Origin of the sequence: Vibrio sp. 10N.261.54.E10 (genome assembly GCF_002877735.2) — a bacterium.
Lineage (GTDB): Bacteria > Pseudomonadota > Gammaproteobacteria > Enterobacterales > Vibrionaceae > Vibrio > Vibrio crassostreae_C.
The window spans coordinates 2,305,401-2,363,071 of the sequence record NZ_MCXE02000001.1; the positions used below are offsets into that span (position 1 = coordinate 2,305,401).

The following is a 57,671-nucleotide window of genomic DNA, read 5'->3' on the forward strand; positions in this document are numbered from 1 at the left end:
AACGAACCGGTTTACCCTTTTTGTTCCCCTAAACTCGCAAACTCTTTGAACTTCACATCACCTGAACAACTCCTCAAATGTTGGCTGATTCAGTTTGATAGCGGTTGTTTCCCGTGGGATGAATGGTTTAGGCAAGCAAACATATCGACTCAAAGCAGCACCATTCAGTGGATGGAAGTCGGTACCTTTGATATGGGGCTAACCACGGTCATGGCGGGACATGGGGTTTGCTTGGCAACAGACAGCTTAGCTGGTGACTTCATCGAACGCGGCTTACTAGTGAAGCCCTTTGATATAGGCATGACACCTGGGGTTCAAGTCAACCTATGCTTTGATCCTAACTCCCCGAGAGAAGAGCGTATTACCGCGTTCACCAATTGGTTGCACGAAGAAGTAAACGAGCTATTGGAGAGTTAAATCTCATCTCCCACTTCTTTATATAAACTATAAACTTAACTCAACATAGAACGGTAACGTAAACCTGCCGACACCGACAAAACTATGTTGAGTTAAAGCAACGTCGAGTTAAAAGCTACGTTGCCTTGAATCACTCCCAAAATGACTTCTTCAGTTCTTTCTCGACTTGTTCCGACGTAATCCCGATATCTCTAAGTAAATAATCGGGTAGCTCAGACAGTTGCTTTCTGGTTCTACGATTTTGAAAGTACAGGCTTAATTTAGAATAGAATTTCTTAATTGATAATGATGACAAAAATGAATGGTTGGTATTTGCTGTTGCTGTGATCGTATTCATAGCCTTTCTCCTGTTGATCTTTTGCTTTGTTGTGGTCAATAATCAACCAGCAGAGCAACGTCGACAAACGATAGATACTGGCATTCAGTTAAGGAAAACTAATGTGAGAGAGCGTACCCCACCATTCCAAGGGATCTACTATTTTTATACGGCAGCTGAAACAGGCAGTTTCAAGCTCGCAGCAGAAAAGCTATTTGTCACGGCTGCAGCAGTCAGCCAACAAATTCGCCAACTTGAAGAATGGTTAGGCGCAGACCTGTTTATTCGCCAGCACCGAAAAATAGTATTAACTCATGAAGGTGAAGTGCTCTATCTACAAGCGAAGAAAGGCTTTGCTCATATTCAAGATGGAGTAAGACGAATAAACCAAGACCCCAACCCCACTCAGTTATCGATTTCGACCGTACCCTCTTTTGCACAACATTGGTTAGTGCCTAGAATAGGCGACTTCCGCGACCGTCACCCAGATTTATCTATGTTAATAGAACCGACCAACAAACTGGTTACCTTTGAAGACTCAGCTGTCGATGCTGTGTTCGATATGGTCATGGTAACTACCCAAATATTGAATCACGTTGGTTAATGGACGAAGTTGTTTACCCTGTCTGTCATCCTATCTATCAAGAAAAATATGGAATCTATGACATCAGCGATCTGCATAAAGCAGAGTTAATTGAAGACCGTTGGCCTGATATGGATTGGAATCTATGGTTAGACGTTGCTGGGGCGAAGGCAGGACGTTCATCATTGCAATTTGATGGCTCTCATTTTGTGCTAGAAGGTGCGCTATCCGTTCAAGGTGTCGCGCTTGTTAAACACAGCTTGGTATACCGCTATTTGCAGGAAAAGAAACTCGTCCGAATCGGTAATATCGCGCTGAAGCCTAAATACAATTACTTTTTATGCGCGCCTCCAGGTTACTTCCATCGAGAGAAGATAAAACGTTTCGAAGAATGGATGCAGGCTCAGGTTAAATTATTTGGTGATACAGGTAGAGAAGAGCTTTCGATTATCCACACCGATTACGAACTCAAATGGTCGGATAATTCATAAAGCGAAACTGGTATACTTAGCTCAAATAAATGGCGAGAACATCTCATGACACAAGACAATAATCCACTTCACGGTATCACTCTACAGAAGCTACTGACTGAATTAGTTGAACATTACGGTTGGGAAGAGTTGAGTTACATGGTGAACATCAACTGCTTTAAAAAAGACCCGAGCATTAAATCGAGCTTAAAATTTTTGCGTAAAACAGATTGGGCTCGTACCAAGGTAGAGCAGATTTACATCGACTTAAAGCGTTAATCTCTCCCTACTTTATCTGTCCCGTGTTGATTAAATACGGGACAACCCCTGTGTCTACTTTTTAGGGGCCATATCAATATCACATCTCGCATCTCGCATCTCGCATCTCTCGCATCTCTCGCATCTCTCGCAGTATGTTACAAGCAATAAAAAGCCCCGCAAGCTTTCACTTGCGGGGCTTTTTTAGCTAATTGAGAAAAGGGCTAATTACTTACCAGCTTCTTTTTCTGCTTTAACTTTTGCAATCACTTCGTCAGCAACGTTAGTTGGACATGGTGCGTATTGTGCGAATTCCATAGAGAATTGGCCACGACCAGAAGTGATAGTACGTAGGTGACCGATGTAGCCGAACATCTCAGAAAGAGGTACGTCAGCTTTAATACGAACACCAGTAACGCCAGCTTGTTGATCTTTGATCATGCCACGACGACGGTTAAGGTCACCGATAACATCACCAACGTGATCGTCTGGAGTGAACACGTCAACGTTCATGATTGGCTCAAGAAGTTGCGCGCCAGCTTTAGGCATAGATTGACGGAATGCGCCTTTCGCTGCGATTTCAAATGCGATAGCAGATGAATCGACTGCGTGGAAACCACCATCGAAAAGTTCAACTTCAACGTCTAGAGTTGGGAAGCCAGCTAGTACGCCGTTTTCCATCATAGATGCGAAGCCTTTCTCAACTGCAGGCCAGAATTCTTTAGGAACGTTACCGCCCACAACTACAGAGTTGAACTTGAAGCCAGAACCTGCTTCGCCTGGTTTGATACGGTAATCGATCTTACCGAATTGACCAGAACCACCAGATTGCTTCTTGTGCGTGTAGCTATCTTCAATTGCTTGAGTGATAGTTTCACGGTAAGCAACTTGAGGAGCACCTACAGTTAGGTCAACGCCGTATGTACGCTTAAGGATATCTACCTTGATGTCTAGGTGAAGTTCACCCATACCTTTCAGGATAGTTTCGCCAGTCTCTTCGTCAGTCTCAACTTGGAAAGATGGATCTTCTGCAACCATTTTACCGATAGCGATACCCATTTTCTCAGAACCGCCTTTATCTTTTGGAGATACAGCGATTGAGATTACTGGAGTTGGGAATACCATTGGCTCAAGCGTTACTTGGTGCTTAGGATCACATAGAGTGTGACCAGTTTGCACGTTCTTCATACCAACGATCGCAATGATGTCACCAGCTTGTGCGCTAGTTAGTTCGTTACGGTCATCAGCTTGCATCTCAACCATACGGCCAACACGTTCAGTCTTGCCAGTGAATGAGTTAAGAATCGTGTCACCTTTGTTCAGTTTACCAGAGTAAATACGAACGAAAGTTAGAGCACCGAAGCGGTCATCCATGATTTTGAATGCAAGCGCTTTGAAAGTCTCATCTGTAGAAACGATAGCGTGTTCGCCAGTTTCTTCACCGTTCTCATCCATTAGAGGCTGAGGGTCAACTTCAGTTGGTGCTGGTAGGTAATCTACTACAGCATCAAGGATAAGTTGCATACCTTTGTTCTTGAACGCAGAACCACAGAACGTTGGGAAGAATGCGATATCACGAGTACCTTTACGGATACAACGCTTAACGTCTTCAATAGAAGGCTCTTCACCTTCCATGTAAGCTTCCATTAGGTCATCGTCTTGCTCTACAGCAGTTTCGATTAGCTCTTCACGGTATTGCTCAACGTCATCAACCATGTCCGCTGGAACATCTTTGATTTCGTAGTTTTCAGGAAGACCAGTGTCATCCCAAACGTATGCTTTACGGCTTAGTAGGTCTACAACACCAACGAACTCGTCTTCACGGCCGATTGGTAGAACCATTACTAGAGGAGTTGCACCTAGAACGTTTTTAACTTGGTCAACAACGTTGTAGAAGTCTGCACCCATACGGTCTAGTTTGTTAACGAAGATCAGACGAGATACTTCTGATTCGTTAGCGTAGCGCCAGTTAGTTTCTGATTGAGGTTCAACACCACCAGAACCACAGAATACACCGATACCGCCATCAAGAACTTTAAGAGAACGGTATACTTCAACTGTGAAGTCAACGTGTCCAGGAGTATCGATAACGTTTAGACGGTGATCGTTCCAAAAACAGCTTACAGCTGCTGATTGGATAGTAATACCGCGCTCAGCTTCCTGTTCCATGAAGTCAGTCGTTGATTCGCCATCATGTACTTCACCAGTCTTGTGGATTTGACCAGTTAGCTTAAGGATACGCTCAGTGGTAGTTGTTTTACCCGCATCAACGTGCGCGAAAATACCAATGTTTCTGTATTTCGATAAATCTGCCATTGTCTTACTCTGTTAATAGGATATAAAATGCGCGCAGAGTATATCACAATCTGTGAAGACTGATAGCTTTGCATGCATTTGGGACTAAAAAACTTTGCCTTTTTCTAACATATAGAAAAAGGCACTCAGTAGTAACAATCTAAATGATTGTTAATTATAGTGCTAACCTAAAGCCTAATCGGCGTTAAGGTTAGGCTGAATTGCTGCTGTATAGAGTAGCTGAAGTGAGTTCAATTACAACTCATCAAAAGCATTAATTGCTTCCGATAATTTTTTCACACCGTGGATCTGCATTCCTGGAATGCCACCTTTAGGCATGTTAGCCGCCGGTACAATCGCTTTCTTAAAGCCGTGTTTAAATGCTTCATTTAAACGCTCTTGTCCGCTCGGTACAGGTCGAATCTCACCCGCTAGGCCTACTTCTCCAAATACCACCACATCTTTTGGCAATGCGCGATCTCTGAAACTAGAAAGTAGAGCCATCACCAACGCAAGATCAGCACTGGTTTCGGTTACTTTAACACCACCGACGACATTCACAAACACATCTTGGTCAGCCATTTGTAAGCCGCCGTGTTTATGCAGCACCGCTAATAACAAAGAAAGCCTGTTTTGCTCTAGGCCGACAGCGACGCGACGTGGGTTAGCCAGCTGTGAATAATCCACCAGCGCTTGGATTTCGACAAGAAGTGGACGCGTCCCTTCCCACACCACCATGACAGAACTGCCCGAGGTTTCTTCTTCACCACGAGACAAGAAGATAGCGGATGGGTTGCTGACTTCTTTTAGCCCTTGGCCTGTCATCGCAAACACACCCAGTTCATTCACTGCACCAAAACGGTTTTTGTGGCTGCGTAGCGTTCTAAAACGGCTATCGGTTCCGCCATCTAATAAAACAGAACAGTCAATAATGTGCTCAAGTACTTTTGGCCCTGCTAAGGTGCCGTCTTTAGTTACGTGTCCAACTAAGAACACAGCAACGTTATTCTGTTTTGCGTAGCGCGTTAATGCGGTTGCCGATTCACGAACCTGTGCAACACTGCCCGGAGAAGATTGAACATCCGCAACGTGCATAACTTGGATCGAGTCGATAACCATGATCTTAGGTTGTTCTTTTTCTGCAACCTGACAAATCTTATCCACGTTCGTTTCTGAGAGCATCTTTAGGTGCTCTTTTGGCAATCCAAGTCGAGACGCACGCATCGCGACTTGTTGCAGAGATTCTTCCCCGGTTACATAGAGAGTCGGTAATTGAGAAGAAAGCTGACACATGGTTTGTAATAGCAGCGTTGATTTACCGGCACCCGGGTTACCACCAATCAGGATCGCAGCACCCGGTACGACACCACCACCAAGTACGCGGTCTAGCTCTTTAAAGCCACTGCTAAAACGTGGGACTTCTTGCAGATCGATTTCTGACAGCGTTTGAACCGAAGATTCAGTTGCACCGCCCGCATAACCACTCAATCGTTCATTACGTGCGACCTGAGGTGAAGCGGCTAACCTAACTTCTGTAATCGTGTTCCAAGCACCACATGCATTGCACTGCCCCTGCCAACGTGGAAAATCGGCACCACAGTCATTACACACATAAGCTCGCTTTGCCTTCGCCATAAAACCTCAATAATTTACTCAATTACACAATGATGTTGTCAATTTGTGACTTATTTGACCGTACGGATGAAAATAAAAGTTGCAGTCATACCACTTATACTTAAAGATCGATTTAAACTAGTCGATAACATAAACGCACCGTCCATTCTAACAAGAAAAGTATGCAGCAATCTGAAATTCTATCTGTAGCAGAACGTTTAATCCCGGCTTACCACGCCGAAGATTTCGAATTCCTTCTTTCTCAAATGACAGAAGGGGAATCGCCGTCTCTGAAGCTGCTCGTTAAAATGGAACTGAATCGTATCATGGCTCCGTGTACAAAGAGCATTGATTTACGCGGGCGTATTGATAATGAGTGTCGTCAGTTCACTCTCGATGGCCGTAAGCACTGGCTCGATGATATCGCTTTAAACGCATATCAACGTGGTACGAAAAAGTTTAAAGGTTACACAGAAGGCGCATGGGAGTTAGTAATGACTCCGCGAACTCAGCCTCTGAGCGTTGTTAAAACATCTTCTCAAGGTAACCACGACATTACTAGCGCCAATAGCCCGTACGAAGCGGAAGCTATTAACCTAGGTTACGACTTAAAACGCCAAGAGAACAGACTCAAGATTAGCTCGCAGGTCGAGATCACCACATCGAAAGGGCAAAGCCTACATGGTGTAACGGTTGATATCTCCCCGTCGGGTGCAAAGTTCAAAGTACCGAGCGCCTTTCGATACAACCTCGGCGAGATCATCAGCGTTAAGTTCTCAGAGCTTATCGAAAAGTCCCAAGAAAACGATGTTAACCAAGCGGTTGAATTTCGTGTTTTGGGTATCGACGAATCTTATGAGAACAACGCGGTCAAATTTCTAAGAACCATCAAGGTAAGCGACAACAATATTGTGGCTCGCTTACTCGATGAGTCTTTAAATAGCACCAGTAAGAAAACCAGCCATGAGAATCAAGATAGGATTATTCGAACTCGTACTCGAGGAATCGAACATACCTATCTAAAGCATACTTGTAACCTACCCCTGTTTTTCAGCGGCAGCGAACTAAAGCTTGCCCTACTGACGGATAACAACCATCCATTATGGCAATATTGGCACGACGAACGAAATCAACAAGCGCTGGGTACCCTGTTCAACGAGCAACGTATGAACCTGTTGGCGAAACCAGGAGTGAAGGGAACCAGTAACGTTATCTACTCTTTTACCCATGAACACCAAAACAAGACCTTGTTCTATTCAATGATGCTGCCTGAAGCCTCTCGTGAACAAAGACAGCTGTTCTGGCACATCGGTGGCAAACGTAAAAGTTGGAAGGCGTTCAAGTTCTCGGTTTTCGAACTTTCAGACACTGAGCGACAAGCATTAGCTAAACACTCGGATACGCTGGCTCAAAGCTCAGCTCAACTGACGCATTGCGGAATCTTGCAAGAGATTGGCGATCACGAAAGTGCGGCGGACTATCTTCTGAGTGAAAAGCCACGCATTCCAAGCAGTGAATTGAACCGCTTCCGTCACCCGCGTACTGTCGTCGGCAATATTCAAAGCATCTACTTTGACTCTCAGACTCGTCGTAAAGAGCCGAGATACCAATTTAAGTCACCGTTGCAACTTACATCACAAGATGGCACAGCGGCGAACGGACACACCTTAGATATTTCGAAGCGTGGACTGAGCATTAGCCTTGAACACCCAATGGTACTCAAGATTAATGATCCGGTATTAGTGAACTTCAATGAACTGCAGCTCTATGACAAGAACCTGCCACTGAGCACAGTGCCTTACCACGTAATTCGAGTGAGTCCGAATGGTCGCAACGTGCAGTTGGTTATTGCCGAGAACGCCAAGACAATGCGTACCATCGCTTTCCTTAATGGGCTTATCGATCAAAACCAAAGTAAGCTGATTAAGAAGCAAGAGATACTGCCAACACATTCGCTACTCGAATCACTGCACAACATTTTGTTGAGCAAGATGGTCAGTAACCCAATATTCATTGATAAGCCAAGTTCAACGCTGCGCTGTAAGATCATTGGTGTGAATTTCCCACTGAATAAGCATCTAACGTTACTTGCTAAGCTTGGCCATAATCAAAAGTTCTCACTCGAGCCAATCTTCAAGGGTCACACCAACTCACTGTTGGCTGAGCCACTAAAAAGAATTGAAGGTGCGGAGCCTAAGCATCATGACGTGTACATTGCTGCAGTGAAGTTTGGCGACAAAATCCAGTCGGTACACACCAAGTTGGTCAAAGACTTCGCCTCAGCAAAGGAACGCATCTTATTCATCAAGAAAGCGCAGCACTTAGGTGATGTGTATGTATTGCGAGTCACCACGGCACCTATCTTTAATCCGCTAACGAGTTTATTCCAGTCGGATTTAGAAGAGCTTTCACGCATCAGTATGCATCAAGCTAAGAAGCTAGAGAATGAGGTGACGGCGTTTATCGGTTATGGCGAGATAGAGGACATTACCGATGAAGTGCTGATTCGATTGGAGCTAACACGCTAGCCTCGAGTGGCGTATTAACTTAAGCATGAAAATTGAAAAAGCAGGCTGATAGCCTGCTTTTTTTGTGTCTGAGCCACTATTGCTAAATAAGATACATAGCCAATAGCACTTAGGTAGAGCCCCTAAGGTTTCGCTTGCCAGCTGATCTTCTGTTGCTTAGCCAATACACCCGACAAGATACACAGCACACCGCCTAAACCTGCGTAACGAACAGCAGTTTGAGCTTGCTGCTCTACTTTTGGTTTTGCGTGGTAGGCAATGCCTAAACCTGCAGAGCCCATCATCACCAAGTCATTGGCACCATCACCAACGGCAACGGTATTATGTAGTTCCAATTCGTACTCTTCAGCCAACTCTACCAAGATATCCGCTTTGGTCTGCGCCGAAACAACATCGCCTAAGACTTCACCCGTCAACTTACCGTTGACGATCTCAAGCGTGTTTGATTGAGCATGGTCTAGATCAAGGGTATCTTTCAGGTAGTCAGAGAAGTAAGTAAAACCGCCTGATGCAATCGCCGTTTTCCAGCCAAGCTTATTTAGAGTATTCACCAGCCCGACCAAGTCTGGCATGAATGGCAATGACTGACGCACTTGCTCTAATATCGATTCATCCGCACCTTTCAGTGCTCCTACTCGCTGGCGTAGGCTCTGTTCAAAGTCGAGCTCGCCTTGCATTGCTCGTTCTGTGATTTCAGAGACTAACTCTCCCACTCCAGCTAGCTTGGCAATCTCATCGATGCATTCAATTTGAATCGCTGTGGAATCCATATCCATCACGATCAAACCTGGCTTAGATAAGTCTGGTACCTCGCTAAGGCAAGCATAATCAAGCTTTAGCGCTTGGAGGATTTCTTCGTGTGCTGGCGTTAGATTGCCTGACATCAAAGCCACTTCATAATGCCCAACCTTCCACGTATCGAGGATGGTGTTGTAAGTGCCAGTGAAAAAGTCGATGTCATCGAAAGATTGTGGAGATAGGTACTCACCAAACACAATCCAATTGGCCTTGGATTTAGCGAGTTGAGAAGCGAAACGAGTCTCGGGGAGTCGAGTTAATAATGTCGTATGCCTTTTTATCGGCAGATATTTCTGAGCGTCCATGTGTATGATTCCTAATTAACTATGCTAAACGTTAACCTATTGCAATTTGAAAACGCAAGTCTCAATATGTCTTAATCATAACATTTGTTTATTTCAGGCTTCGTGAAACATGAATGAATCATTGTTCTCAATACGTAACGCTTTACGAATGCTAGCCCTCATTTTGTTGGCTACCATGTTCGTTGTAACGATTAAAAATACGGTCGTGATCAGTAAAGGTAACGAGAAGATCCAAGCAAAACAGTTGGAAACTCTTACCAAGCTGCTTATCTCTCAGGCATCACTTTCAGCCAGCAAGATGATCACGCAACAAGACCAAGAGCGATTGCTTGATCTGACTAACCAGCTATCTCAAGACCGACTGGTGTTCGATACCACCATCTATGATGCAGAGGGTATTCGACTGGCTTCGAGCGAAAAAGCCCTCTCGGTACGTGAGGTTCTTGGCTTAGATACACCACTTTCAACAGCAAGTATCGGCAGACAACAGTTAGTTGAACCTATTTATTCTCCAGAGAAAACGATCATCGGCTTTATTCGAGTGACTTTTGAAACCGGTAAGATGACGGCGATTTCTGATCACCACTACCGCAAAAGTGATCGCTACATGATCGGTATGGTGTTGATGGGGTTTGTGAGTGGCGTGTTGTTCATCATGCTGATTCGCAGAAGACCAACTAAGTCTGGTGAGAACTTACTATTGAAAAATGTAAGCTCATAAACACACTAGGCTGACAATAAATACTAGACTCAGAATAAATACAGCAATCCAATAAAAAGCCCCGACGCTCAGGCAGCAACGGGGCTTTTTGTTATCTGTTAACTTATCAAGCTAAGACAAATCAAGATTATTCTTGGTCACCAAGCAACACTGAGTCTAGTGCGATAACCATCATGTCGTTGAAAGTCGTTTGACGTTCATCTGATGTCGTTTGCTCACCAGTCTTGATGTGGTCAGAAACAGTACAGATCGTTAGAGCTTTTGCGCCGTATTCAGCACATACACCATAGATGCCAGCCGCTTCCATCTCTACGCCAACAATGCCGTATTTGTCCATTACTTCGAACATCTCTGGATCTGGCGTGTAGAACAGCTCAGCCGAGAACAGGTTACCGACTTTTACGCCGACACCGAGAGCTTTGGCTGCATCTTCTGCCGCGCGCACCATTTTGTAATCCGCAATAGCCGCAAAGTCATGATCTTTAAAGCGAATACGGTTCACTTTAGAGTCAGTACATGCGCCCATGCCGATCACCACATCACGCACTTTGATATCTTCGCTCACTGCACCACAACTACCTACACGAATGATCTTCTTCACACCAAAGTCTTTGATCAGCTCAGTCGCGTAAATAGAACAAGATGGAATGCCCATACCGTGTCCCATTACCGAAACCTTACGACCTTTGTAAGTACCGGTGTAACCAAACATGTTGCGAACGTCGCACACTTGAACCACTTCTTCTAAGAAGGTTTCAGCGATGTATTTAGCACGTAGCGGGTCACCTGGCATTAAAACTACGTCAGCGAAATCACCCATTTCAGCATTAATATGTGGAGTAGCCATTGAAAATATCCTTAATCTCAAAACAAAAAAAGAAGAGAGAGGTTTCCCTCTCTCTTCGTTAACTATTATAGAAAGCTTGTACCGTGTCCCATTGGCGATGTACCAAAGTATGACGCTAAGCTTTGACCGATATCAGCGAACGTATCGCGACGGCCTAAAGAACCGGCTGGAACCTTCTGACCGTAAACAATCACAGGGATGTGCTCACGAGTATGGTCTGTACCTGGCCATGTCGGATCACAACCGTGGTCAGCAGTTAAGATAAGCACATCGTCTTCTTTCATCATATCGATGATTTCATTGATGCGACCATCGAAGTACTCAAGTGCCGCTGCGTAACCAGCAACATCACGGCGGTGGCCGTAAGCTGAGTCAAAATCAACGAAGTTAGTGAACACGATAGTGTTGTCGCCCGCTTCATTGATCGCATCTTTGGTTGCTTCAAATAGCGCAGGGATACCTGTTGCTTTGGTTTTCTGAGTGATGCCACAACCCGCGTAGATATCAGAGATCTTACCGATTGAGTGAACGTTACCGCCCTTCTCATCAACCAACTTCTGAAGAATGGTAGCTGCAGGTGGCTCAACAGAAAGGTCACGACGGTTACCAGTACGTTCGAATTGACCTTTACCTGGGCCAATGAACGGACGAGCGATAACACGACCAATGTTGTAATCTTCTAGCTCTTCACGAGCAATCTGACAAAGATCTAATAGGTTTTGCAGGCCGAATGTCTCTTCGTGACAAGCGATCTGGAAAACAGAGTCTGCAGAAGTATAGAAGATTGGCAGACCAGTCTTCATGTGCTCTTCACCTAGGTTATCTAGGATTTCCGTACCAGATGAGTGGCAGTTACCCAAGAAACCAGACAGGCCTGCACGCTCAAGGATGCGGTCAGTCAGCTCTTTTGGAAAGCTGTTCTCTTTGTCGGTGAAGTAGCCCCAGTCAAACAATACTGGTACACCAGCGATTTCCCAGTGACCTGATGGCGTATCTTTACCAGAAGACAGTTCAGCAGCGTGACCGTAAGCGCCGATGATTTCAGCGTCTGCATCCATACCAGGAGCAAAACGACCTGTAGACTCTTTATGAGCCATTGCTAAGCCTAGCTTAGACAGGTTTGGTAGCGTCAGAGGACCTTTACGATCTGCATTGTCGGCAAGACCTTGGTCACAATGATCTGCGATGTGACCCATAGTGTCAGAACCTACATCACCGAATTTATCTGCATCCGCTGTTTCACCGATACCGAATGAATCTAAAACTAAAATAAATGCTCTTTTCATTTTCTTCACCAACTTATTGCTCTTTGCACCAGAACTCTGTTTATCGGTATACACGAGGTATACCGATACCTGTTATTTACACGTCTTCAGAACGAATCTGACGGTAAACATCTGGCGTTGCTGTATATTCTCCGCCCACAGTGATTGCATTTTGTAATGCTGTTGCAGCTTCTTGCCACTGTTGTTCGTTGCGAGCATGAATCATTGCTAATGGCTTATCTTCACTTGCTACTTCACCTAGGCGAATGAAGTGTTCAAAACCGACGGCGTAATCAATGCTGTCAGTTGCTACGCGACGACCACCGCCCATACCAACCACAGCCATACCAATTGCACGAGTATCCATTGCTGATACCACACCGCTTTCTAGCGCGTACACTGGCTTAATAATGTCTGCTTTTTCTAGGTAGTTATCGTAGTTCGTTACGAAATCAGCTGGACCACCAAGACCCGCTACCATCTTACCAAAGCACTCTGCTGCTTTACCGTTATCCAGTACTGCCATCAGTTTTTCACGCGCTTCATCTGAATCTTTTGCTAGGTTACCCAGCACCAACATTTCCGCACACGATGCTAGCGTGATTTCCAACAAACGTGGGTTACGGTATTCACCAGTTAGGAATTGAACCGCTTCACGGACTTCAACTGCGTTACCCGCTGAAGAAGCCAGAACTTGGTTCATGTCCGTTAGGATTGCTGTTGTTTTAGTTCCTGCACCGTTTGCTACTGCAACGATAGATTTTGCTAACTCTTCAGATGCTTCATACGTTGGCATGAATGCGCCTGAACCGACTTTTACGTCCATTACTAGAGAATCAAGACCAGCGGCCAGTTTCTTAGATAGGATTGAAGCGGTGATCAGTGAGATGTTGTCTACTGTTGCTGTGATATCACGAGTTGCGTAAACACGCTTGTCAGCAGGAGCTAGATCGCCGGTTTGACCGATGATCGCCACGCCAGCTTCTTTGGTTACGGCACCAAACACATCGTTGGTTGGTGTAATGTTGTAACCAGGGATAGATTCTAGCTTGTCTAGCGTACCGCCAGTGTGGCCTAAACCACGACCAGAGATCATTGGAACGAAACCGCCACATGCTGCCACCATAGGGCCAAGCATCAGAGAAGTAACGTCACCAACACCACCAGTAGAGTGTTTATCAACGATTGGGCCATCAAAGTTCATGTGGCTCCAGTCAATCACCATGCCTGAATCACGCATTGCACACGTTAGTGCGATACGCTCTGGCATTGTCATTTCATTAAAGAAGATAGCCATTGCGAATGCTGCAATTTGGCCTTCAGAAACCGTGTTTTTAGCGACACCTTGAATGAAGAAGTTAATTTCTTCAGCAGTTAGGACTTCGCCATCACGTTTTCTGCGAATAATTTCTTGAGGTAGATACATTAGTTCCTCCCAAACTCTAGTGAGTATGGTTTGTAGGGAAAGAGGTAATGTGGAGTGGCTTGACGCCACTCCATCAAACAGACTTATTATGTTCAATACTCTAAATATTTGGCGTTGCAGTTAGGCGACCAGTGAGTTCATTCCTATGAGCATAGAGGCTCTATGTGATTAGGAGGAACTTATGCAGTCAACAACGCTGCGGTGTCAAATATGACGAGTAAATTAGTATGCTGCTGGATCAGCAGTCTGGTCTGTCACTTCTAATGTATTAAGAAGGTTAGTTAGTAGGCTTGAAGCACCAAAACGGTAGTGCATGTTGTCTGCCCACTCAGCGCCTAGTAGCTCATCAGCCATTGCTAGGTATAGTGCTGCATCTTCAGCAGTACGTACGCCACCAGCAGGTTTGAAACCAACTGTTTTAGCAACGCCCATGTCACGAATAACTTCAAGCATCATGCGCGCGAACTCTGGAGTCGCGTTTACTGGCACTTTACCTGTTGAAGTTTTGATGAAGTCTGCACCTGCTTCGATACAGATTTGAGAAGCTTTCTTGATTAGTGCTTCTTCTTTCAGTTCACCTGTTTCGATGATCACTTTAAGCGTGATGTCACCACAAACTGCTTTACACTGTTTAACTAGCTCAAAGCCAACTTCTTCGTTGCCAGCAATAAGAGCACGGTATGGGAATACTACGTCAACTTCGTCTGCGCCGTACGCTACCGCTGCTTTTGTTTCTGCAACAGCAATTTCGATGTCGTCATTACCATGAGGGAAGTTAGTTACAGTCGCAATGCGTACTTCTGGAGTACCTTGCTCACGCAACGCTTTCTTAGCTGCTGGGATAAAGCGAGGGTAAATACAGATTGCAGCGGTGTTGCCTACTGCAGTCTTCGCGTCATGACAAAGCGCCACTACTTTTTCAGTAGTATCGTCGTCATTTAGCGTAGTTAGGTCCATAAGTTTAAGTGCACGTAGAGCTGCTGCTTTTAAATCGCTCATTTCTATCTCCGATCAATATATTCAAATAGTTAACTACTTCGCCCTCCATCCAGTATAGATGGATATTTTAGTAATGCTCAGTAGCCACAAATGAACGGACTTGGTTCCCTGAAGACTTGATAACTTTCGCTACCAATTGCAATCCTTGTCACCGCACAGTACCAGTTTGGTCTATGGCACAACAAATCAGTCATGTTGTGTCTAACATCTATAGCGTATCGCTAATTTTGGCTTAATCCCAGAAGAATAACGTTCGAGTTGATTTCGAGGTTACTTTCTTGCCAACAGAGACATCCTATCCCTTTAGCTTATACATTATAGGTATCCATCAATAAATTGTAGTGCTCCTTAGAACGCAAACGGTTTGTATCTCAAAAAAACATTCTAGACCCATTATCGACTTCAAGCTGATGCTTATGCTCATCTCAAAGAATCACTAGGCCTAAAAACAAAAAAGCCCCGCAGCAATTTCTTGCTACGGGGCGATATTATTATGGCGTCTATATATCGATTTCTAACTAATTAGAAAGACAGGAAGAAGCCAGCAATTGTTGCTGCCATCAGGTTAGATAGAGTACCAGCAATTACCGCTTTAACACCCATACGTGCGATGTCGTGGCGACGGCTTGGTGCAATACCACCTAGACCACCTAGAAGAATCGCAATTGAAGAAAGGTTTGCGAAACCACATAGTGCGAATGCGATGATGGCTTGAGTCTTCTCAGACATCACTTGACCAGTTGCTGCAACAACTTGAGCGTTTTCACCAACGTATGGTACGAAGTTTAGGTATGCAACGAATTCGTTAACAACTGTCTTCTGACCAATGAAAGAACCAGCGATAGTTGCTTCTTCCCATGGAACACCAATGATGAATGCTAGCGGTGCGAAGATCCAACCTAGAAGAAGTTCTAGAGTTAGGTTTTCCATACCGAACCAACCACCGATGCCACCTAGGATACCGTTGATTAGAGCAATTAGACCGATGAATGCTAGTAGCATTGCACCAACGTTAAGTGCTAGTTGTAGACCAACTGATGCGCCACCTGCTGCTGCGTCGATAACGTTAGCTGGTTTGTCATCGCCACCGTCCATTTCGTCAGCGATGTTGTCGTCTGGCGTATCTGTCTCAGGCTTGATGATTTTAGCGAATAGTAGACCACCAGGTGCTGCCATGAATGACGCTGCAACTAGGTACTCTAGAGGTACACCCATAGATGCGTAACCTGCTAGTACACCACCAGCTACAGAAGCCAAACCACCACACATTACTGCGAATAGTTCAGAGTTAGTCATTTTAGGAACAAATGGACGAACAACTAGAGGTGCTTCAGTTTGACCAACGAAGATGTTTGCTGCTGCAGACATAGACTCGGCGCGAGAAGTACCTAGAGCTTTCTGAAGACCACCACCAAGAACTTTGATTACAATTTGCATAACACCAATGTAGTAAAGTACAGAGATAAGTGCAGAGAAGAAAATCAGAGTTGGTAGTACTTGGAAAGCAAAGATGAAACCGATACCGTCAACTGAGAAGTTAACTAGGCTGCCGAATAGGAAACCAGTACCGTCTTTACCGTAGTCGATCACGTTTGCTACACCAGCAGAGAAACCTGCAAGTAGATCACGACCCCAAGGGATGTAAAGTACGAATGCACCAAGTGCGAATTGGATAGCGAAAGCGCCACCCACTGTTCTTAGATTAATAGCTTTGCGGTTGTCAGATAGTAGTACTGCGATTGCGATCAGTGCAACCATTCCGACTAGGCTCATAAACAGGCTCATAGTTTATGACTTCCTTATTAGTTATTTATTGGCGTGTTACAAAATGGGGCTATAAAGCGGAGGCAATTATACTCATGCGACCACTAATAAAGTAATGCCGTCCTCACACTTTCGTAGAAGATTCATGTACCATTCACACGCAAATGTGACCCAAATCACAAGCTCAGTGCAATTTACGCAAACGATAAACAAAAACCTTCGATTTTATTCACATATACCGAATGCGCGATGGCTATTTTGCCAAATTTGCGCTGCAATCGATTGCTCTGGCTCTTTTCTAAGCAAAAAAAGTTCATTTAAGATCGTAACTAAATATTTGGAATGATTAACATTTCCTTGGTTTCCATACATGGGCATGTCCGGAGCATCCGTTTCCAATACCAGACATTCAAGGGGCAATTTTGCGATGGTTGTGCGTGTTTTTTGCGCTCTTGGGTAAGTTATCGTTCCACCGACGCCAATATAGAAACCGAGCTTGATCCACGCCAAAGCTTGCTGTTCACTCCCAGAAAAACCGTGAATCACACCACCTAAGGTGAACTTATGCTGCTTTATTAGCTCGATAAGTCGGTTGTAAGACTTCCTCTCATGGATGATTAAAGGCAGGTCAAACTCCTTCGCAAGCTCCATTTGTTGGATGAAAAAGCGCTCTTGTTTCTCTCGTTCAACGTCCACAAAAAAGTCGAGCCCGCACTCACCTATCGCGACACATTGGCTGTTTTTTGAAGAGAGTAATTGGCGAAGTTCCGAAAATTGTTCGTCATTGGCCTGCTCTAAAAAGTAAGGATGGAAGCCTAATGCATAGTAAACATTGGGGTGAGATTGAGCGATTTCATCGAGCTTCCTCCAGTTACTTTGGCCAATAGAAGGGATGATTAACTTCTCGACTTGAGCTTGCTTTGCTTCTTTAAGATAGCCATCAATACTTTGTTCAGGTGTAAAACCTTGCTCAAACGCCTCAAAATCCGCGTGGCAATGAGTATCAAACAGCGGAAAGTCACTTATTTGCTGTGTCATCTTCCCTACTCTCTGTTTGTTTCCCTTGAGGATCACGGCGATAAGCAACACAACTGCGCTTGTTCTCAGGCGTTAACCCAAGCTCTTCACACCACTTATCGTATCTTTTAACCCAAGTTTTTATCCAACCCAACATAACTGCCTCTAACCTCAGCCTTTAAACCTCAAATAAAACGCATTAAAAAACGCCTATTGCAGAACAATAGACGTTTTTGTTTAACTCTAATAGATCGCGGAGAAATTAGTGCTCGCGCGTCGCTCGGAATTGAACTTCAGGGAAACGTTCAGAAGCTAGGTTCAAGTTCACCATAGTTGGTGCGATGTAAGACAGGTTGTCACCGCCATCTAGCGCTAGGTTAGATTGGTTCTTACGTTTGAACTCTTCCAGTTTCTTAGCGTCGTCACACTCAACCCAGCGAGCTGTTGCAACGTTAACACCTTCGTAGATAGCTTCTACGTTGTATTCCGCTTTCAAGCGCGCTACAACCACGTCGAACTGAAGTACACCAACCGCACCAACGATCAGATCGTTGTTCTGCATAGGACGGAATACTTGTACTGCGCCCTCTTCTGAAAGCTGAACTAATCCTTTTAGAAGTTGCTTCTGCTTCAGTGGATCGCGTAGACGGATACGACGGAATAGCTCAGGTGCGAAGTTAGGAATACCAGCGAACTTAAGGCTCTCACCTTGAGTAAAGGTATCACCAATCTGGATAGTACCGTGGTTATGTAGACCGATAATATCACCCGCGTATGCTTTTTCAGCACGAGCACGGTCACCCGCCATAAAGGTTACCGCATCAGAGATACTTACACTCTTGCCTGTACGAACATGGTTCATCTTCATACCTTGGTTGTAAGTACCCGAAACGATACGCATGAATGCGATACGGTCACGGTGTTTAGGGTCCATGTTTGCTTGGATCTTGAAGACGAAACCAGAGAACTTCTCTTCGGTTGCTTCAACATCACGCTCGTTCGCTTGACGCGTTTGAGGTGCTGGAGCCCATTTCGTTAGACCATCAAGCATGTGGTCAACACCAAAGTTACCCAATGCAGTACCGAAGTAAACCGGCGTTAGTTCACCCGCTAGGAACAGTTCATGATCAAACTCAGGACAAGCACCGATAACAAGCTCTAGCTCTTCACGTACGCTTTCCGCAAGATCAGCACCTACTGCTTCATCTAGCTCAGGGTTATCTAGACCTTTGATGATACGAACTTCTTGGATCTCGTGGCCGTGGCCAGATTCATACAAGATCGTTTCATCACGGTGAATGTGGTAAACACCTTTAAACTCTTTACCGCAACCAATTGGCCATGAGATTGGAGCACAAGCCATACCTAGCTCGCTCTCTACTTCATCAAGCACTTCCATTGGGTCACGAACGTCACGGTCAAGTTTGTTCATAAACGTTACGATTGGCGTATCACGCAGACGTGTTACTTCCATTAGTTTACGAGTACGATCCTCGACACCTTTCGCAGCATCGATAACCATCAAACATGAATCAACCGCTGTTAGCGTACGGTACGTATCTTCCGAGAAATCTTCGTGTCCTGGAGTATCTAGTAGGTTTACTAGGCAATCATTGTATGGGAATTGCATTACCGACGTAGTTACCGAGATACCACGTTCTTTTTCCATCTCCATCCAGTCAGATTTAGCGTGCTGGTTAGAGCCACGGCCTTTTACGGTACCCGCTTTTTGAATCGCGTTTCCGAATAAAAGAACTTTTTCAGTAATCGTGGTTTTACCCGCATCCGGGTGAGAGATAATCGCAAACGTTCTACGTTTGCTCACTTCTTGTTGGAAAGACATAGTCGCCCTTTGCTGATCTAAAGCGTAAAAAGGGCAAGTAGATAATACTTGCCCTTGAATTCTGTGTGCGGATTATACAGAAAGCGTATCACTTTCTAAAGGGTCAGTTTACACCCTATTTTTTGGCTAATTTTGTGATTAGCTATCTAGTTAGCGAAAAGACGTAACATGACTAGCTAAAAGACATAAAAAGATAGCTCATAATGATGGCATCTTCGTTGCCTTGTTTAGTTGGATAGTAATTACGACGGCGATCAACTTCGCTGAAGCCTGCCTTTTCGTAAAGATTAAACGCGTTCACATTACTTTCGCGAACTTCCAGCCAAGCGCTTTCAGCGTCAGCTTGCTCACACATATCAAGGAAATGTTCCGTTAACGCTTTTCCATACCCTTGGCCTTGCTGGCTTGGGTCTACCGCGATATTAAGCAATGTGACTTCGCCAACGATGTTTTGCGCGAAGAAATAGCCCACCACTTGTCCATCAACTTCAAGGACATGATGACAAGCGCCTCGGCTATCAAGATCTCGGATCATATTTTCAGACCAAGGGTGAGAATGCGCGGCCTGCTCTATCTTCCAAATGGCGTCTAGGTGTTGTTGTGAAGTCGGTAAAAATTGATTAGTCATAAGCACAAATTTGTTGCCATAAGTCGCGGCGGTGTTGGTTGTTACCGTTAATGTCAGACAGTAATGGCGATTGAAGTGTTTTAGCCTTCAGCTCTTGAGCCGACTCACAACCAGCAAACCATATCCACTCAACCGAACCTAAATCCACAGTAGACAAGTGTTGCGGTTGAAGGTGTAAAGCCTGAGATAAGTCGAGCTTGATACTTTTGAGTACTCGCTCAAACATCACGGCGAGATCTTCCTGAGGTTTTTCAGGCGAAACCAACAGTAACTTGCAATCGCTCGAGAGCGGAGTCAATTCAGATTCATAACCTGCTAAACGCTCTGGGTGACTTAGTTCCCATTGGCTAATTCCCATCTCATGTAGGTATTGCGCGTGTGTTTGTGACATATCTAGCGGTAGTAACCTTAAGTTTATTGGAGCCAAAGTTTATTGAAACCAGAAGTTTGTTAGAACTAGTTTTGTGAAAGCTGCCTCTATTGAAAGAGCGCTTATTAGAGCAGGGCTGATACTAACAAAAAATAAAGGAGCATCAAGCTCCTTTATTTAGACTAAATCAGTTTGTATCTTGTTGCGTGATAAATCAGCTTATAAGTCGTTGAACTCAGGACTGTAAGCAATCTCACCAGAATGCCCTGCAAGCGCACCTTCAACTAACTCGATAGCTTGGAAAGCTCCTTCAGGTACATCCCAAGTGCAGCTCAAACCAAATTCACTCGCAGCCTTGAAACCAAAGCGACCGTAATAGGCAGGATCACCAAGCACGACACAGGCTGGGTAACCAAAATCAACCAAAGTAGAGAAAGCATCTTCAACCAGTGATTTAGCAATGCCTTGGTTGCGGAACTCTTCTTTCACAGCAAGTGGTGCAAGCCCCTGCCAGTTGTGATCGTCACCTTTAAGGGTAATTGGGCTAAACATCAGGTGACCAACCACCTCGCCTTCGTCAGAGCAAGCCACCAGCGATAGCGTTAAATGACTATTCTCACGCAAGCTCATAACCAAATTAGCTTCTGCATCCGTTTCAAAAACAGATTTCAATAGACGATCAATGACAAGTATATCTGCCGGTGCTTCAGTTCGAATAAGCATTCATTACCTCACTTTGTGTATCTGGGGATTGTACTCCCTTCTGCACAAAATCAGCTAATTGATTTAACAAAGTTTTCATAGGAGTCGGCAATAAGTCCAAATCTACGCTATCCATCAAGTTTTTAACTTCTAAACCGAGCTCGGTATCGCCTTCAATAGACAGTCTACGTTGGAAGAAAAGCGTATCTGGGTCTTCTTTACGCCCCGCAATCAACACAAGATCGTTAAGATTGCCGCTAAAGCTTACATCTTCAACCACCTCTTTATCAGCTACAACCAGCTGCTCATTTTTGTAGCTAATACACCAACTTAACCCCATGTCTTTTATTGAGACTTTCAGCCATTTGTCTTCTAAAAACTCAAAGTCACCGTCCTCTAAAGCTTCCTTGAATACATTCTTAAGCGCCTCCAATAAGGCTCTTTTTTGTACTGTTTTAGGCAATAACTGGACTGGAGATCGCAAAATTGATGCGGCATTTTGAACTAGTTGAGTGCGAATCTTGTTTATCACGTGACTTATCCGTAACTTTGTCAATAATATGGAATGCATCATAGATGATGTTGAGATCTCAGTTACTGTTATGTATCAAATTAACTTCTGTTTGATACTCGACCTTTAATATCCTGAAAATCACAGTTATAGTAACTCAGGTAATGAGAATTACAGCGGATCGCTGCACTCACAGGTAAATATCGATAGCCACACAAAAAGTAATAAATATTTATCGATAGTGAATATTCAAGCTCTTGGAGAATTGGTAGTACTTTGATGCCTCCCCAACAACTACAACATTGGTTTACCCAGCTAACTGCAAATAGTCCGTTCTTTTTTGCAGTACTTGATGCTCAACATAACTATTTTATGGTGAATGAGCGTTACTGCGATATTGCTGGTTTGAGTCAAACAGAGCTTGCAGGCATGAATGATCGCCAAACATTGGGCGAACAGTTCTACCAACATCTCAAGCCTTACTATGAGCGTGCATTCAGTGGCGAAACGATTGAGGCCGAAGTCACCCTCAACGAAACAGACCTCGATACCAGCCTTCATTTCAGCCTATCTCCGCTTACCAATGGCAACAAAACCGACTACATCGTCTTTCACGCCTTCGACACATCAGAAAACCAAGTACTTGTCCGTTCTTTAGAAGAATCCGAAGCCAAATTCCACAAACTATCTCAACTACTTCCAGATGGATTACTGCTCGTTGAAAGTGACTACATCTTGTCATCTAACCCAGCAGCAGCGCGCTTGCTTGGCTTTAACTCAACCACAGAGTTAATTGGTGAAGAGTTGGGACGCCTATTTATCGATGAACAAACCAAAACAGTCTTCAATAATAACCTCAGCTCTATTATTTCTGAGTCTGGTTTGGTTTGCTTAACGGGTGCACGATGCGGCTTTGAACGTAAGGTTCAGCTCAACATCGACTCCACCACTGTTCTTGGAAGCAACACTCAGTTGGTGCTTATCCAAGACGCACAAGAAACCGCAAAACAATACACACCGGCAAACAGTGAAGATGCCTACATCGATGCACTGACCCAACTCTACAACCGAGTTGGGTTTACTAAGCGTCTTGAGCAGTTCATTCACAACGATACGCCGGTGGTGATGCTCTACTTAGACATTGATAACTTCAAGAATATCAATGACTCACTTGGTCATCACATCGGTGACAAGGTGATAAAAGAGGTCGCTTCGCGCCTTAAACGCTTACTGCCTCGTAAGGCCGTGATTGGGCATTTAGGCGGGGATGAGTTTGGTATTATCTTGCCAGAACCTGAACATCAGCGAACACCTGAAATGCTCGCTGAAAAGATCATATCCCTTATCAACCAACCCTTCGATCTTCACCACTTTAGCAAACGCTTAGCCTGCTCAATTGGTAGCGTGAGCTTTCCTCAAGATGGGACTGATGCTCGTATCTTGCTGCAAAATGCAGACACAGCAATGTATGAAGCCAAAGATCGTGGTCGCAACCGCCTGATCAAGTTCAACGAACAGATGAACAAAGAAGCGCGCATGCGACTGTGGCTTGAGATAGAGCTACAAAAGGCGCTGCAACAAAATGGACTTGAGGTTTGGTATCAACCTAAGGTCAATGCCCGTGACTTCACCATCAACGGCGCTGAAGCTCTAGTACGTTGGAAGCACCCTGTCGAAGGTTATATCAGTCCTGCTGCGTTCATTCCTGTGGCAGAGCGAGCTGGACTTATTGAACAACTTGGCCGAGTGGTAATGCGTGAAGTGTTTGCTACGGTTAAGCGCTGGAAGATGCAAGGTATCCTTCCAGGTCGTGTCGCGATCAACCTATCTCCAGAACAGTTTGGTAACCCAAAGCTGATTGATTATATGGAAAAATTGCTGCGTTCGACCGAGCTTGATCCAAGTGCGATTACGTTTGAGCTAACGGAAAGCGCGGTAATGAGTGATAGTGAACACACACTTCAAATGCTTAACGCCATCAAGAAACTTGGCTTTGCTCTCTCCATTGATGATTTCGGTACAGGTTACTCTTCACTGTCTTACCTTGCTCGCTTCCCAATTGATGAGCTTAAAATAGACCGTGCTTTCATCTCTGATATCGATACCCTACCAAAGCAAATTACCGTAATTGAAAACATCATCAACCTAGGTAAATCTCTCGATTTGACCGTGGTTGCAGAAGGTGTCGAAACCAGTGAGCAAGCGACTCTGCTGTCTAACCTCAACTGTAGTTCGATTCAAGGCTTCCACTTCTATCGTCCGCAACCAAAACAAGATGTCGAAGAGTTGTTTGCTCAAAACCGCCGTCATAAGAACTGATTAGACGATTCCAATACGCACCTCATTCAAAACCAAAGCAACACACAAAACTACCACTCGTCAGTACCTCAAACGGAGTAAAAGCAGATTTATCCATCTAAACCTGCCTTACATCAATTCCGTCATTCACAATTCTTCATAAAATGCTCGCTTCAACTTAATTCTACTGGTAGTGAGCAAATGGAACTCTTATGCCCAGCGGGTAACTTACCTGCTTTGAAAACCGCTATTGATTGTGGTGCGGATGCTGTCTATATCGGATTCAAAGACGATACCAATGCCCGACACTTTGCAGGCCTAAACTTTGCGGGTAAAAAGCTCGATCGTGCTGTGCAGTATGTGCATGACCACAACAAGAAAATTCATGTTGCCCTAAATACGTTTGCTCACCCAAATGGCTTCGACCGTTGGACTAATGCCGTAGACAACGCCGCTGCTCTGGGTGTTGATGCGCTGATCATCGCAGACATCGCGGTGCTTGAGTACGCAGCAAATAAGTATCCAGATCTCGAACTGCACCTATCAGTGCAAGCATCTGCGACCAATGCGGCGGCTATCGACTTCTACCATAAAAACTTCAACGTTAAGCGTGTCGTACTACCGCGTGTGTTGTCGATTCATCAGGTCAAACAGCTTTCTCGTAACATCACTTCTGACGTTGACCTTGAAGTATTCGCTTTTGGTAGCTTGTGCATCATGGCAGAAGGCCGTTGCTACCTATCTTCATACATGACAGGCGAATCACCAAATACCGTTGGTGCTTGTTCTCCGGCGAAATACGTTCGCTGGCAAGAAACAGAAACTGGCCTCGAATCTCGCTTGAACGAAATCCTTATCGATAAATATGAAGCAGGTGAAAACGCAGGTTACCCAACGCTGTGTAAAGGCCGCTTTGAAGCAGATATCGATGGTGAACGTAAGCGCTATCACGCACTTGAAGAGCCAACCAGCCTCAACACGCTATCCATGTTGCCTGAGCTTTTCGCGGCGAACGTTGCCTCAGTGAAGATTGAAGGTCGCCAACGCAGCCCGGCTTATGTTGAACAAGTCACTCGTACGTGGCGTGCAGCTATCGATCGCTACTTAGCGAACCCAGAACAATACCAAGTGGAACAAGCTTGGAATGCGACACTGGCGAATGTATCTGAAGGTACACAAACCACGCTTGGCGCTTATCACCGTAAATGGCAATAGAGCCAAATGGAGAACTCAATGAAATACGCATTAGGCCCTCTACTTTATTTTTGGCCAAAACAAGACGTTGAAAGCTTCTATGAGCAAGCGAAATCAAGCTCTGCCGACATCATCTATCTAGGTGAAGCTGTGTGTTCAAAACGTCGTGAGATGAAAGCGAAACACTGGATGGACATTGCTAAAGAGCTGTCTGCTTCAGGTAAGCAAGTCGTACTTTCCACCATGGCATTGCTAGAAGCACCAAGCGAAGTCAACATCATGAAGAAGTACATCGATAACGGTGACTTTGCGATCGAAGCCAATGATGTGTCTGCAATTCAACTGGCCAGCGAAAGCAAAGTACCTTTCGTGGTTGGCCCGGCAGTAAACACCTACAACGCACGCACCCTGAACCTATTCTTGAAACAAGGCATGACGCGTTGGTGTATGCCGGTTGAGCTTTCTCGCGAATGGCTAAGCAACGTAATGACCCAGTGCGAAGAGCTAAATATTCGTAACAAGTTCGAAGTTGAAGTGTTTAGCCACGGCTACCTGCCGCTTGCTTACTCAGCACGCTGCTTTACCGCTCGCGCTGAAAACAAAGCTAAAGACGATTGCGAAACCTGCTGTATCAAGTACCCAACAGGGCTACAAGTAGAAAGCCAAGAAGGCCAATCAGTCTTCAACCTTAACGGTATTCAGACGCAATCAGGCTACTGCTACAACCTAGTCAATGATTTGCCAAACATGCACGACCTGGTTGATGTGGTTCGTTTAAGCCCACTCGGCATCGATACCTTCTCTGAAATCAATAACTTCAGAGCGAACGAGCAAGGTCAAAAACCGATGAAGATTGAAAGCCGCCAATGTAATGGTTACTGGCATCAGCTTGCAGGTTTAGACGTTAAGAACATCTAGTTCCTCGCATTGGACTAACCAGCAACAGATACAAAAAAGGTCTAGCGTTCGCTAGACCTTTTTAATGCGACTTAAGAAACACGGCCTATGCCGTCGCTGTTTCCATCGGTGAGGCATCGAGCTTCTTTAAGTCTTTGTAGAGCATTACCATCACCACCACACTTAGTGCGATGTTAGACAGTGGGTACGCAATCCAGATCCCCGGCACACCATACAACTTAGGCATAATGTACAAGAACGGTAGTTGGATAAGCATATTACCTATAGTCACAAACATCGCCTTGCTGCCCTTGTTCACCGCTTGATAGTAAGCAGCTGCGACTACCAAGAAGCCATCCAGCGCCAGTGCAAACATGTGAAGGCGAATACCCAACACGGTGTACTCAACCAACTGAGGTTCGTCTGAGTTAAATACTGATACAAACTCACGTGGGAACGCATTGAGAAGCAGCACGAACGCCACACCAATCAATACCGAACTCATCATCGCAATCTTAAGTAGCTTGCGGATGTTTGCTTGGTTACGCGCACCATGGTTGTAGCTCACCAATGGTTGCATGCCGTTGGCGATACCTTCAGCCGTGAGATAATAAACCGTCACGATGTAGCCCAAAATCGCGTAAGCACCGATCATCAACTGGTCGCCATATTGAGAGAACAACGCATTGTGCAACGCCACCATCATCGAACCATAAGCGTACATAAAGAAGCTTGATGTACCAATGGCGAAGATTTGTGGAATCACATCCAGCTTCAATCTCAACTCATTCCAACGTAAACGTAGGTTTGCTCGACGCGAGAAGAAGTAAGCCAAGCCGAGAGCCGTTACTACAAACTGGGCAATCGCTGTTGCTAATGCTGCACCCATCAACTCCCAGCCATAGAGAGCGATAAACAGGTAATCGAGCACGATATTAATCACCGCACCAACGATCATCAGTATCGTCGCTAAGTTCGGACTGTCATCGTTACGCAGTAGAAACGGCATCGCGATCGAACCTAGCGTGAAGACACTAGCACCAATCAGAATGTGTAAGTACTGCAGACCAAGTTCATACACTCGCCCTTCAGCGCCCTGCCAAAGCAAGAAGTTATCAGCAAACAAGAACAGCAATGCAGAGACAATAGGCGTTATCGCTAACAACAAGGTTAAGCCCGTTGCTAAGATCTGCTTAGCGCCTTGAGTATCTTTTTCACCTTGGCGAATCGAGACAAGCGCACCTGTGCCCACACCCACCAACATACCAATACCAAGAATCGAACCAATCACAGGCCACGCAACATTGATACCTGCAAGTCCATCAGCCCCCACATAGCGGCCAATGAAGATGCCATCCACCACTTGGTACAGGCCATTAACCAACATGGCCGCCACGGTAGGGATTGTGTATCGCCAAAATTGACGACTAATTGAGTTACTCATTTCTTACTCTACTTTCATTTGTGAGTCGCATATCAACAAGATATGACTCGAAAAATTAGTTAACAAGGCTAACTAAATATCTAAATTATTTACTTTAAAGCTTTATTTAATAATAGGTTTAACTGCTGAGATTCTTGCTCAGACAAACGGCTTTCCAGTATCTGCGCCATGACCTGATAGATCTTACTTTCTTCTTCCAAGCCGACTTCCGCTTTGCTGGTCAGTACGACCAACTTAGACCTCGCATCTTCGAGCGAAGCTTTACGCTCAACGAGACCTTTTCTCTCTAACCTTTGAACCATAGTAGTTGCTGAAGGCTTGGTTACTTGCATTTCAATCGCCAGATCTGTCAATCGGATCGGTTCAGGAGAGGCTTGAATGACCTTCAAATAGTCATATTCATTGAAGCTCAATTGGCAAATAGGATCTTCATTTACCTGAGTGCGCCATATCTTAGAGGCGAAGCGCTCAATCTTTTCTAAATTCTGGTTCAGCATACTCACCTAATCAAAGAATGGCATTTAGTTAGCAAGACTAACTATTTTAGTGTTGTTTAAATAAAAAGCAATCAAAACGAGATGAAGATCATAAAAAAGGAGCATAAAAAAACCGCTGACAGGCAGCGGCTTTTCGGAATCAAAATGTGTTGCTTACTTAGCATTAGCTTCTTCTTCGGCCTCAGCCAATTTAACTTGCGCTAAATGCTCGGCTTTAAGCGTGGTGAAGATACGGCTTAACTCTAAGAAAGAGTAACGATGTTCTACGTATTCATACACGTTAAAAGAAACCGCCAACTTATACAAAGAGATCGCATTCGCGTAATCACCATTCATGTGGTGACGCTTAGCAAGGTAGAAGTACGTTTCCGTCAGACGTTGAGCTAGGAGCGTGTTGTCGCGAGTCCCGGTTAGAATAGCTTTGAATGCCTGCTCTTCGGTAATATCGTCAAGCATGATGGCAACTAATACCCAGCCCCACTGCTCATCACGACTCTCGTAACGCTTTTGCAAATCAAGCTTTGCTTGTTCTGGTGTGAGTTCATGCTGAATGATGTAAAGCCACAGAGCGCGAAACGGATCGCTAGGATCGTCGGCATAGTGCTTCATCATCTCTTCATTGGCTAAGTCGTAACGCTCGCCATAGTAAAGCGCGATAGAGCGGTTCCTTTCTGCGTAAGAGTTTGCAGGATCAAGCTCTAACGTAGAATCAAAAGATTCATAAGCCGCATCAAACTCCCCTACCTGCGTAAAGTAAACACCCAAAAGATTGAAGATATCAGGTTGAGCAGGGTTCAATGAAAGAGATTGGTTGAAGTCGAGACGCGCGAGATCACGCAGGCCAACACTGTCGTAGTAGTTACCACGTTCAAACAGCATCTTAGCTCGAACTTCATCGTTCAAATCTGGGCGCTGTAATAACTGACTAAGACGTGCAATTTGAACTTCTTGCTGAACGCTTGGTTGCAGTGGCACAGCCATCGGTGGATAAACCCAACTTGAGGTGTTATCTGATGTTGTCGCACAACCTGTTAGTACAAGCAGTAAACACATACTCGCGGTTTGAAACCATTTCACAAATAATTACTCCTGTTATGACCGCAATAAAAAAGGGGAGCGATATGCTCCCCTTTATAACATGCTTTGTTGACGATAGGTTAGAAATCACTAAAAAGCGATATCACCATCGACACACTGAGAATTACTCAGCAGCAGGTGCTTCGCCTTCAGCTGGCGTTTCAACTGCTTCTTTCATGCTTAGACGTACACGGCCTTGACGGTCAATTTCAAGAACCTTAACAGGAACTTCTTGACCTTCAGTTAGGTAGTCAGACACTTTCTCAACGCGCTTGTCAGCGATTTGAGAGATGTGTACTAGACCATCTTTACCTGGAAGGATAGTAACGAATGCACCGAAGTCAGCTAGACGAGCAACTTTACCTTGGTAAATGCGGCCAACTTCAACTTCAGCTGTGATCTCTTCGATACGACGGATAGCTTCTTTAGCAGCTGCGCCTTCAGTAGCAGCAATCTTGATTGTGCCATCGTCTTCGATTTCGATTGTAGTACCAGTTTCTTCACAAAGAGCACGGATAACTGCGCCGCCTTTACCGATAACATCTTTGATCTTATCAGAGCTGATTTTCATTGTGTGGATACGTGGAGCGAATTCAGAGATATCTTCACGAGCACCAGAGATAGCTTCATCCATTACAGAAAGGATGTGCTTACGTGCACCTTGCGCTTGGTTAAGTGCAATTTGCATGATCTCTTTAGTGATACCTTCGATCTTGATGTCCATTTGAAGTGCAGTGATACCAGCGTTAGTACCTGCTACTTTAAAGTCCATGTCACCTAGGTGATCTTCGTCGCCAAGGATGTCAGAAAGAACAACGAAATCGTCGCCTTCTTTAACAAGACCCATTGCGATACCCGCAACAGAAGCTTTGATTGGAACACCAGCATCCATAAGAGCTAGAGATGTACCACATACAGAAGCCATTGAAGAAGAACCGTTAGATTCTGTGATTTCCGATACAACACGAACTGTGTATGGGAATTCTTCAACAGAAGGCATTACTGCTTGGATACCACGTTTAGCAAGCTTACCGTGACCAATTTCACGACGCTTAGGAGAACCAACGAAACCAGTTTCACCTACACAGTATGGAGGGAAGTTGTAGTGTAGAAGGAAGTTGTCTTTCTTCTCACCCATCAGGCTGTCGATGATTTGAGCATCACGTTGTGTGCCAAGCGTTGCAGTAACAAGTGCTTGAGTTTCACCACGAGTGAATAGAGAAGAACCGTGTGTACGTGGAAGAACACCAGTACGTACGTCTAGCGCACGAACCATGTCTTTTTCACGGCCATCGATACGTGGGTTGCCAGCGATGATGCGGCTACGTACTACGTTTTTCTCTAGAGAACCAAGCATGCCGCGGATTTCGCGCTCATCTAGGTTTTCGTCTTGTGCAATTAGAGCTTCAACAACGTCGTTCTTGATTACGCCAACTTGCTCGTAACGAGCCATTTTCTCAGTGATCTGGTACGCGTCAGATAGACGAGTTTCAGCAAGTTCAGCAACTTGAGCTTTAAGCTCAGTGTTAACTGCTGGTGCTTCCCAGTTCCAAGATGGAGTTGCAACTTCAGCAGCAAACTCGTTGATTGCTTTGATTACAACTTGTTGTTGGTCGTGACCGTAAACAACAGCTGAAAGCATTTCTTCTTCAGATAGGTTATCTGCTTCAGATTCAACCATAAGTACTGCGCCTTCTGTACCAGACACAACTAGGTCTAGTTTAGAGTTTTCAAGCTCAGTATTTGATGGGTTAAGAACAAGTTCGCCGTCGATGTGACCAACACGTGCAGCACCGATAGGACCATTGAATGGAGCACCAGAGATAGCAAGCGCAGCAGATGTTGCGATCATAGTGATCATGTCTGGGTTTACGTCAGGGTTGATAGAAACAACCGTAGCGATAACTTGAACTTCGTTTTTAAACGCACTTGGGAAAAGTGGACGAATTGGGCGGTCAATCAGACGAGCTGTTAGTGTTTCGCCTTCAGATGGACGACCTTCACGCTTGAAGAAACCACCAGGGATTTTACCCGCAGCGTATGTACGCTCTTGGTAGTTTACTGTTAGTGGGAAGAAGTCTTGACCTGCAACTGCTTCTTTCTTAGCAACAACAGAAACGAATACTGAAGTATCGTCCATAGTCGCCATTACAGCAGCAGTAGCTTGACGTGCAATTACGCCCGTTTCTAGAGTAACGGTGTGGTTACCGTACTGGAACGATTTTACAACTGGTTTTTCAAACATTGTATATCCTTAGCTCTAAAGTCAGACTTTAGATTAAGTGAATAATGACTCAAGACATTACCAATCGCGACTAGTGAAAAGGGACTTAGGATGGTGACTCTTTGTATGTGTTCATACGCCGAATTAAGACCAAATCCGCCTTTGAATAGTCGCGACCTATTGGCCGACATCTGTGACTGTAATCTCTTGAGAGGTTGATTGCCAAACGCTGAAAACGCTATAGGCGGGCGTAGTATAAACTATTTTTATTAGGAGATATATTTCCTATCAGAAAAAGCCAGATGATATTCTGAGCATCCAGCCTAGCATTTTCTTACAGGCACAAAAAAAGGAGCATAAATGCTCCTTTTCTTCAAACTGTCTTTGCAGACATCGCTATTAGCGACGTAGGCCTAGACGCTTGATTAGGTCTTGGTAACGAGCAAGGTTTTTGCCTTTCAAGTAATCAAGAAGCTTACGACGGCTAGAAACCATACGTAGTAGACCACGACGGCTGTGGTGATCGTGTTTGTGCGCTTTGAAGTGACCTTGTAGGTGGTTGATAGAAGCAGTAAGTAGTGCTACTTGTACTTCTGGTGAACCTGTGTCGCCTTCAGATTGTGCGTATTCTGCAACGATTGCTGCTTTAGTTTCTGCATTCAGAGACATAATTCTCTCCTGATAAGAGTAAGTTTATATTTGTAGCAGCCAATCTCTGATTCAGCCGCTACGCGAGCCGAGGATTATAGGGAAGTTTGTCAGTTGGTGCAATAACAATCGAACCCATTAAAAACGAAAAAAGCGAACCACCTAAATTAGGCGTTCGCTTTCTATCTTATTTGCTCACTTTTCACGACTCAGCGCTAAGATCCGATGTAAGCGCTACGCTTGTGGCTCTTCATCTCTGAAAACAACCAAACGCTTCGGTGCAACTCGGCCATCTTCAGCAATCTGAGCTACGCCGACAAACAGCTTCTCTTCGCCACTTGTCATACGAACCGTGCCTTCAGTTGGCGCACCAGCAACCTGAACTGGCATACCGTGCTGAACTAGGTCAGTCAGTTCCGCGTTCAGGTTTACTTCTGGTAAGTCTTCAACGGCAGTGTCCATTGGCATCAGCAGTGGATCAAGCAGCTCTTTCGGTGCAATTTCTTGCGCCTGTGCTTGCTCTAGGATCTCGTTTAACTGCTCCAAAGTCACCATACGCTCGTATGGGTACTTTGCGACACCTGTACGACGAAGCATGGTCACGTGAGCACCACAACCTAGCATTTCACCAAGGTCGTCGGTAATTGTGCGGATGTATGTGCCTTTCGAACAATGCACTTCCATTTCAACTTCATCACCTTCAAAGCGAAGCAGTTCAATAGAGTACACAGTGATCTTACGAGACTCACGAGGAACCTCAATACCTGCACGTGCGTATTCGTACAAAGGCTTACCTTGATACTTCAATGCCGAAAACATTGATGGTATCTGATCGGTTTCACCCTTGAAGCTCGCAATGCAACGCTCAAGCTGTTCTTGAGTCACGTTAACATCACGTGTCTCTACCACTTCACCATCAGAGTCAGAGGTATTGGTACGCTCACCAAGCTTAGCGATAACAACGTAGCGCTTATCAGAATCTAGAAGAAACTGAGAGAACTTCGTCGCTTCACCAAGACAAATTGGCAGCATGCCAGTCGCAAGAGGATCCAGAGCACCGGTGTGCCCTGCCTTCTCTGCAAAGTAAATACGCTTTACTTTTTGCAGTGCATCATTAGACGAAATGCCAGTCGGCTTATCTAATAGAATTACCCCGTTGATAGGGCGACCTTTACGACGGCGAGCCATTACTCTTCGCCCTTAGACTGAGCTTCGTCAGTGCGGCCAGCTTCTTCTTGCTTACGCTTATCATCGTTCAGAACTTCACTTACTAGGTTAGACATACGCATGCCTTCTACTAGTGTGTTGTCGTAAGTAAAACGAACTTCAGGCGTTAGACGGTGGCGAATACGCTTACCAAGAGCCATACGAACTGGCACTTCATGCTCTTTAAGAGCTTTAAGGCATGATTCAGGAGTTTGCTCACCAACACACAGGAAAGTCACGAACACTTTTGCGTAAGCAAGGTCACGAGACACTTCTACGTCTGAGATAGTTACCATACCAATACGTGAGTCACGAACTTCACGTTGTAGGATAAGAGCAAGCTCTTTTTGAAGCTGCTGAGACACACGTTGTGTGCGGCTAAATTCTTTTGACATTTTCTTTTCTCACTTAGAAAGATGGGGGGCTTGGTAATTACCAGCCCCCCATGGTGTATTCAACAACCGATTACTTATTACCTTTACTAGTAATGTTAGTAACCTTAGTCAATATGTCGAGTCGTACAGACTGATTAGTCTAGAGTACGTTTAACCTCAACGATTTCGAATACTTCGATCTGGTCACCAACGCGAACGTCGTTGTAGTTCTTAACGCCGACACCACACTCGTAACCGTTCTTAACTTCTTGTACGTCATCTTTAAAGCGACGAAGTGACTCTAGTTCACCTTCGTAGATAACAACGTTTTCACGAAGTACGCGGATTGGGTTGCTACGCTTAATCGTACCTTCAGTCACGATACAACCAGCGATTGCACCAAGTTTAGGTGACTTAAATACGTCACGAACTTGTGCAAGACCAATGATCTCTTGACGGAATTCAGGAGCAAGCATACCGCCCATCGCCTGTTTAACTTCGTCAATTAGTTGGTAAATGATTGAGTAGTAACGTAGATCTAGGTTTTCGTTCTGAACCGTGTTACGCGCAGTTGCGTCAGCACGAACGTTGAAACCAAGGATGATAGCGTTAGAAGCTGCAGCAAGCGTTGCATCAGTTTCAGTAATACCACCAACACCAGAACCTACGATGTTCACTTTCACTTCGTCAGTTGACAGTTTCAGTAGAGAGTCAGCAATCGCTTCTACAGAACCTTGAACGTCAGCTTTAAGTACCACGTTAAGCTCAGCAACTTCGCCAGCCGTCATGTTCGCGAACATGTTCTCTAGTTTCGCTTTTTGTTGGCGAGCTAGTTTAACATCACGGAATTTACCTTGACGGTAGTTCGCAACTTCACGTGCTTTACGCTCATCACGTACAACAGTCGCTTCATCGCCTGACGAAGGAACACCAGAAAGACCTAGAATTTCTACAGGAATAGATGGACCTGCAGTTTCGATGTCTTTACCGTTTTCATCACGCATTGCACGAACACGGCCGTACTCTTGACCACAAAGAACGATATCGCCTTTGTTTAGAGTACCAGACTGTACTAGTACTGTTGCAACTGGACCACGACCTTTATCAAGACGAGATTCAACAACAACACCAGACGCCATGCCTTCTTTAACCGCTGTAAGTTCAAGAACTTCAGACTGAAGAAGGATAGCTTCTAGAAGACCATCGATGTTTGTACCCTGTTTAGCAGAGATGTGAACGAAGATGTTCTCACCACCCCATTCTTCAGGGATAACGTCGTATTGAGCTAGCTCATTCTTAACGTTGTCTGGGTTTGCACCCTCTTTATCGATCTTGTTCACAGCAACAATCAGAGGAACGCCTGCCGCTTTCGCGTGCTGGATTGCTTCGATTGTTTGTGGCATTACGCCATCGTCTGCTGCAACTACAAGTACAACGATATCTGTCGCTTGAGCACCACGAGCACGCATAGCTGTAAACGCCGCGTGTCCAGGAGTATCAAGGAAAGTGATCATACCGTTGTCAGTATCTACGTGGTAAGCACCAATGTGCTGCGTGATACCGCCAGCTTCGCCAGAAGCAACGTGTGCTTTACGAATGTAATCAAGTGTTGAAGTTTTACCGTGGTCAACGTGACCCATGATAGTAACAACAGGAGCACGACCTTCAGCGATAGCATCGCTATCACGGTCAGCTAGTACTGCTTCTTCAAGTTCGTTTTCTTTACGTAGGATTACCTTGTGACCCATTTCTTCAGCAACAAGTTGTGCTGTTTCTTGGTCGATCACTTGGTTGATAGTCGCCATAGCGCCCATCTTCATCATTACTTTGATAACTTCAGTTGCTTTAACTGACATTTTGCTAGCCAGTTCAGAAACAACGATAGTTTCGCCGATAGCAACGTCAGATTTAGCAACAGTTGCTGACTTATCGAAGCCTTGCTGCATTGAAGTTGGTTTAGCAAGCTTACCTTTACCGCCACGACCACGTTGGTTACGACCACCACGGTTGTTTGCAGGTTGGTTAGCAGGAGCTGCTTTCTTCTTGCGACGACGAGGTGCTTTCTCATCTTTCTTATCTGCCGCATCTTCAGCTTCACGAGCGTAAGTAGAAGTAGTCACATGGTAATCCGCAGATTTCTCTTGCTCTTTCTTCTTCTTCTCTTCTTCAGACCAACGTTCTTGGTTCTCTTCTGCTAACTTACGAGCTTCTTCAACAAGCTTAGCTGCTTCAGCTTCTGCTTTACGAGTTGCTTCTAGCTCTTGACGAGCTTTAAGTTCATCCGCTTCTTTTTTCGCTTGTGCGTTAGCGTCTGCATTTTTTGAATTCATGTCTTTTTTAGCCTTTTCAGCTTGTGCGCGTTGAGCCTTCTCTTCAGCTTCACGTTTTGCATCCGCTTCACGTGTTACTTTTTCTTCGGCTTCGCGCTGTGCTTTCTCTGCAGCATCACGTTTCGCTTGCTCTTCAGCATCGCGTTGTGCTTTCTCTTCCGCTTCACGATTAGCTACTTCCTCAGCTTCACGTTTCGCTTCATCTTCAATAGTGCTGCGCTTCACGTAAGTACGCTTTTTACGTACCTCTACTTGAACATCCTTACTCTTACCGCCTCCAGCGGCAACACTTAGCGTGCTGCGGGTCTTGCGTTGAAGAGTTAAACGAGTCGGTTCTGTTTCGCCTGAAGTATCGCCGTGCTCCTTTTTAAGGTGCGTTAGCAATGTTTGCTTCTCTGAATCAGTCACTTGATCCGACCCTGCTTTCTTCATGCCTGCATCAGCAAGTTGTTCAATTAAGCGGTCAACTGGCGTACCAATCTCTTCACTCAGTGCTTTAACTGTTAATTGTGTCATACCGCTTTCTCTCCTTGCTGAATTATTCTTCGTCGCCGAACCAACAGATGTTACGCGCAGCCATAATTAGCTCGCCTGCACGCTCTGCAGTTAGGTCTTCGATGCCTTCTAGTTCATCAACGCCTTGGTCAGCTAGGTCTTCCAGTGTCGCAACGCCTTTTGCTGCTAGCTTGTAAGCCATTTCACGCTCAAGACCTTCAAGTGCAAGTAAGTCTTCAGCAGGCTCAACACCGTCGAAAGTTTCTTCTTTCGCTAGCGCTAGAGTAGTCAGTGCGTCTTTTGCGCGGTTACGTAGTTCTTCAACGATACCTTCGTCTAGACCGTCTACTTCAAGAAGCTCGTTCACAGGAACATATGCTACTTCTTCAAGCGTAGAGAAGCCTTCTTCAACAAGCATTTGAGCAAAGTCTTCTTCAATGTCTAGGTGCTTCATGAAGTTTTCAATAGAGGCAACTGCTTCTTCTTGGTGCTTCTTCTCAAGATCAGCAACAGTCATTACGTTCAGTTCCCAACCAGTAAGTTGAGACGCTAGACGTACGTTTTGACCGCTACGGCCAATCGCTTGTGCTAGGTTATCCGCTTCAACAGCGATATCCATAGAGTGTGCGTCTTCATCAACGATGATTGAAGCAACATCAGCAGGAGCCATTGCGTTGATTACGAATTGAGCCGGGTTATCATCCCAAAGAACGATATCGATACGTTCACCACCAAGATCGTTAGAAACAGCTTGTACACGTGCGCCACGCATACCAACACACGCACCAACTGGGTCAATACGTTTGTCGTTTGTTTTCACAGCGATTTTAGCACGAGAACCAGCGTCACGTGCAGCACCTTTAAGTTCAATTAGCTCTTCACCAATCTCAGGCACTTCAACACGGAATAGTTCAGCTAGCATTTCTGGCTTCGAACGAGTAACGAAAAGCTGGAAACCACGAGCTTCTGGTTTAACTGCGTAAAGAAGACCACGAACACGGTCACCTGGACGGAAGTTTTCACGAGGAAGTTGGTCATCACGAAGGATTACCGCTTCAGCGTTGTTACCTAGGTCTAGAATAATAGTGTCACGGTTAACTTTCTTAACTGCGCCAGTTACTAGCTCGCCTTCGTTATCGATGAACTGCTCAACGATTTGAGCGCGTTCAGCTTCACGTACTTTCTGTACGATAACTTGCTTAGCCGTTTGAGTCGTAATACGGTCAAACGTTACTGATTCGATATCATCTTCAATGAAACCGCCAAGTTCGATCTCTGGGTCATCGTACTTTGCAGCTTCAATAGAGATTTCTTTTGTTGGGAATTCAACTTCCTCAACAGCTTCCCAACGACGGAAAGTTTCGAAATCACCCGTTTTACGGTCAATTTCAACACGAACTTCAATTTCTAGTTCGCTTTTCTTTTTTGTTGCCGTTGCAAGCGCGATTTCAAGCGCTTCAAAAATACGCTCACGAGGAACTGCTTTCTCATTTGAAACAGCTTCTACTACCGCCAAAATTTCTTTGTTCATTAATCTAGCCTCTTAAGCTCTTCTCTCTAGGAGAACTAAAATTTAGGGATCAGGTTAGCTTTCGCAATATTGCTCAGGACGAATTCTTCTTCTTGTCCTTCAACCAATACTTTCACTGTCTCGCCTTCGATAGATTGGATATCACCTTTCCATTTACGACGGTTGCCGACAGCCATTTTCAAAACGATGCTTACCTCGTGACCAATAAATTGTTGGTAATGCTCTGCTTTGAACAGTGGTCTCTCTAAACCTGGTGAAGACACTTCAAGGTTATAAGCCACTGAAATTGGATCTTCAACGTCCATTACGGCACTTACTTGGTGACTAACTTCAGCGCAATCATCTACATTGATACCGTTTGGTGAATCGATGTAAATACGTAGCGTTGAGTGCTCACCAGCACGAATAAATTCTAATCCAACTAACTCATAACCTGATGCTGCTACTGGAGCGTCAAGCATTTCAGTAAGTTGTCTTTCTAAACCAGTCATTTAACCACTCCAGAAACAAAAAAAGGGCTCAAAGCCCAATTTAAATTCCAAGCAAACATTATCTAAATACATTTACAAATGCTTAGATAACAAAAAACCCCGTATAAGCCGGGGTTTTTGTTGCTGGACCCTTATATGTTAAGTGCCATCACATTCGATATCGCACTTAACTCACAGTGAGGTTCACACTGTGCAAACTTGCTACCAATACAAGCTATATAATAGCATTGAAATTGGTTGCGGGAGCCGGATTTGAACCGACGACCTTCGGGTTATGAGCCCGACGAGCTACCAAACTGCTCCATCCCGCGTCCGACTTGCGAGCATTATACGCCCAACAAGATGTTTTACAAGTTTGTAAACATGGTGCCGAGAGAGGGACTCGAACCCTCACACCCTAAGGCACTAGCACCTCATGCTAGCGTGTCTACCAATTTCACCATCTCGGCATCAAATCTTTACAGATTATTGTGGAATTTCGTCGCCTTGCGCCGGAACTTCACTCACTGCATCATCAGCTTGTTGAATCACCTGACCTTGGGTCGGGTCAATCCATTGTGACTCAGTTTTATGTGTAGACATATTACCAAGCACTAAGCTAAGGATAAAAAATGTAGTTGCAAAAATTGCAGTCATTCGGGTAAGGAAATTTCCTGAGCCACCAGCACCAAACACAGTGTTTGAAGCGCCAGCACCGAAAGAGGCTCCCATATCTGCGCCTTTACCTTGTTGAATCAACACTAGGCCAATTACACCAAGCGCTGCCAACAGGTAAATCACAAGTAGAACTGTAAACATTTTTCCACCTATGTTCCTAATTGTTGAGCCAGCGCCGTTCAAAAAACTATTTTTAAGAACAAGGCTAGCGACCTCCTAACTGAAGGCCGAGCAATACTAGCGAATGCGACGATGGCTGACAAGGAGAATTTGCTAAAAAATAAGCCTTTACCAAGTGAATGGTCAAAAAAAGGTCAAAAGCGACACAAAACTCATTTATGTCTCTTTTGACCGTTCTGTAACTCAACCAATCCTAATAACAGGTACATATCATTGCACCTGCTAAATAAAGACTAAATTAGCAGTTTGCTTTTACTGCATCAGCAATTTTAAGTGCCGAAGATTGAACTAACTCAGCGTCTTCGCCTTCTACCATTACGCGCAATAGTGGCTCTGTGCCAGATTTACGTAATAGCACACGGCCTTTCTCGCCAAGTTCCGCTTCCACTTCAACCACAGCCGCTTTAACCGCCTCTGCTTCTAGTGGGTTTGAATCTCCGCTGAAGCGAACATTTTCTAGGACTTGAGGGTATAACGTCATACCTTGAGAAAGTTCATTCAATGTCATTTCGCTATCAACAACTGAAGCCAATACTTGCAGAGCAGCAACGATAGCATCACCCGTCGTCACTTTATCTAGTAGGATAACGTGCCCCGAGTTTTCAGCGCCGATCTTCCAGCCTTTAGCAAGAAGCTGTTCCATTACGTAACGGTCACCAACAGCAGCACGTACAAACGGAATACCTAACTGCTTAAGGCCGTTTTCCATACCCAGGTTGGTCATTAGTGTACCAACAACGCCGCCTTTCAACTCACCGCGACGCAGTGCATCACGAGCAATAATGTAAGCGATTTGGTCGCCATCAACTTTGTTGCCTAGCTCGTCAACCATGATGATACGGTCACCATCACCATCAAAGCCAAGACCTAATGCCGCTTTTTCTTCAAGCACTTTTGCTTGCAGAGCACGTACATCCGTCGCACCGACTTCGTGGTTGATGTTAGTACCGTTTGGCTCAACACCAATCGCAACGACCTCAGCACCCAGTTCTTTAAATACAGCAGGCGCAATGTGGTAAGTCGCACCATGTGCACAATCGATAACGATCTTCATGCCAGCTAATGTCATTTTATGTGGGAACGTACTTTTACAGAACTCGATGTAACGGCCAGCCGCATCGTTCAAACGTACTGCTTTACCTAGCTCTGAAGAATCAACACATTCGATGTCTTTATCCAACTCTGCTTCAATTGCCAACTCGATATCGTCCGGCAGTTTTGTTCCCTCAGAAGAGAAGAACTTGATACCGTTATCGTAGTATGGGTTGTGTGATGCAGAGATAACAATACCGGCTTCAGCGCGGAAGGTTTGAGTTAGGTAAGCCACAGCAGGTGTTGGCATTGGGCCAGTAAACGTAGCCTGAAGACCAGCAGCAGCAAGGCCAGCTTCTAGCGCTGACTCAAGCATGTAACCAGAGATACGAGTATCTTTACCAATGATGACTTTCTTTGTGCCTTGCTTCGCAAGAACACGACCCGCAGCCCAGCCAAGCTTCAGAACAAAATCAGGTGTAATCGGGTACTGGCCTACTTTGCCACGCACACCATCTGTGCCGAAATAACGTCTTTTATCAGACATAGTGATTTTCCTTAATTATATTTAGTGATTGTTGTTCATCACTTCGATTATTTTCATCGCTTCCAGTGTCTCCTCGACATCATGAACGCGAATAATTTGTGCGCCTTTCATCGCGGCAATCGTCGCGCAAGTGACGCTTGCGACCATGCAGTCGGCCGGAACCTTGTCTAGCAATTTAAAGATCATCGATTTTCTCGACATCCCCGCTAAAACAGGTAAGCCTAACGAATGAAACTTTTCAAGGTGCGCTAATAGGTGGTAATTATGCTCAATGGTTTTACCAAAACCAAAACCAGGATCCAGAATCAGCTGATCTTTTGATATACCAACAGCCTCACAAGCCTCCACCCTTTCTTTTAAGAACGCTTCAACATCCATTAGGACATCATCGTAATTAGGGTTAGCTTGCATGGTTCTTGGCTGACCTTTCATGTGCATCAGGCAAACGGGCACATTAGCATCGGCGGCCGCTTCTAAAGCTCCGGGCTCTTGCAGTGCGCGCACATCATTGATCAAATCAGCCCCCGCTTCAACGGCTTGGCGCATCACTTCAGCTTTACTGGTATCAATGGAGATCCACACATCAAACTTAGCGCGAATTGCTTTAATGGCAGGAATAACGCGAGCGAGCTCTTCTTCTAAAGGAACGTCAGGCGCTCCCGGGCGAGTTGATTCACCACCAATGTCAATAATGCTAACACCAGCTTGAATCATTCGCTCTGCTTGCAGTAAAGCATTATCTAATGAATTGAATTTTCCGCCATCAGAGAAAGAGTCAGGCGTAACATTGAGGATACCCATCACATGTGGGCGGTCTAAAACGAGCGTTTTATTATGTGCTTTTAATATCATGGAAGGTGGGTCTTAAAGGTAAAAACATCTAGGGCTAGAAACAGAAAAACCCTGAGCGTACTCAGGGTTTTAATTTATAACTTAGCGATTAAGAATCTTTGTTTTGAGCATCATCTGTTTCAGATTTAACTTCTTCAACTTTCGACTCTTCAGCTTTTGGTTCCGCTTTAGCTTCTTCTGCCTTAGCTTCAGGTTTTGCTTCTTCCTTTGTAGGTTCAGCTTTTACCTGATCACCCCAACCAGCTGGATCACGAATCTCTTGCTTACGCTCCATCAAGTCATCAATTTGACCTGCATCGATCGTTTCGAACTTCATTAGAGCGTCTTTCATCGAATGCATGATATCCATGTTATCTTCAAGAATCTTCTTAGCTCTATCGTAGTTACGGTCGATAAGGATACGAATCTCTTCATCGATAAGCTTAGTCGTGTCATCAGAAACGTGCTTAGCTTGGCTCATGCCGCGACCTAGGAAAACTTCACCTTCTTCTTCTGCGTAAAGAAGAGGACCCAATTTCTCAGAGAAGCCCCACTGCGTAACCATCTTACGAGCAATATCAGTTGCACGTTCGATATCGTTAGACGCACCAGTTGACACTTTGTCTTTACCGTAAATAAGTTCTTCAGCAAGACGACCACCGTACAGGCTAGAAATCATAGACTCTAGATGTTGGCGAGACATGCTCACACGATCTTGCTCTGGCAAGTACATGGTTACACCAAGCGCACGACCACGTGGAATGATTGACACCTTGTACACTGGATCGTGTTCAGGTACCAAACGACCAACAATTGCGTGACCCGCTTCGTGGTAAGCCGTTGACTCTTTCACTTCTTCAGACATAACCATTGAACGGCGCTCTGCACCCATCATAATTTTGTCTTTCGCAAGTTCAAACTCAACCATAGATACATTGCGCTTGTTACCACGAGCAGCAAATAGCGCCGCTTCGTTCACAAGGTTCGCAAGATCTGCACCAGAGAAGCCTGGAGTACCACGAGCGATCAGCGACGGTTCAACATCACCTGATAGTGGCACTTTACGCATGTGTACTTTAAGAATCTGTTCACGACCACGTACATCCGGTAGACCAACCACAACTTGACGGTCAAAACGACCAGGACGAAGTAATGCAGGGTCTAGTACGTCTGGACGGTTAGTCGCAGCGATAACGATAATACCTTCGTTACCTTCGAAACCATCCATCTCAACCAACATTTGGTTCAGTGTTTGTTCACGTTCATCGTGACCACCACCAACACCAGCGCCACGTTGACGACCTACAGCATCAATTTCATCGATAAAGATGATACAAGGTGCCGCTTTCTTCGCTTGTTCGAACATGTCACGCACACGAGATGCACCAACACCAACAAACATTTCAACGAAGTCAGAACCAGAGATAGTAAAGAACGGTACTTTCGCTTCACCGGCAATCGCTTTTGCAAGCAATGTTTTACCCGTACCAGGAGGACCAACCAACAGGATACCTGTCGGGATCTTACCACCTAGCTTTTGGAAGCGGCTTGGGTCACGAAGGTAGTCCACAAGCTCTTTCACGTCTTCTTTTGCTTCGTCACAACCAGCAACATCAGCAAACATGGTTTTGATTTGTTCTTCGCTCATCATTCGAGCTTTACTCTTACCGAAAGACATCGCGCCTTTACCGCCGCCGCCGCCTTGCATTTGACGCATGAAGAAAATCCATACACCAATCAGTAAGATCATTGGGAACCATGAGATGAAGATAGTGCCAAGCAGGCTCTGCTCTTCAGGTGGTGTACCCTGAACTTTTACGTTTTGATTAATTAAGTCATCAAGTAGCTTTTGATCATAAACAGGCATGTAAGTTACATACTTAGAACCACCACCACGACGTGTGAAAGTGATTTCGCTGTTATTGAACTGTGCGTCTTGAATCTGGCCTTGGCCAACTTCCTGTACAAACGTGGTGTAATCTACTGCTCTGCCATTACTTTCCCCAGGGCCGAAGCTCTGGAATACCGACATCAACACTACCGCGATAACAAGCCACAGAATTAAATTTTTTGCCATGTCACTCAAGGTGTAAGCCTCTCGATAACTAATTGTAATTAAAGGTAGGGTACTACAGTTTGTAACCTGTAGCCATGTTGTTAACTCTCACTCTTGGAAGAGAATCGTTAACCTTTGTAACCAGTGGCTACGATAAACACTTCACGAGATCGAGCTCGAGAAGAGTCGGGTTTTCTAACTTTTACTGTTTTAAACATCTCGCGGACGTCCTTAACGTATTGGTCAAACCCTTCGCCTTGGAATACTTTTACAACAAAACTACCATTGGTAGCTAGAACTTGTCGACACATATCCAAAGCTAATTCAACTAAATACATAGCTCTTGGCTGATCCACAGAATTGTTGCCTGCTATATTAGGTGCCATATCTGACATCACGACATCAACCATGTTTGGTTGTATACGTTCCAACAAGGCATCTAGCACAGCTTCTTCGCGGAAATCGCCTTGTAAAAAGCTAACACCAGCAATCGGATCCATTGGTAACAAGTCACACGCAATGATTTGTCCGTTGTCTCCAACAATCTTAGCAGCATATTGAGACCAACCGCCAGGTGCTGCACCCAAATCCACAATGGTCATCCCAGGAGACAGCAATTTATCTTTCGTTTGAATCTCTTCCATTTTGAAATAAGCACGTGAACGATAGCCTTTCTTTCTTGCTTCATTTGCGTACTTGTCGTCGAAGTGTTCCTTCAACCAACGGCCTGAACTGGCCGAGTGTTTCTGTTTGCTCATTGGATACCTAAATTGGAGGAAAGTACTAATTGCTGAATAAATTATAGTCTTCAGCTTTAGATGGCGTTAAAATAGGTTTTTTCAACCCTAATAGTAAAGAAAATTGGCCGCGTAATGAACCTAAGTACCAAACAAAAGCAGCATCTAAAGGGCCTAGCTCACAGTTTAAAACCTGTTGTGCTAATGGGCGCAAATGGACTTACTGAAGCTGTTCTAGCGGAAATCGAATTAGCTCTAGACCACCACGAACTGATCAAGATTAAAGTTGCATCAGAAGACCGTGAGACTAAGCAACTGATTATCGATGCAATTGTACGTGAAACTAAAGCTGAGAAAGTACAGACTATCGGTAAAGTTCTAGTACTGTTCCGCCAGTCAGAAGCACGTAAAATCGAGATTCCACGTAAATAAGCGAGTTTGATATAAGCTAACTTCACTAATAGGAAGCCACAGCGCTTATCTTTTAGTGTAGCGTGAGAAACGAAAAAGGTCGCATTTAGCGACCTTTTTACTTATCAGAAACAAAGAAAATTCAATTAGATATATTCTACTTTGTCGATTTCGAAGTCTTTGTCACCACCAGGGGTAGAGATCATGACTTCGTCGCCTTCCATTTTACCGATAAGACCGCGAGCAATTGGCGATTTCACAGAAATGCGACCCGTTTTGATGTCTGCTTCGTCTTCTGAAACGATTTGGTAGCGGAACTCATCATCGGTATCCACATCAATCAGTGTCACTGTCGTACCAAAGATAATCTTGCCCGTATTATCCATTTGCGTTACATCGATGATCTGAGCCAGTGATAGCTTATATTCGATATCACGGATTTGAGCTTCACAGATACCTTGCTCTTCACGAGCGGCGTGGTATTCAGCATTCTCTTTTAAGTCACCTAGTTCACGTGCTTCACCAATAGCTGCTGAGATAACAGGGCGTAGCTTAAGTAGGCGATCTAATTCATCACGTAGCTGCTGAGCGCCACGTACTGTCATTGGAACCTTTTCCATTTTTTACCTCTATGCCAAAGCTTTCTTTGGCCAACATAAATACACCCAACGTATTTATTGGGTGATAGAAACAAAACGATTTGGCTTAGTGTAAACAAACTTTATGGCTAAATCACCTTTATTCCACTTTGCGTTATAAAAGCTTTATCTAGGTCTAAATTACAGACATCACAAAAATGAATAATAACCTCCCCATCAATAAGTTGAGAATTAAATACCTAAAAAAACAAAAAACAAACAAAATAAACACAGATCACACTTTTATAAAAATCACTTTAAAACAAACACTTAATCAACAAGAGATATAATAAAACAGTGTTCATTTTTTAGTTTTATATCATTTTACTAACTGACCATGGAACTTTAGAGGTAAAAAGTAACCCATGGATTGCACTGGCATTTTTCAGACTTCTGTTCTAATCATGATTATGAAGCCTGATTAATACAGGCAATACACAAAAGGGTTCAAATCCTTGATAAAACTTCTATGGACAGTAATTAGGAAATAATAACATGAACAAGACTATGATCGCGCTTGCTGTATCTGCTGCAGCTCTTGCTACTAACGCAGTGGCAGCGGACGGTAAACAAGCTGGTGGTATCGAAGGTACATCTGTATACAGCTCAAACGGCACTTCTCTAGAAATCGGTGGTCGTGCGGAAGCTCGTCTATCTCTAAAAGATGGCAAAGCACAAGACAACTCTCGTGTACGTCTAAACTTCCTAGGTAAAGTTGAAATCCAAGATGGCCTATACGGCGTTGGTTTCTACGAAGGCGAATTCGTTTCTAACCCAGAAACTGTACTAAATACATCTGGCGAAAAAGTTACGGTAGACAGTTTAGACAACCGTTACGCTTACGCTGGTATCGGCGGTACATTCGGAGAAGTGACATACGGTAAGAACGACGGCGCTCTAGGCGTTATCACAGACTTCACTGATATCATGTCTTACCACGGTAATTCCGCAGCAGACAAACTTGCAGCAGCAGACCGTACAGACAACATGCTTTCTTACAAAGGTCAATTCCAAGACCTAAGCGTAAAAGCAAGCTACCGCTTTGCAGATCGTACAGATTCAGCAACTGACAGTGGTTACGACGACAACGGTGAAGATGGTTACTCTCTATCTGGTATCTACGCAATCGGCGATTCTGGCTTCAAGCTAGGTGCGGGTTACGCTGATCAAGACCTAGACAACGAATACATGCTAGCGGCATCTTTCCGCACTGAAGCTCTATACTTTGCAGGTGTATTCACTGACGGTGAGAAAGAAGCTGACACTCTACGCCGTACTGTAGATTACACAGGTTACGAATTTGCAACTGCGTACACGCTAGATAAAACTGCGTTTACTCTAACGTACAACAACGCAGAAACTAACGATGAGACTTCTGCAGATAACGTTGCAATCGATGCAACTTACTACTTCAAGCCTAACTTCCGCACGTACATCTCGTACAACTTCAACCTAATTTCTGAAGGTGACAAGATCGGCGGTACATCTCTAGTAAACGGTAATGCATCTAAAGCTGACGCTGAAGACGAAATCGCTCTAGGTCTACGTTACGACTTCTAATTCTGATTATCTAATTGATTAATTAGTTAATTGAGAATCAAAACGCCCGCTATCTAGCGGGCGTTTTTTATATCTGTATACTGAAAACATCAGCCATCCAAGAAATCTTCTATGCGCCTTCTATCCACACTACTTGTATGTAGTTTTTCCATTAGCGCTTTCTCAGTTAACGCTTTCGCTTACCCCCCTCTAGATAAACTGCCTGATGGCAGTAGCACCAGTGTAATTTTGGAATCCCTGAGAGGCGATTCATACAAAATGAATTCCAACAGTGATGGCTTCTACCCTCCCGCCAGTACTTTAAAGCTGGTCACAGCTTTAGCAGCGAAGTTGGAATTAGGGGATGACTTTCACTATACGACTAGCATTGCTCGTTCTAATAAAGATGTTGTGCTCTCATTCAGCGGCGACCCGACGCTACAAAGAGAGCAGTTAAAAAGGCTTTTAGCTCAATATACTAAATCACAATCTAAAACCATTAACGGTAACCTGTATCTCGATAACTCGACTTATACGGGCTATCAACGCGCGGTGGGTTGGCCTTGGGACATTTTAGGCGTTTGTTACAGCGCGCCTTCTAGTGCAATGACCTTGGACAGCAACTGCGCACAAGCCTCTATTTATACAAAAGGTAATGGCAGCACTCGCGTTTATATTCCCGCTCACTATCCGATAGACGTGACGACCACCGCTGCCACGGTAACTCGCTCTGGGCAGAAGGCGACACAATGCGACTTGGAACTCATCACCACACCAGATAACGCTTACAAGCTCTCTGGTTGCTTGGTTGAGCGTAAAAAGCCACTGCCACTCAAGTTCGCGATTCAAAATCCAGAACTTTACACCTATCAAGTCGTGACATCGCTTCTCAAAGAACTGAAAATAGAAGTAAAAGGTGATGTGATTATTGGTAAAAAAGCGAAAGCAGACAAAACCACGTTAGTCGCTAGTCACAACTCAGAAAAGCTTCCTGAACTGCTCGATATCATGCTCAAGAAGTCGGATAACCTTATCGCAGATAATCTAACTAAAACGCTAGGAGCGACATTTTATGTTCAACCGGGTAGCTTCAATAACGGTACTGAAGCGATAAAGCAGATACTGCTGACCAAGGCTAATATTGACCTCAGTAAAGCGCAGCTCGTCGATGGTTCAGGGTTATCCAGAAACAACCGAATGAGGTCACAGACCATGGCTCAAGTGCTTCGTTATATCTGGGAAAACGATCAACAGCTCAACCTGATTGAGGCTATGCCTAGATCTGGCACTGATGGAACGCTCAAATACCGTCAAAGCATGAGAAAAGCACCGATTCAAGGCAACATTATCGCCAAAAGTGGTTCTCTATACGGCAGTTACAACATGGCGGGATACGGATTGGATAAAGCGGGAAAACCAAACTCTCTGTTTGTGCAATTTGTCCGTGATTACTTCCCTGAAGAACAAGATCCAGACAAACCAGTGGAAGCACCAATCACCCAGTTTGAACGTGCTTTCTACAAAGATGTGGTCGAGTTCAGTCAACCACAAAGCAAATCTAAGTAATGCTTAGCTTTGTGTAAGCTTCTAGTTTAATAATAAAAATGGCGCTGAAGACCTTCAATCTGCAGCGCCATTTTTATTTCTCAGATGTATTTAGCTATTTTTATAGATGCCTATTTTTATAGGAGCTAAGCGATACCGAGGAATGAGTTAACCACAGTGAAGTAGATCCACATTCCTGAGATATCAACTATGGAAGCAAGCACTGGGCTCACTAACACCGCTGGATCAAGCTTAAATAGCCTAGCAACTATCGGCAATCCGCCACCCAGCACGGTTGATATGGTCACCTGAATAAACAGCGCTACCGCAATAGCTAACGCAATCATGTTGATATCATAACCACCTGTCGCTTGGTTTTCACTAAAGAGCAAAATACGTCCAATCATCACTACAGCAATCGCTAAAGCTAAACAAATAGCAACTCTAAACTCTTTCCATAGAACGTTAGCCCATTGGCGTTTTTTCAACTCACCTGTGGCTAAGGCTCGGATCACCAAAGTCGCTGCTTGTGTTCCGGTGTTACCACCAGCAGCAGCAATTACCGGCATGTAGATTGCCAAAAGTACCAACTGACTGAGAATGTCTTCATACTGAGCAATGATAAGCCCTGAGACGATTCCCAATAGTGCTAACGCAATAATCCAACCGATACGCTGCCTGACGTGGCTCATGACGCCAGTCGAAAGGTAACCCTGTTGAGGTTCTACCTCAGAGTAGATCAGCCCTAGTTGGTGAGCTAGATGTCGAGAGCGCTTCTCAAAGCCCTGCTCTTCTAGCTCACTAAGTAAAGTCTGAATCGTACTCAAAGAGCATTGCCCCAGCACTAGCACCGCATCTTCGAGCGGCATTCGATTCAAAAGATTAATTTGTTGTTCACGTCCGTACTGTTGAAATGCATTCGATACAGCTTGGATGTCTTGCTCTGAGTACAGAGCTTCAATAGATAAAAAAGTGTTGTTCATTACCGTCATGGCGAATCTCCCGATTGGCAAAGGTAACGACCATCAAAACAAATAGCCTATAGCTAATACACCAAGAGCGTACAGCTAAGCGCACCAAGAGCTGAAAGCTACTGATGTGTCTACTTGTTAGAATCTAGTGTGTGGAAAAGAATGCGGGGGAAAACAAAGATACCCTACCTGAACGGCAGGACAATAGATCAATACCGAGACAGGTTATTCTTCTCCATTCAAACTAGGAGGATGGTCGGTATTGTTCATAAAAATCTCCAGAATTACTGTCAATTTGACAGCGCGCATAGTGTAGCAATAGGCGTTTCAAAGTTTCGTCAACTTTAAGTCAATAAAAAAGGCATCCGTGGATGCCTTTGGTTCAATTATTGATGTGCATTATTACTTAATAGTAATACGAGCAAACTTACGCTTACCTACTTGGTAAACGGCAGTACCTGCTTCAGGCACGAATTTGCTGTCTTCAATCTTCTCGCCTTCAAGCTTAGCAGCGCCTTGCTTGATCATACGCATCGCATCAGAAGTCGAGTTTACAAGACCCGCTTCTTTTAGAACGTTCGCAATTGGCAGGCCTGCTTCGAATTCAAACTCCGGCATTTCATCAGGAACTTGGTTCTTAGCAAAACGGTTAACGAACTCTTGCTCAGCGGCTTCAGCATCTGCTTCACTGTGGAAACGAGCGATGATCTCTTTAGCAAGAAGCACTTTAACGTCACGCGGGTTCTTACCTGCATCAACGCCAGCTTTCAGTTCCGCAACTTCTTCAAGAGGACGGAAAGACAGCAGCTCGTAGTAGCTCCACATTAGATCGTCAGAGATAGACATGATCTTACCAAACATCTCGCTTGGTGCTTCGCTAATACCGATGTAGTTATGCGCAGACTTAGACATCTTCTTAACACCGTCTAGACCAACAAGTAGTGGCATCATTAGTACCGCTTGTGGTTTTTGACCTGCTGCTTTTTGCAGTTCACGACCCATTAGAAGGTTAAACTTCTGGTCAGTACCGCCAAGCTCAACGTCGCTCTCTAGTGCAACAGAGTCGTGACCTTGTAGAAGTGGGTACATGAATTCGTGGATTGCGATCGGTTGACCACCAGCGTAACGCTTTTTGAAGTCATCACGCTCAAGCATACGAGCAACAGTTTGGTTAGAAGCAAGACGAATCATGCCTTCAGCGCCAAGCTCAGATAGCCATTCAGAGTTGAAACGAATTTGCGTCTTCGCAGGATCTAGAATCTTAAATACTTGCTCTTTGTAAGTTTCAGCATTCTTCAATACGTCTTCGCGGCTTAGCGGTGGACGTGTTGAGTTTTTACCTGATGGGTCACCAACCATTGCAGTGAAATCACCGATAAGGAATGTCACTTCATGACCAAGCTCTTGGAAAGCACGAAGCTTGTTAAAGATAACCGTATGGCCTAGGTGGATATCTGGAGCTGTTGGATCGGCACCCAGCTTAATGCGTAAAGGACGACCTTCTTTTAGTTTTGCAATCAGTTCGTCTTCTGGAATCAGTTCTTCTACGCCACGTTTGATCTCGGCTAGTGCAGCTTCAATACTCGCCATTCTTGTTCACTCCCACAGATTTGGCAAAAATACATTAATTAGACATCTTACTTGAATAGCGATGTATTTTGAAACCAGTTACACTATTCCGTCGTCGATTTTCATAATATTTACAGAACGAACCGGAACATGTTGTCTATTTTTGCACGCCTTCCTATTTTGCACCGGGCTTTTATCGCATTTTTTAGTGCCATAATTTTCGTCGCGATTTTCTTACTCCCCGACGTCAACAGTTTGCGTGACGATTCGGGCGCTTTAGTTGTGGGAAAACATTACCCACTGACTATCAATGCCTCTGCACTTATTAGCTCAAGTGACGCTCCACCGACGGCAGTGCTCAATTGGGAGAAATACACCGTTCGCTCTGGCGAAAGCACCTCTGTTTTATTTGAACGTATTGGCCTCTCATACCGTCTGCTGATCACGCTACTCAATACCAATAATGATATTAAGAAGCAGCTGTCTAACCTAAGACCTGGTGATGTCTTGCAGTTCGGCTTTGATGAAAACAACGACCTTATTCAGTTAAAACGACAACTTAGTGCGTTTGAAAGCTTCAAGATCACTAAATCTGGCGATTCTTTCTCATCAAGTTTCGACAAAAAAGAAGTGGTATACCAATACAATTATGCCGAAGCCAACATCACCTCTAACTTCTGGAACGCTGGCGTCAGCGCAGGTTTAACCGCAAACCAAATTATGGAACTGGCCGGCATCTTCGGTTGGGATATCGACTTTGCGTTAGATATTCGTAAGAACGACAGCTTCAAAATCTTATACCAAGAGAAAGTGGTTGAAGGTGAAGTAGTTGGTCGCGGTAAGATCATGGCAGCCGTGTTCAAAAACCAAGGCGATTCATTTACCGCGGTATTGGATGATAAAAGCGGCAACTACTTCGATGAAAATGGTCGTGCGATGAAGAAGGCGTTCTTGCGCTCACCAATTGATTTTCGTCGCGTAACATCGAACTTTAACCCTACCAGGAGACACCCAGTAACCGGTAAGATTCGAGCTCACCGCGGTACTGACTACGCAGCCCCTGTTGGCACGCCTATCTGGGCAGCCGGTGACGGTATTGTTCAGAAGTCAGGTTACAACCAATTCAATGGTAACTACGTGTTCATCCGCCACAGCAACACCTACATCACCAAGTACCTGCACATGAAGCGACGTATGGTGAAAACCGGTCAGCGCGTAAAACAAGGCCAAACCATTGGTACTTTGGGCGGTACAGGCCGTGTGACTGGCCCGCACTTACATTATGAATTCTTGGTTAATGGCGTACATAAAAATGCGCGTACCGTGAAATTGCCTCAATCCAAGTCGTTAACTGGTAAAGCAAAAGCAACCTTTATTGCCAACTCAGAGATTCGATTAAGAAACCTTGAGCGATACGGTCAGTTACTAGCGACTAACTAGGCGTTTGTAGCTTCACTGCAAAATAGAAAAATGCAAAGAGCGCCCATCAAGGCGCTCTTTTTTATGCTCACATACCACAACTAGCTACTGTTTTTCAGGTTTGTTGTTCCGTCCAAGCATTAACAAACAAGGGGTTAATACTAAAGTCAGCACCGTGGCAAACGCCAAACCACCAGCAATAGCGGTCGCAAGCTGTGACCACCATTGTGTACTTGGCGCGCCAAACTCTATCTTTTGATTAATCAGGTCGATGTTCATCTCTAACACCATCGGCATTAAACCTAAGATAGTCGTAACCGTCGTGAGCATTACTGGCCTTAAACGCTGAACACCGGTTCTTAGAATCGCATCTCGCTTGTCCAAGCCTCTTTTGATGAGCTGATTATAAGTATCAATCAACACGATGTTGTTGTTCACGACTATGCCGGCGAGCGCTATTACCCCAATTCCCGACATCACAATGCCAAACGGACGTTGGAAGATCAGTAAGCCAACGAACACGCCAACGGTCGAAAACAATACAGCACTCAGAATCAAAAACGCTTGATAGAAGCTATTGAACTGAGTAATCAGAATCAAAGCCATTACCGCCAAAGCAACCAAGAAAGCACTTTGTAAAAAGGCTGACGAGTTTTCTTGTTCTTCGTTTTGACCACGGATGCGAAATTCCACGCTACTCGGCAGCCCTAGCTCACTCAATGCTTGTTCGATCTTTGGTAGTTCGAGAGCAAGGTTATACCCTTCTTCCATATCCGCCATGATGTTCACCACACGCTTGCCATCAAGGCGTTTAATGGTGTCTTGCTTATGGTCGGGAACGATCTGAGCGAAATTAGTAATAGGTACTAAACCTGCTGGCGTTTTCACCCTAAGCTGGTCGAAGCGCCCGATATCACGCTTATCATTAGGGTAGCGCACCAAGATATCGACCTCTTCTGAAGAGTCATCGGGCAGATAATCACCAATCTTGAGACCATTAGTCACGAATTGAACGGTATTACCCACTAAGGTCGCATCAGCTGCAAAGCGCGCAGCATCGTCGCGGCGAATATCCACCTTCCAATCGATGCCATCTTTACTCGCAGTATCGCTGATATTGGTCAGTGCTTTATTTCCATCAGCCCAACCTCTCACAATTTTTGCAGCCTGATTGAGCTGCTCTGGAGTTCTTGCCGACAGCTCAATCACTAAGTCATTTTCAACCGGAGGCCCAGCATCAGGGAACTTATATTCAATCTCAACACCAGCGTATTGATCGGTTTGTACCTTCAACTCATCAATAATCGCCTTAACGCTGCGTCGATATTGCCAGTCAACAGGCGTAATTGAGATCAAACCAATCTGGTCGTCACCACCAGTACGCGTGTAAACGGTATCGAACTCATCATGATTGAGCATCATCAGTTCAATATCACGCATGATGTCATCCTTTTCTTGGATAGACAGATCCCCATGCGAGCGAACTTTGACATTAAAGAATGGCGGATCAACTTCTGGGAAGAACTCTGCACCTAGACCCGCTTTTGAATAAGTAAAACCAACTGCAACCGCGAGCAGTGCCGCACTGAACAAAATCTTAAAGGGGTGTTTAATCGCTAAAGAAAGCGTGTGGTAGTAAGCCTTGGTTAAACCAGTAGCCTGTGAAAAGTCACCATTATGCAGTGCGACCATTCGAGCTTGGCTTTTAGACGATACGTATTGAGGTTTGCCAATCAAACCGCCCAGCACGGGCACAAACAACAACGCCATGATCAATGATGCAGTTAAAGTCGCGATCAGAGTTAGTGGTAAGAACTTCATAAATTCGCCCGTCACATCAGGCCAAAACAGTAACGGAGCAAATGCGGCTAAGGTTGTGGCAGTCGATGCGGTTATCGGCCACGCCATCCGTTTCGCTGCATCTCGGTAAGCGGCTTTGCGCCCTTCACCCTCTTGCATTCGCCTGTCTGCAAATTCGGTCACCACAATCGCACCGTCTACTAGCATCCCCACCGCCATAATCAGAGAGAACAGCACTACGATGTTGACGGTTAAGCCAAACACCGAAAGAACCAATAACCCGGTTAGGAATGAGCCTGGAATGGAAATACCCACTAACAAAGCGGTACGCACACCAAGAATCGCGATGATAACGATCACCACCAGAATAATGGCGGATAAGATATTGTTTTGCAGATCATTAAGCATGATCTTCACATCTTTAGATTCATCCCAGGTGTATTTGACCAACAGGTTATTTGGCCATTCCGCTTGCTGCTGAGCACCAGCCATTACCGCTTTGACTAGCTCAACGGTTTCGATGATGTTCTCACCTGCACGCTTCTTGATATCCAACACCACCGCAGATTTGCCATCTAAACGAGCAAAACTTTCAGGATCTCGAAACGCTCGACGAACCGTAGCGACATCGCCAAAAGTGACCACCTGCTTGCCATCCACTTTAATAGGCAACTCAAGCACGTCTTTTAAGGAGTTAAATACCGAAGGGACTTTGACAGAAAAACGTCCGTAGCCAGTATCAACAAAACCTGCGGCCACCACTCGATTGTTCAGAGCGATCAGATTATAGATATCCGCTTGATCTAAGCTGTAGCTCTCCATCAATAACGGATCGACAATGATCTCGACGATGTCAGCGCGATCGCCCGCAATATCGACTTCAAGGATTTGGCGATAGCTTTCTAATTTGTCTCCAAGCTCTCGGGCAATTTGCACTATGGTGCGCTCAGGAACGGTACCGAATAGCACAACAGACAAAACAGGTTGCTCAGAAGCCAGCGTCACCTCATTTACGGTCGGTTCGTCACTGTCTTCTGGTAGTTTTGGTTTAGCCAGATCAACCGCGTCACGCACATCGGCCATTGCTTTGGTGAGATCGACGCCAACATTAAACTCCAACACAACAGAGGCATGCCCTTCTGCTGCGGTTGCTGTCATCTCTTTTACGCCTTCAATCGACCTCAGCTCTTGCTCAATAGGTCGAACCAATAAACGTTCTGCATCCGTTGGCGAGATCCCTTGGTGCCCGACCGAAACATAGATAATTGGGATGGTAATGTCTGGGCTCGATTCCTTAGGTATCGTGATATAGGTGACGACACCGGCTACAAGGATTAACGCTAAAAGGGAGAGCATTGTTCGAGCACGAGACAAGGCTGCATCAATAATTGAATACATCGGTTATCTCCTACTCTGCGGTTACGTTAGAGAGTTCAGCGACTTGCTCAACAGCAATCACCGAATCACCATCACGCACAAACCCTTGGCCTACTGTGATGATATCGACGCGTTGACCTAGCCCCGTGAGCCACACTCCATCTTGTTCGGCCTTTACTAGCTGAATGCCTACAAACTTCACCGTTGGTGAGTCATCGACTGAAACCAAGGTTTTGACCCCTAGGTTACCCGCCTCATCCAATGCTAGCATCGCCGGTGTTATCTTTATTGCATCTCTTGTTTCTAGGTTGAGTTTAACTTCGGCACTGACACCTGCTGGTAATAGGCCTTTAGAGTTATCGATTTCTATCTCGATTGGGAAGGTATTAGTAGCAACAGAAGAGATACGAGAAACATAGCGTAAACGGCCTTCCGCTTCTTCTCGCCCTAACAAACGAACCAAAGCAGATTGATTGACTAGCAAATGTTGGATATGACGCTCACTGACATCGGCCTCAATAACCAAAGGATCGAGGTCAATCACGCCAGCAACAGGATCGCCAACACCAACAAAGTCACCAAGTTCGACCATCAAATCTTGAACCACACCTGAAAAAGGCGAAGTAATGACAGTATTCTTTAAAGCCAATTCCGCATTGCGCATCATAGCTTTTGCTTCTGTTAATGAAGCCTCTGCTGTGGTGTAGGCGATTTCGCCTTGCAGCCCTCTTTTCTTCAGTGACTGCGCCGCTTTGAACTCTTTCTGCTTCAAGCGATATAACGCCGAGGCTCGCTCTAGTTGAATCTCTAAATCACCTTTATCTATCTGAGCAATGGCTTGTCCAACTTTAACCGCATCGCCCTTAACAACGTTCAATCTAACAACCTTGCCCGCAACTTCAGCCCCCAAACGAGCATGCCTATCGGGCGCCGTTCTTCCATAGAGATCAATCGTTTTAAAGGTCGGTGATGAAGTAAATGTTTGAAAGGAGACCTTAGCCAACGGAATTTCTGTCGCCTTTTTTTCAGGTGACTCTTCTGCTTGCCCTACGCCTAAACCAAGCCAAATCGACAACAGTACAACTAGAATCAGAGAAACCAACCACGGCTGCTTCAGTTTCTGAAAAAGTGGAGAGTTAGAAAATAGAGTGGGCATAGCAAATCCTTTTGTCCGATGTCATTCAGGCGCGCTAGTTGGCTTAATAGCGTGATGTGCAACTTCCTTATGCACAAAGGTAACCTTAACAGACCAATCCTCAACGAAGTTGGACGCTATCGACAGTTTAAAAAATATGCCGTGTACTAAAAATGAGAGGAATGCTTTGAAAAGTAATAAGTTACTAAGTAAAAACAAAAACGCCGAACATAAGTTCGGCGTTTGAAATGTATCTAATACAGCTTTGAGCTCAAGCTATTTTCAACTCATGCTATACGCTGAATGATGCGCCACAACCACATGTTGTTGTAGCGTTCGGGTTGTTCACAAAGAAGCGTGCGCCTTCTAGGCCTTCAGTGTAATCAACCATGCCGCCCATTAGGTATTGTAGGCTCATTGGATCAACAACCAGCGTTACACCGCTGTTTACAATCGTAGTGTCGCCATCATTTACTTTTTCATCAAATGTGAAGCCGTATTGGAAGCCACTACAACCACCACCTGTAATGTATACACGTAGTTTTAGTTCTGGGTTTTCTTCTTCAGCAATTAGCGTTTGTACGCGGGTAGCTGCTGCATCAGAAAAAGACAATGGGATATTTACTTCGCTCACGACAACCTCTCTTACCTGTGTCAAAAACAACATGATACAAATCTAATTCGAGACCATAGTTGTTGAGTATTTTCTTATATTCTGATGATTATCTAATACCTGACTGAAACGTTCAAGTATTCACCACCGGATCGGTCCTTTTACTGCTGTAAACTCGCTAATATCTAACAATTAAAACGTGTAACCACACAAAACAACCAGATTCGGGTG

The 57,671-nt window shown here is 44.8% G+C and carries 47 protein-coding genes, 2 tRNA genes and 2 pseudogenes (1 of these 51 only partly in view); 12 read left to right on the forward strand and 39 right to left on the reverse strand.

The genetic code is table 11. The annotated features are described in order from the left end of the window. A pseudogene (locus BCU07_RS10120) lies at window positions 1-417 on the forward strand (LysR substrate-binding domain-containing protein); it begins 490 nt to the left of the window's first position. 130 nt (window positions 418-547) lie between these two features. Here BCU07_RS10120 and BCU07_RS10125 read toward each other — a convergent pair. Next, on the reverse strand, window positions 548-754 hold the full coding sequence (locus BCU07_RS10125; protein ID WP_017063291.1) for a DUF1127 domain-containing protein: 207 nt from the start codon (window positions 752-754) through the stop codon (window positions 548-550). A gap of 103 nt (window positions 755-857) precedes the next feature. Here BCU07_RS10125 and BCU07_RS10130 point away from each other — a divergent pair. Beyond that, window positions 858-1,807 (forward strand): annotated as a pseudogene (locus BCU07_RS10130) (LysR substrate-binding domain-containing protein). Window positions 1,808-1,852: 45 nt separating this feature from the next. Next, window positions 1,853-2,065, forward strand: a complete 213-nt coding sequence (locus BCU07_RS10135) for a VF530 family DNA-binding protein (RefSeq protein ID WP_012604684.1) — start codon at window positions 1,853-1,855, stop codon at window positions 2,063-2,065. Between the two features lie 207 nt (window positions 2,066-2,272). Here the strand turns inward: BCU07_RS10135 and fusA are convergent, their stop codons facing one another. Continuing rightward, window positions 2,273-4,360, reverse strand: coding sequence for an elongation factor G (gene fusA / locus BCU07_RS10140; RefSeq protein ID WP_017058825.1), 2,088 nt, complete (start codon window positions 4,358-4,360; stop codon window positions 2,273-2,275). Between the two features lie 234 nt (window positions 4,361-4,594). Further along, window positions 4,595-5,974 carry a DNA repair protein RadA gene (radA, locus tag BCU07_RS10145; protein WP_017063288.1) on the reverse strand — a complete coding sequence of 460 codons (1,380 nt, stop codon included), beginning with the start codon at window positions 5,972-5,974 and terminating at the stop codon, window positions 4,595-4,597. Between the two features lie 161 nt (window positions 5,975-6,135). On the opposite strand from radA, the gene BCU07_RS10150 reads away from it, so the two are divergent. Continuing rightward, on the forward strand, window positions 6,136-8,481 hold the full coding sequence (locus BCU07_RS10150) for a PilZ domain-containing protein (protein ID WP_017058827.1): 2,346 nt from the start codon (window positions 6,136-6,138) through the stop codon (window positions 8,479-8,481). A 122-nt stretch (window positions 8,482-8,603) separates the two neighbouring features. Here BCU07_RS10150 and serB read toward each other — a convergent pair whose 3' ends face one another. After that, window positions 8,604-9,584, reverse strand: a complete 981-nt coding sequence (serB, locus tag BCU07_RS10155) for a phosphoserine phosphatase (protein WP_017058828.1) — start codon at window positions 9,582-9,584, stop codon at window positions 8,604-8,606. 109 nt (window positions 9,585-9,693) lie between these two features. Here serB and BCU07_RS10160 point away from each other — a divergent pair, with 109 nt between their 5' ends. Further along, window positions 9,694-10,305, forward strand: a complete 612-nt coding sequence (locus tag BCU07_RS10160) for a YtjB family periplasmic protein (RefSeq protein ID WP_076655999.1) — start codon at window positions 9,694-9,696, stop codon at window positions 10,303-10,305. Between the two features lie 127 nt (window positions 10,306-10,432). Here BCU07_RS10160 and deoD read toward each other — a convergent pair whose 3' ends face one another. From deoD to ubiT, 12 genes are all read right to left on the reverse strand, one after another. After that, a complete protein-coding gene (gene deoD / locus BCU07_RS10165; RefSeq protein ID WP_017063285.1) occupies window positions 10,433-11,152 on the reverse strand; it encodes a purine-nucleoside phosphorylase in 720 nt (239 codons plus the stop codon). Between the two features lie 65 nt (window positions 11,153-11,217). After that, complete coding sequence (locus BCU07_RS10170; RefSeq protein WP_102428944.1) at window positions 11,218-12,438, reverse strand: phosphopentomutase; 1,221 nt, start codon at window positions 12,436-12,438, stop codon at window positions 11,218-11,220. Between the two features lie 76 nt (window positions 12,439-12,514). Then, window positions 12,515-13,843: a thymidine phosphorylase gene (gene deoA, locus BCU07_RS10175; protein WP_102428932.1), complete on the reverse strand. Its 1,329-nt coding sequence runs from the start codon at window positions 13,841-13,843 to the stop codon at window positions 12,515-12,517. A 222-nt stretch (window positions 13,844-14,065) separates the two neighbouring features. Next, window positions 14,066-14,842: a deoxyribose-phosphate aldolase gene (deoC, locus tag BCU07_RS10180; RefSeq protein WP_102428933.1), complete on the reverse strand. Its 777-nt coding sequence runs from the start codon at window positions 14,840-14,842 to the stop codon at window positions 14,066-14,068. A 522-nt stretch (window positions 14,843-15,364) separates the two neighbouring features. Beyond that, window positions 15,365-16,627 carry a NupC/NupG family nucleoside CNT transporter gene (locus tag BCU07_RS10185; protein WP_017058833.1) on the reverse strand — a complete coding sequence of 421 codons (1,263 nt, stop codon included), beginning with the start codon at window positions 16,625-16,627 and terminating at the stop codon, window positions 15,365-15,367. 204 nt (window positions 16,628-16,831) lie between these two features. Continuing rightward, window positions 16,832-17,644, reverse strand: coding sequence for a TatD family hydrolase (locus tag BCU07_RS10190; protein WP_102428934.1), 813 nt, complete (start codon window positions 17,642-17,644; stop codon window positions 16,832-16,834). Next, complete coding sequence (locus tag BCU07_RS10195; protein ID WP_157938685.1) at window positions 17,625-17,780, reverse strand: DUF5363 family protein; 156 nt, start codon at window positions 17,778-17,780, stop codon at window positions 17,625-17,627. Before BCU07_RS10195 ends, BCU07_RS10190 begins: the two co-directional genes overlap by 20 nt. Window positions 17,781-17,885: 105 nt before the next feature. Beyond that, on the reverse strand, window positions 17,886-19,466 hold the full coding sequence (gene prfC, locus BCU07_RS10200) for a peptide chain release factor 3 (protein ID WP_017059244.1): 1,581 nt from the start codon (window positions 19,464-19,466) through the stop codon (window positions 17,886-17,888). A 172-nt stretch (window positions 19,467-19,638) separates the two neighbouring features. Beyond that, window positions 19,639-20,094, reverse strand: coding sequence for a ribosomal protein S18-alanine N-acetyltransferase (gene rimI, locus BCU07_RS10205; protein WP_102428935.1), 456 nt, complete (start codon window positions 20,092-20,094; stop codon window positions 19,639-19,641). After that, window positions 20,087-20,485 (reverse strand): DNA polymerase III subunit psi, encoded by a 399-nt coding sequence (locus tag BCU07_RS10210; protein ID WP_017063280.1) that lies wholly within the window; start codon window positions 20,483-20,485, stop codon window positions 20,087-20,089. Before BCU07_RS10210 ends, rimI begins: the two co-directional genes overlap by 8 nt. Window positions 20,486-20,683: 198 nt before the next feature. Next, window positions 20,684-21,187, reverse strand: a complete 504-nt coding sequence (locus BCU07_RS10215) for a GNAT family N-acetyltransferase (RefSeq protein WP_017059241.1) — start codon at window positions 21,185-21,187, stop codon at window positions 20,684-20,686. Then, window positions 21,171-21,698 carry a ubiquinone anaerobic biosynthesis accessory factor UbiT gene (gene ubiT, locus BCU07_RS10220; protein ID WP_029235120.1) on the reverse strand — a complete coding sequence of 176 codons (528 nt, stop codon included), beginning with the start codon at window positions 21,696-21,698 and terminating at the stop codon, window positions 21,171-21,173. Before ubiT ends, BCU07_RS10215 begins: the two co-directional genes overlap by 17 nt. A 258-nt stretch (window positions 21,699-21,956) precedes the next feature. On the opposite strand from ubiT, the gene BCU07_RS10225 reads away from it, so the two are divergent. From BCU07_RS10225 to BCU07_RS10235, 3 genes are all read left to right on the forward strand, one after another. Then, on the forward strand, window positions 21,957-23,996 hold the full coding sequence (locus tag BCU07_RS10225) for a bifunctional diguanylate cyclase/phosphodiesterase (RefSeq protein WP_102428936.1): 2,040 nt from the start codon (window positions 21,957-21,959) through the stop codon (window positions 23,994-23,996). 180 nt (window positions 23,997-24,176) lie between these two features. Further along, on the forward strand, window positions 24,177-25,190 hold the full coding sequence (gene ubiU / locus BCU07_RS10230; protein WP_017059238.1) for a ubiquinone anaerobic biosynthesis protein UbiU: 1,014 nt from the start codon (window positions 24,177-24,179) through the stop codon (window positions 25,188-25,190). Between the two features lie 18 nt (window positions 25,191-25,208). Beyond that, window positions 25,209-26,087, forward strand: coding sequence for a U32 family peptidase (locus BCU07_RS10235; RefSeq protein ID WP_017059237.1), 879 nt, complete (start codon window positions 25,209-25,211; stop codon window positions 26,085-26,087). 85 nt (window positions 26,088-26,172) lie between these two features. Here the strand turns inward: BCU07_RS10235 and BCU07_RS10240 are convergent, their stop codons facing one another. From BCU07_RS10240 to rlmE, 17 genes are all read right to left on the reverse strand, one after another. Next, window positions 26,173-27,510, reverse strand: coding sequence for an MATE family efflux transporter (locus BCU07_RS10240; RefSeq protein ID WP_017065966.1), 1,338 nt, complete (start codon window positions 27,508-27,510; stop codon window positions 26,173-26,175). Between the two features lie 89 nt (window positions 27,511-27,599). Further along, window positions 27,600-28,007 carry a MarR family winged helix-turn-helix transcriptional regulator gene (locus tag BCU07_RS10245; protein WP_017056675.1) on the reverse strand — a complete coding sequence of 136 codons (408 nt, stop codon included), beginning with the start codon at window positions 28,005-28,007 and terminating at the stop codon, window positions 27,600-27,602. A gap of 153 nt (window positions 28,008-28,160) precedes the next feature. Continuing rightward, window positions 28,161-29,084: a lipoprotein NlpI gene (nlpI, locus tag BCU07_RS10250; protein ID WP_102428937.1), complete on the reverse strand. Its 924-nt coding sequence runs from the start codon at window positions 29,082-29,084 to the stop codon at window positions 28,161-28,163. Between the two features lie 124 nt (window positions 29,085-29,208). Further along, window positions 29,209-31,329, reverse strand: a complete 2,121-nt coding sequence (gene pnp, locus BCU07_RS10255; RefSeq protein WP_017059234.1) for a polyribonucleotide nucleotidyltransferase — start codon at window positions 31,327-31,329, stop codon at window positions 29,209-29,211. Window positions 31,330-31,707: 378 nt separating this feature from the next. Continuing rightward, on the reverse strand, window positions 31,708-31,977 hold the full coding sequence (gene rpsO, locus BCU07_RS10260) for a 30S ribosomal protein S15 (protein ID WP_010436144.1): 270 nt from the start codon (window positions 31,975-31,977) through the stop codon (window positions 31,708-31,710). A 213-nt stretch (window positions 31,978-32,190) separates the two neighbouring features. Further along, on the reverse strand, window positions 32,191-33,144 hold the full coding sequence (gene truB / locus BCU07_RS10265) for a tRNA pseudouridine(55) synthase TruB (RefSeq protein ID WP_017059233.1): 954 nt from the start codon (window positions 33,142-33,144) through the stop codon (window positions 32,191-32,193). Further along, window positions 33,144-33,557: a 30S ribosome-binding factor RbfA gene (gene rbfA / locus BCU07_RS10270; protein ID WP_017059232.1), complete on the reverse strand. Its 414-nt coding sequence runs from the start codon at window positions 33,555-33,557 to the stop codon at window positions 33,144-33,146. The genes truB and rbfA overlap by 1 nt, the downstream gene beginning before the upstream one ends. Before the next feature lie 134 nt (window positions 33,558-33,691). Next, window positions 33,692-36,382, reverse strand: a complete 2,691-nt coding sequence (gene infB, locus BCU07_RS10275) for a translation initiation factor IF-2 (protein ID WP_017059231.1) — start codon at window positions 36,380-36,382, stop codon at window positions 33,692-33,694. A 22-nt stretch (window positions 36,383-36,404) separates the two neighbouring features. After that, complete coding sequence (nusA, locus tag BCU07_RS10280; RefSeq protein WP_017059230.1) at window positions 36,405-37,892, reverse strand: transcription termination factor NusA; 1,488 nt, start codon at window positions 37,890-37,892, stop codon at window positions 36,405-36,407. A gap of 35 nt (window positions 37,893-37,927) precedes the next feature. Beyond that, window positions 37,928-38,383 (reverse strand): ribosome maturation factor RimP, encoded by a 456-nt coding sequence (gene rimP, locus BCU07_RS10285; protein ID WP_004738265.1) that lies wholly within the window; start codon window positions 38,381-38,383, stop codon window positions 37,928-37,930. Window positions 38,384-38,617: 234 nt separating this feature from the next. Then, window positions 38,618-38,694: transfer RNA gene (locus BCU07_RS10290), tRNA-Met, on the reverse strand. A 53-nt stretch (window positions 38,695-38,747) separates the two neighbouring features. Then, window positions 38,748-38,832, reverse strand: a tRNA-Leu gene (locus tag BCU07_RS10295). Between the two features lie 16 nt (window positions 38,833-38,848). Continuing rightward, entirely contained in the window at window positions 38,849-39,181 is a 333-nt protein-coding gene (gene secG / locus BCU07_RS10300; RefSeq protein ID WP_017059392.1) for a preprotein translocase subunit SecG, read from the reverse strand. Between the two features lie 277 nt (window positions 39,182-39,458). Beyond that, window positions 39,459-40,799 (reverse strand): phosphoglucosamine mutase, encoded by a 1,341-nt coding sequence (gene glmM / locus BCU07_RS10305; RefSeq protein ID WP_102428938.1) that lies wholly within the window; start codon window positions 40,797-40,799, stop codon window positions 39,459-39,461. A 21-nt stretch (window positions 40,800-40,820) separates the two neighbouring features. Continuing rightward, complete coding sequence (gene folP, locus BCU07_RS10310) at window positions 40,821-41,651, reverse strand: dihydropteroate synthase (protein ID WP_102393175.1); 831 nt, start codon at window positions 41,649-41,651, stop codon at window positions 40,821-40,823. A gap of 88 nt (window positions 41,652-41,739) precedes the next feature. Next, window positions 41,740-43,707 (reverse strand): ATP-dependent zinc metalloprotease FtsH, encoded by a 1,968-nt coding sequence (gene ftsH / locus BCU07_RS10315; RefSeq protein ID WP_017068905.1) that lies wholly within the window; start codon window positions 43,705-43,707, stop codon window positions 41,740-41,742. A gap of 107 nt (window positions 43,708-43,814) precedes the next feature. Beyond that, complete coding sequence (gene rlmE / locus BCU07_RS10320; RefSeq protein WP_017059396.1) at window positions 43,815-44,444, reverse strand: 23S rRNA (uridine(2552)-2'-O)-methyltransferase RlmE; 630 nt, start codon at window positions 44,442-44,444, stop codon at window positions 43,815-43,817. Between the two features lie 114 nt (window positions 44,445-44,558). Here rlmE and yhbY point away from each other — a divergent pair, with 114 nt between their 5' ends. Next, window positions 44,559-44,855 (forward strand): ribosome assembly RNA-binding protein YhbY, encoded by a 297-nt coding sequence (yhbY, locus tag BCU07_RS10325; protein WP_004738252.1) that lies wholly within the window; start codon window positions 44,559-44,561, stop codon window positions 44,853-44,855. Between the two features lie 125 nt (window positions 44,856-44,980). Here yhbY and greA read toward each other — a convergent pair whose 3' ends face one another. Next, the gene (gene greA, locus BCU07_RS10330; RefSeq protein WP_017059397.1) at window positions 44,981-45,454 is read right to left on the reverse strand and encodes a transcription elongation factor GreA; all 474 of its coding nucleotides are present in this window, start codon (window positions 45,452-45,454) and stop codon (window positions 44,981-44,983) included. 513 nt (window positions 45,455-45,967) lie between these two features. Here greA and BCU07_RS10335 point away from each other — a divergent pair. Together BCU07_RS10335 and dacB are read left to right on the forward strand one after the other, a co-directional pair. Further along, on the forward strand, window positions 45,968-47,032 hold the full coding sequence (locus tag BCU07_RS10335) for a porin (protein ID WP_102428939.1): 1,065 nt from the start codon (window positions 45,968-45,970) through the stop codon (window positions 47,030-47,032). A gap of 111 nt (window positions 47,033-47,143) precedes the next feature. Then, the gene (dacB, locus tag BCU07_RS10340) at window positions 47,144-48,577 is read left to right on the forward strand and encodes a serine-type D-Ala-D-Ala carboxypeptidase (protein ID WP_102428940.1); all 1,434 of its coding nucleotides are present in this window, start codon (window positions 47,144-47,146) and stop codon (window positions 48,575-48,577) included. 125 nt (window positions 48,578-48,702) lie between these two features. On the opposite strand, the gene BCU07_RS10345 is transcribed toward dacB, so the two are convergent. Beyond that, entirely contained in the window at window positions 48,703-49,548 is an 846-nt protein-coding gene (locus BCU07_RS10345; RefSeq protein WP_102428941.1) for a magnesium transporter, read from the reverse strand. Between the two features lie 381 nt (window positions 49,549-49,929). Then, window positions 49,930-51,117 (reverse strand): tyrosine--tRNA ligase, encoded by a 1,188-nt coding sequence (tyrS, locus tag BCU07_RS10350; RefSeq protein ID WP_017059402.1) that lies wholly within the window; start codon window positions 51,115-51,117, stop codon window positions 49,930-49,932. A 129-nt stretch (window positions 51,118-51,246) separates the two neighbouring features. Here tyrS and BCU07_RS10355 point away from each other — a divergent pair, with 129 nt between their 5' ends. Beyond that, window positions 51,247-52,536, forward strand: a complete 1,290-nt coding sequence (locus BCU07_RS10355; RefSeq protein ID WP_065584911.1) for a peptidoglycan DD-metalloendopeptidase family protein — start codon at window positions 51,247-51,249, stop codon at window positions 52,534-52,536. 84 nt (window positions 52,537-52,620) lie between these two features. On the opposite strand, the gene BCU07_RS10360 is transcribed toward BCU07_RS10355, so the two are convergent. From BCU07_RS10360 to erpA, 3 genes are all read right to left on the reverse strand, one after another. Next, complete coding sequence (locus BCU07_RS10360) at window positions 52,621-55,713, reverse strand: efflux RND transporter permease subunit (protein WP_017063268.1); 3,093 nt, start codon at window positions 55,711-55,713, stop codon at window positions 52,621-52,623. A gap of 10 nt (window positions 55,714-55,723) precedes the next feature. Beyond that, entirely contained in the window at window positions 55,724-56,848 is a 1,125-nt protein-coding gene (locus BCU07_RS10365; RefSeq protein WP_102428942.1) for an efflux RND transporter periplasmic adaptor subunit, read from the reverse strand. A 271-nt stretch (window positions 56,849-57,119) separates the two neighbouring features. Beyond that, window positions 57,120-57,461, reverse strand: coding sequence for an iron-sulfur cluster insertion protein ErpA (gene erpA, locus BCU07_RS10370; RefSeq protein WP_004734539.1), 342 nt, complete (start codon window positions 57,459-57,461; stop codon window positions 57,120-57,122). Window positions 57,462-57,671: the final 210 nt, after the last annotated feature.

Excerpts from the sequence above, each read along its gene's own strand:
- BCU07_RS10170 (WP_102428944.1), bottom strand. The coding sequence starts at position 12,438 with ATGAAAAGAGCATTTATTTTAGTTTTAGATTCATTCGGTATCGGTGAA.
- ftsH (WP_017068905.1), bottom strand. The coding sequence starts at position 43,707 with ATGGCAAAAAATTTAATTCTGTGGCTTGTTATCGCGGTAGTGTTGATG.
- rpsO (WP_010436144.1), bottom strand. The coding sequence starts at position 31,977 with ATGTCTCTGAATGCAGAAACTAAAGCAGCAATCGTTGCAGAATACGCA.
- deoA (WP_102428932.1), bottom strand. The coding sequence starts at position 13,843 with ATGTATCTACCTCAAGAAATTATTCGCAGAAAACGTGATGGCGAAGTC.
- BCU07_RS10235 (WP_017059237.1), top strand. The coding sequence starts at position 25,209 with ATGAAATACGCATTAGGCCCTCTACTTTATTTTTGGCCAAAACAAGAC.
- BCU07_RS10245 (WP_017056675.1), bottom strand. The coding sequence starts at position 28,007 with ATGCTGAACCAGAATTTAGAAAAGATTGAGCGCTTCGCCTCTAAGATA.
- tyrS (WP_017059402.1), bottom strand. The coding sequence starts at position 51,117 with ATGGCGAGTATTGAAGCTGCACTAGCCGAGATCAAACGTGGCGTAGAA.
- BCU07_RS10365 (WP_102428942.1), bottom strand. The coding sequence starts at position 56,848 with ATGCCCACTCTATTTTCTAACTCTCCACTTTTTCAGAAACTGAAGCAG.
- ubiU (WP_017059238.1), top strand. The coding sequence starts at position 24,177 with ATGGAACTCTTATGCCCAGCGGGTAACTTACCTGCTTTGAAAACCGCT.
- BCU07_RS10195 (WP_157938685.1), bottom strand. The coding sequence starts at position 17,780 with ATGTTGGGTTGGATAAAAACTTGGGTTAAAAGATACGATAAGTGGTGT.
- rlmE (WP_017059396.1), bottom strand. The coding sequence starts at position 44,444 with ATGAGCAAACAGAAACACTCGGCCAGTTCAGGCCGTTGGTTGAAGGAA.
- BCU07_RS10150 (WP_017058827.1), top strand. The coding sequence starts at position 6,136 with ATGCAGCAATCTGAAATTCTATCTGTAGCAGAACGTTTAATCCCGGCT.
- dacB (WP_102428940.1), top strand. The coding sequence starts at position 47,144 with ATGCGCCTTCTATCCACACTACTTGTATGTAGTTTTTCCATTAGCGCT.
- BCU07_RS10355 (WP_065584911.1), top strand. The coding sequence starts at position 51,247 with ATGTTGTCTATTTTTGCACGCCTTCCTATTTTGCACCGGGCTTTTATC.
- BCU07_RS10210 (WP_017063280.1), bottom strand. The coding sequence starts at position 20,485 with ATGTCACAAACACACGCGCAATACCTACATGAGATGGGAATTAGCCAA.
- prfC (WP_017059244.1), bottom strand. The coding sequence starts at position 19,466 with ATGTCTTTCCAACAAGAAGTGAGCAAACGTAGAACGTTTGCGATTATC.
- BCU07_RS10335 (WP_102428939.1), top strand. The coding sequence starts at position 45,968 with ATGAACAAGACTATGATCGCGCTTGCTGTATCTGCTGCAGCTCTTGCT.
- deoC (WP_102428933.1), bottom strand. The coding sequence starts at position 14,842 with ATGAGCGATTTAAAAGCAGCAGCTCTACGTGCACTTAAACTTATGGAC.
- glmM (WP_102428938.1), bottom strand. The coding sequence starts at position 40,799 with ATGTCTGATAAAAGACGTTATTTCGGCACAGATGGTGTGCGTGGCAAA.
- rimP (WP_004738265.1), bottom strand. The coding sequence starts at position 38,383 with ATGACTGGTTTAGAAAGACAACTTACTGAAATGCTTGACGCTCCAGTA.
- secG (WP_017059392.1), bottom strand. The coding sequence starts at position 39,181 with ATGTTTACAGTTCTACTTGTGATTTACCTGTTGGCAGCGCTTGGTGTA.
- BCU07_RS10240 (WP_017065966.1), bottom strand. The coding sequence starts at position 27,510 with ATGAGTAACTCAATTAGTCGTCAATTTTGGCGATACACAATCCCTACC.
- rbfA (WP_017059232.1), bottom strand. The coding sequence starts at position 33,557 with ATGTCAAAAGAATTTAGCCGCACACAACGTGTGTCTCAGCAGCTTCAA.
- greA (WP_017059397.1), bottom strand. The coding sequence starts at position 45,454 with ATGGAAAAGGTTCCAATGACAGTACGTGGCGCTCAGCAGCTACGTGAT.
- BCU07_RS10215 (WP_017059241.1), bottom strand. The coding sequence starts at position 21,187 with ATGCTTATTCGAACTGAAGCACCGGCAGATATACTTGTCATTGATCGT.
- nusA (WP_017059230.1), bottom strand. The coding sequence starts at position 37,892 with ATGAACAAAGAAATTTTGGCGGTAGTAGAAGCTGTTTCAAATGAGAAA.
- rimI (WP_102428935.1), bottom strand. The coding sequence starts at position 20,094 with ATGACTAATCAATTTTTACCGACTTCACAACAACACCTAGACGCCATT.
- BCU07_RS10190 (WP_102428934.1), bottom strand. The coding sequence starts at position 17,644 with ATGACACAGCAAATAAGTGACTTTCCGCTGTTTGATACTCATTGCCAC.
- pnp (WP_017059234.1), bottom strand. The coding sequence starts at position 31,329 with ATGTTTGAAAAACCAGTTGTAAAATCGTTCCAGTACGGTAACCACACC.
- infB (WP_017059231.1), bottom strand. The coding sequence starts at position 36,382 with ATGACACAATTAACAGTTAAAGCACTGAGTGAAGAGATTGGTACGCCA.
- serB (WP_017058828.1), bottom strand. The coding sequence starts at position 9,584 with ATGGACGCTCAGAAATATCTGCCGATAAAAAGGCATACGACATTATTA.
- BCU07_RS10160 (WP_076655999.1), top strand. The coding sequence starts at position 9,694 with ATGAATGAATCATTGTTCTCAATACGTAACGCTTTACGAATGCTAGCC.
- BCU07_RS10125 (WP_017063291.1), bottom strand. The coding sequence starts at position 754 with ATGAATACGATCACAGCAACAGCAAATACCAACCATTCATTTTTGTCA.
- fusA (WP_017058825.1), bottom strand. The coding sequence starts at position 4,360 with ATGGCAGATTTATCGAAATACAGAAACATTGGTATTTTCGCGCACGTT.
- BCU07_RS10345 (WP_102428941.1), bottom strand. The coding sequence starts at position 49,548 with ATGACGGTAATGAACAACACTTTTTTATCTATTGAAGCTCTGTACTCA.
- deoD (WP_017063285.1), bottom strand. The coding sequence starts at position 11,152 with ATGGCTACTCCACATATTAATGCTGAAATGGGTGATTTCGCTGACGTA.
- BCU07_RS10225 (WP_102428936.1), top strand. The coding sequence starts at position 21,957 with ATGCCTCCCCAACAACTACAACATTGGTTTACCCAGCTAACTGCAAAT.
- truB (WP_017059233.1), bottom strand. The coding sequence starts at position 33,144 with ATGGCTCGCCGTCGTAAAGGTCGCCCTATCAACGGGGTAATTCTATTA.
- BCU07_RS10135 (WP_012604684.1), top strand. The coding sequence starts at position 1,853 with ATGACACAAGACAATAATCCACTTCACGGTATCACTCTACAGAAGCTA.
- yhbY (WP_004738252.1), top strand. The coding sequence starts at position 44,559 with ATGAACCTAAGTACCAAACAAAAGCAGCATCTAAAGGGCCTAGCTCAC.
- BCU07_RS10360 (WP_017063268.1), bottom strand. The coding sequence starts at position 55,713 with ATGTATTCAATTATTGATGCAGCCTTGTCTCGTGCTCGAACAATGCTC.
- BCU07_RS10185 (WP_017058833.1), bottom strand. The coding sequence starts at position 16,627 with ATGAGCCTGTTTATGAGCCTAGTCGGAATGGTTGCACTGATCGCAATC.
- folP (WP_102393175.1), bottom strand. The coding sequence starts at position 41,651 with ATGATATTAAAAGCACATAATAAAACGCTCGTTTTAGACCGCCCACAT.
- radA (WP_017063288.1), bottom strand. The coding sequence starts at position 5,974 with ATGGCGAAGGCAAAGCGAGCTTATGTGTGTAATGACTGTGGTGCCGAT.